The following is a 57,205-nucleotide window of genomic DNA, read 5'->3' on the forward strand; positions in this document are numbered from 1 at the left end:
CCGTGGCCGGCCGCTCGGATGTGACCTGAATTGCCCCGCGCCGAGCGGCGTCCGTATCCTTGCAGCGATGAACGCACTCACTGAAGACGACCTGATCATCGCGCTCGAGAAGGCTCTTCCCGAGATCGCGGAAGACCACCAGTCGGCCGCCACCCCGTGGAACCCGCACGACTGGGTGCCGTGGGACGAGGGACGCAACTTCGCCTTCCTCGGCGGCGCCGACTTCGATCCGTCGCAGGCGACGCTGTCCGAGGAGGCGCGCGCCGGACTGTTGGCGCTGCTCCTCACCAAAGACAACCTGCCGTCGTACCACCGTGTGCTCGCGAAGCACTTCCCGGCCTTCTCCGAGTGGCGTCAGCTCATCGGTGTGTGGACCGCGGAGGACAACCGGCACTCGATCGTCCTGCGCGACTACCTCGTCGTGCGTCGCGCCATCGATCCGGTGGACGCCGAGAACCGTCGACTCGTCCACGTCACCAAGGGCTACCGGCAGACCCCCGAGCAGGTCGACCAGCTCGGACCGCTCGACGTTCTCGCGCTGATGGCCGTCCACGAGAACCAGTGCGTCAGCTTCATCAAGCGACTCAGTGCAATCGCCGCCGACGATGTCCTGGAGCAGATCCTCACCAAGATCGCCGCCGACGACCAGCAGCAGGCCAACACCTTCGGTGCGTTCCTCAACGCCGGCATCATCGCCGACCAGGACGCCACGGTCATCGCGATCGACGCGGCCCTGGCGCTGGGTCGGGCCGAGGCCATCGGCCACGACATCGACGACTTCGATGCCGAGCGGGCTCTCCTGGAGAACTACGAGAACTCCGACACCTGGCGCGAGATCGCCGCGACCCTCGCCGACGCGGTCAAGCTCGACTCCATCGAGGGTCTGGGCGAAGAGGCCGAGGCGGCACGTCAGCGCATCCTCTCCCGCGCCCGCGGTTAGAACACCGGCACGACGCAAGACGCGCGCACGGCGCCATCAGGACGACGAATGTCCTGGTGGCGCCGTTTGCGTCCCTGGGTCAGACGATACTGCGATTAACGCGAAATTCACGCCGACACACCTGATTCCGGCGCGCCGCCCGCGGAGTCTGCGCGTACGTTGACGGTACGGATCGCGGGGAAGCGGTTCGTCCGGGAGGTTCGATTCGTGTATTGCACCAGCAGCGCGAGAGGACCGGCCCCGGTCCTCGTCCACCTCGGCTGACGCCGAGGGCAACGGACTTCGACCGGCCGGTCACCTGAGAACTGGTTTGTGCGGGCGCCGCATGAACGTAGGAGCCCGACGTGACCACACGCACCTACGTCCTCGACACTTCAGTGCTGCTGTCCGACCCCTGGGCGGTCATGCGCTTCGCGGAGCACTCAGTGGTGTTGCCACTGGTGGTGATCAGTGAACTCGAGGGCAAACGTCACCACCACGAGCTCGGCTGGTTCGCGCGTGAGGCGTTGCGCATGCTCGACGACCTGCGGCTCGCGCACGGTCGGCTCGACCTGCCGATCGAGATCGGTGAGGAGGGCGGCACCCTCCAGGTGGAGCTCAACCACACCGATCCGTCCGTCCTGCCGGCCGGTTTCCGCACCGACAGCAACGATTCCCGGATTCTGGCCTGTGCGCTGAACCTGCGTGCCGAGGGCAAGGACGTGACCCTGGTGTCCAAGGACACCCCGCTGCGTGTGAAGGCCGGCGCGGTCGGTCTGGCCGCCGACGAGTACCACGCGCAGGACGTGGTGGTGTCCGGGTGGTCGGGGATGACCGAGCTCGACGTCGAGACATCGATGATCGACGCTCTGTTCGCCGACGGGGTCATCGACCTGGACGAGGCCAGGGAGCTGCCCTGCCACACCGGCATCCGCCTGCTCAGTCCGTCGTCGAGCGCCCTCGGTCGCGTCAACGCGGAGAAGCGCGTGCAGCTGGTGCGGGGAGACCGTGAGGCCTTCGGCCTGCACGGGCGTTCCGCGGAACAGCGGGTCGCTCTCGACCTACTGCTCGACGACAGCGTCGGCATCGTCTCGTTGGGCGGCAAGGCGGGCACCGGAAAGTCGGCTCTGGCCCTGTGTGCGGGTCTCGAGGCGGTTCTCGAGCGGCGGACCCAGCGCAAGGTCGTCGTGTTCCGGCCGCTGTACGCGGTCGGCGGTCAGCAGCTCGGCTACCTCCCCGGGGGCGAGGCCGAGAAGATGGGTCCGTGGGCGCAGGCGGTGTTCGACACCCTCGAGGGGCTCGCCTCGCCGGAGGTCATCGAGGAGGTGCTGAGCCGCGGGATGCTCGAGGTGCTTCCGCTGACGCACATCCGCGGTCGTTCCCTGCACGATTCGTTCGTGATCGTCGACGAGGCGCAGTCGCTGGAACGCAACGTCCTGCTGACGGTGCTGTCGCGCCTCGGTTCGGGATCTCGTGTAGTGCTCACCCACGACGTCGCACAGCGCGACAACCTCCGCGTCGGCCGGCATGACGGTGTCGCCGCGGTCATCGAGAAGTTGAAGGGGCATCCGCTCTTCGCGCACATCACGCTCACCCGCAGTGAGCGGTCGCCGATCGCGGCGTTGGTGACGGAGATGTTGGAGGAGTTCGGGCCGGCCGCGCCGGGAGCGTAGCGAGCGGGCGGGGTGTGGCCGCGCCGGGAGCGTAGCGAGCGGGCGGGGTGTGGCCGCGCCGGGAGCGTAGCGAGCGGGGTGCTTACAGAGGAAGGCCGCGACGATCCGCTGAGGGGAGCGAACCGTCGCGGCCTTCCGTCACTGGGGCCCACTGTCGAGATCGCCTCTGTCGCAACGATTCCCGTGAGGGTGGACCCGACTCGGGGGAGGGGTCAGGCCGCGCTGCCGCCGAGGTCGCTGAGTGCGTTGAGGAGTTCGACGAATGCGGTGAGGGCTTCGATGTTCTCCAGGGAACCCATTTCTCTCCTTTGTCGGTGATTTTCCGTCCGGCGGGGTCGCTGTGCGATCAACGCCGTTGCCGACGCTAACGATTATGTCTAGTTCTCGCAAAGAAATAGTCGGTGAATTGTGCGTGGCGTCGACGCGAGGACTTCTTTCCGACGCTTTGTCCTGCGCGTCGATTAATGGATCATTTCCGATTTTCCATCGACAATCGACCGCCGACCCGACAGTCGACGGTTGCTCGGACGATCGAGGGCGGTCGGGTCCATCGGAGGGCTTGATCCGATCCTCACTGCACCGTGACCATCACGTGACTCACGGGGTCTTGCGCGCTGTCACACTGTTGTGGTGCTGAAGTTACTGATGAGGCGAATGAGACTGCTGGGACTATTGGTGATTGCGGTGTTGGCCGCATGTGCCGGTGGTGCAGGTCAGGCTCTCGCCGATCCGGAAACGACGACACCTATCACGCCGACGACGCCGACCACGCCGGGCAGTCCCTCGCTGCCGGGAATGGGGGAGGGCCTCGGCATCCCGCTGCTCGACGAGGTGCTCAACCAGCTGTCCGGCGGCAGCGGCTCCGATGAGGCCCCCGGCGGCCTCGACGGTTCCGGGGGTCCGACCAGTCAGATGATCGTTGTGACCGCACCCAAGGCATCGGACACGACCGCCACACTCACCGCCTTCGAGAAGGGAACCGACGGCAGTTGGAAGCCGGTCCCCGGTCTCGGTCCGACGAAGGCCTACCTCGGCTCCCTGGGGATGGGCGAACCGCAGGACAACGTACCGCGCACCCCGGAGGGGACGTTCCCGCTCGACCAGGCCTTCGGTCGCCAGGAGAACCCGGGCACCAAGATGCCCTACCTCAAGGTCGACACCCAGGACTGGTGGGATTCCGATCCCAAGTCGCCGACCTACAACACCCACGTACGTCAGCCCCAGAGTCCCGGTGGTGACAGCGAGAACCTGTACAACTCGGGTCCGGTCTACGACTACGCCGTCAACATCGCGCACAATCCGGAGCGCACGCCCGGCAAGGCGACGGCGATGTTCCTGCACGTGACCAACGACCAACCCACGCTGGGGTGCGTCGCCATCGAGCGTGAACTGATGAAGAAGATCCTCGTCTGGCTCGACCCGGCGAAGAGCCCGAAGATCACGATCGGCGTCAACAAGGGTGCGCCGACCGGCGAGGCGCCCGGAGCAACCCCTCAGACAACTCCGGGTGCCACGCCGTCGACTCCCGACGTGCCGGCTTCCGACATGCTGACCGGCCTGCTCTCGCAGCTGGTCGGTGCGATTCCCGCCCTGTTCGGGCAGTTCACGGGTCGCTGATCTCGGACCGTGCGTGCCGGCAGGCGGGGCAGAAGGTCTCCTCCACCCCGACGTGCCAGCCGTTGACCCTGGCCCAGCGATCCCGTTCGGGGTCGGCCAGTGGTCGTCGTGGGATGAAGCTGCGTCCGCAGCTGTCGCAGTACCGGTCGGCCGAACCCTCGGTTTCGGCGGACAACGGGGATATGACTGTCATGGGTGGACCTCTGGTGCTGGCTGTGTCGAGTCGGTCCTGTCGGTTCGTCGACGGACTCGGACGAGCGACCACCTCAGTTTCGCCGGGTGTGATGTAGGTCTCATAGGGCCGAATGGCACATGGTTCGGCAGATCGGGCGCAGGTCAGCGCTCGTGGGGTACGACCATCACCGGGCCACGGGCCGACCGCAGGACCGAAAGGCTCGTCGAGCCCAGTCGCATGTCCGCGAAACCGCCGCGACCACGCGCGCCCACGACGAGCAGCTGTGCGGCCTGGGCGTGGTCGAGCAAGGCGCGGGCGGGTCGGTCTCTGGTCACGGCGTGGCGGACCGTGACGCGCGGGTACCGGTGGCGCACCTCGGCGAGTTCGGCGTCGAGCCAGGCGTCGGCGCGGCTGCGATGGCTCGGCCACTCCGACATCGTGCACGGCACGGACATGTCGGCGACATCGGTGTCGCACCAGGCGTGGACGACCGTGACCGGGACGCCGCGTAGGTCGGCTGCGGCGAACGCGGCGTCGACGGCGGCTCGTCCGCCCAGGGAGCCGTCGGTGCCGACCACGACCCCCGCCTGGGACCAATGGGACGTGGAGTCGCGGACGACCGTCAGCGGACATCTGCAGTGCTCGGCGAGTGCGGTGGTGACCGTGCCGAGAGCGACGCGATGACCGGCCATGTGCCCCCGGTTGCCGACGACGAGGAGGCGGGCTCGACCGGATGCCTCGACCAGGGTGGTGACCGGCGGTGAGTCGACGACCTGGGTCGTGATCTTCAGCGGTTCGGGCGAGTCGCCGGAGTCCTCGGCGACGCGGCGGGCCTCGGCCAGGGCGCGTTCGCATCGGGCGCGCAGGGGTTCGAGGACGCGTGGATCGTCCGCCGCGAGATTCGCCGAGGCGATCAGCTCGAGCTCCGACCGGTGGAGAGCGGCGTCGCGCGCGGCCCAGCGGGCGGCGGCGCGGGCGGTGGCAGACCCGTCGACGCCGACGACGACGGGTCCGTCGAGGAATCCGGATACGGTCACACGGCAGTCCCCCTGGGGTCCACACACCGCGTGCCGGGGTGCCCGGCATCGGTTGGTGTACCCAGTACATGCCCCTGGTGAGGGTCGAGTCACCGGGTAAAGAGTCCCGAGGATGAGGACCTTCGACACGTTTTGTCCTCAAGACCGCAGGGTATGGTGCGCAGATCACTCGCGCGCCCCGACTCAGTGCGCGTGACCCCGTTGCGCTGCCTTCGCGGCGTAGACCGCGGCCTGCGTACGGCGTTCCATGCCGAGCTTCCCGAGCAGTCGGGACACGTAGTTCTTCACGGTCTTCTCGGCGAGGTGCATCCGGGCGGCGATCTGACGATTGGTGAGGCCCTCGCCGAGGAGCGCCAGCAGCGTGCTCTCCTGCTCGCTCAACCCGTCGCCGGGCTTCTGCTCCTTTTCACGCTGGGTGCGTAAGCGGTCCATCAGGGCCGCGGCCGCCCGGTTGTCGAGCAACGAACGTCCGGCGCCGACATCGGTGATGGCCCGGGCGAGTTCCATGCCGGTGATGTCCTTGATGACGTACCCGCTGGCGCCGGCGAGGATGGCGTCCATCATGGCCTCGTCGTCGGTCATCGAGGTCAGGATCAGGCAGCGCAGTCCGTCGACGCGGCTGAGCAGCTCGCGACACAATTCGATCCCGTTCCCGTCGGGTAGGCGGACGTCGAGCACCGCCACGTCGGGCTTCACCGTGGGGATGCGGGCGAGGGCCTGCGCACAGGTCGCGGCCTCGCCGACGATCCGGACGTCGTCGTCGTGATCCAGGAGTTCGACGAGACCTCGTCGGACGATCTCGTGGTCGTCGACGAGGAAAACCGAGAACATCGGCCAGTCCTCCCTCCCGGCACAGTAACGCTGCCACGAATTATAGGTCGGCTTTCAACCGGTCATACCCTGATTGCCCGGGACCGGCGATCTCCATGCATATCCGAAATGTCCGGTCCGGAATCCGGTCGGAAGTAGCCGTGAAACCGATTTGCTCATGCAGAACCCTCCGGTCAAGCGCCGGGGATTCATTCGTCCAGAATCGTTCAACCGAATACCCGCTGGGTCGAAGGGTCTATCATTCGGGATATGGTCCGCGAAACCCCGGAGCGCGGCGCGAGGTCTGTCGAACTGCAGAATGCGTTGTCGCAGATGCGATTACGCGAGCTCCTCGATGAGGTCCGCGACCGGATCACGCAGATCGCCGATGTCCGAGACCGCATCGACGGTCTGCTCGAGGCCATGCTCTCGGTGAGTTCCGAACTCGATCTGGAGACCACGCTGGAGTCGATCGTCGCCGCCGGGATCCGTCTGGTCGATGCCGAGTACGGCGCACTCGGCGTGCTCGGCAGCGGACACGACCTCTCGGCGTTCCTCGCCCAGGGCATCGGTGAGGACATCCGCACGGAGATCGGACACCTGCCGACGGGGCGCGGCGTGCTGGGCCAGCTCATCGACGACCCGCGGGTGCTGCGGCTCACCGACCTTTCCGAACATCCCGCGTCGGTGGGATTCCCGGCGAACCACCCGCCGATGACGAGTTTCCTGGGAGCCCCGATCCGGGTACGCGACGAGGTCTTCGGCAATCTCTATCTGACCGAGAAGAAGAACGGGGCGCTGTTCACCGAGGATGACGAGCTCGTCATCCAGGCGCTCGCGTCCGCGGCGGGTATCGCGATCGAGAACGCGCGGCTCTACGAGCAGGCGCAGACCCAGCTCGCCTGGATCGAGGCGAATCGTGACGTGATCGCGGAGCTGTTGTCCGGGGCCGATCAGCAAGACGTCCTCGAGGCGATCGCTCGCAAGGTCCTCACCCTGGCCGACGCCGACCTGGTCTGCATCGCTGAACCCCACGACCACGAGGTGCCGCCGGAATCGGTCGACGAACTCGTCGTCACGGTCGCCGAAGGGGTCGACGCCGAGTTCTTCCGCGGACGATCCGTACCCATCAAGGGGTCGACCTCGGGCGATGCCTTCGTCCGGCGTAGGCCGGTGCTCCGCGAGCAGCTCGAGTACGACATCTCCGGGGATTCGTCGACGCGCCACGGCCCGGTGATGGTGGCGCCACTGCGGACGGCGGAATCGACCCGCGGCGTGTTGATCGCCGTGCGGTCCAAGGGCCGCGACGGGTTCGCGGAGGATCTACTGAACCTGAGTTCGAACTTCGCCGACCAGGGGGCCCTGGCGCTGCAGTTGGCCGGCGCGACCATCCAGACTCACGAGTTGCGGGTCCTCGAGGATCGAGAACGGATCGCACGCGATCTGCACGACCATGTGATCCAGCGGATCTTCGCCGAGGGTCTCACCCTGCAGGCGACGCTGCAGCGCACCCAGTCGCCCGAGATCCGGGCGCGGTTGACCCGGTCCATCAACAATCTGCAGGACATCGTGCAGGACGTGCGGACGACGATCTTCGACCTGCAGGCCGACGAGACCGAGACGACACGACTCCGCCAGAGGGTGCAGGAGACGATCGACCAGCAGGTCGACGACCTGCCTCTACAGACCCATGTGCGGATGGCGGGCCCGCTGTCGATCGTCTCGCCGCGCCTCGCCGACCAGGTGGTGGCGGTGGTGCGCGAGGCCCTGAGCAACGCAGTCCGTTATGCGAACGCGACGACGGTGACCGTGGCGATCTCGGTCGGCGACGAGCTGGCGGTGGAGGTCACCGACGACGGCGTCGGACTCCCCGAGGACGTGACGCCCAGCGGGCTGAAGAATCTACGAGACCGCGCGGAACGTCTGGGCGGGACCTTCGCGCTGAGCACACCAGGCTCGGGCCGGGGACTGTCCGTGCGGTGGTCGGTGCCGCTCTAGCGCGACGTCGGGGCCAGGTGGGACGGCTTCACCGACCGGTGTCGGGTTCGGCCGGCAGTCGCCAGGCCGAGGTCTGCTCGGTCACCCATGCCACGGCCTGCACTCCCGACAGGAGGCCGAAGAGCACGATGAGCCAGATGGACAGCCCGACGAGGGCGCAGACCGCGAAGGCTGCGAGGAATACGACGAGTACACCGGTGAGCGTGATGACCGGTCACCTCCCGACTATCTCGGAGGGACTCTCCCGGGTGGTTCGAGAGACTGACCCCCACACCTTCCCGTGTCGCGAGCATGTCCGGGAGGGGCCGAAGGTCACAAATCGACGGGGCCACCGTCGGGACCTGCCGGTGTCCGGGCCGGTCAGCGGGTCCGTTTGAGCTCGAAGCCGGCGATCCGCACGCCGTCGGAGCCGTCTCCTGGCGCGGTCGCCCGGTCGATCTGGGCGCGGGCCTGATCGAGGACGGGGGTGTCCGGGTCGAGGACCGACAGGTATCGGTCGTGCGCGGCGAGGGACCGCACGGCCACCTCGAACTGCGCATCGACGTCGACCGCGTGGGTGGCCGCCGGCCCGTTCTCGAACAGCCACGCCGGTATCTCGTCGGAACCCGACTCGGACAAGGCGTCATAGGCCTCGAGTACCGCGGCGGCGAACTTCATGTGGTCCCGTTGGTTCGGTTGCCCCGGCGCCCACTCGGGGCCGCCGTAGAGCGACAAGATGACTTGTGGCGCAATGCGTTCGACGGTTTCGGCGATCTTCGCACGCAGTTCGGGGGTGTTGTGGATGTCGCTGTCGGGGAAGCCCCAGAACTCCACCTCGTCGACACCGACGATCTTCGCCGACGCACGCTGTTCGGCCTCCCGGAGAGGGCCGCACTCCGCCGGGGTCATGCCCTCGATCCCGCGTTCGCCGCTGGAGGCGAGCGCGTAGACGACACGCCTGCCCTCGCCGGTCCACCGCGCGACCGCGGCGGCCATGCCGTACTCCGGGTCGTCAGGATGGGCGACGAGGACGAGCGCTGTCTGCCAGTCCGTGGGGAAGGGCTCCAGTGAGGTCATGACCAGACGGTACTCAGCGTTCGCGGTCCAGGTTGGCCATCTTGAGCACATCGAGACGTGCATCGAGTTCTTCTTCGCTGAGCTTGTCGCCGACGAGGCCGCGGTCGATCACGGTCTGCCGGATCGTCTTGCCCTCCTTGAGGGCCTGCTTGGCGACCGCGGCGGCCTCTTCGTAACCGATCGCGCTGTTGAGCGGCGTGACGATCGACGGGGAACTCTCGGCGAGGGTCCGCAGGCGGTCGACGTTGGCCTGCAGACCGGAGATGCAGCGGTCGGCGAACAGCCGGGACACGTTGGCCAGCAACTTGAGTGACTCGAGGACGTTTCGGGCCATCATCGGGATGTAGACATTGAGCTCGAAAGCGCCGTTGCCGCCGCCCCAGGTGACCGCCGCGTCGTTGCCGACCACCTGCGCGGCGACCTGCGTGACCGCTTCGGGCAGAACGGGATTGACCTTGCCCGGCATGATCGAGCTGCCCGGCTGGAGGTCGGGGAGCAGGATCTCGCCCAGACCGGTCAGCGGTCCCGAGCCCATCCACCGGACGTCGTTGGCGATCTTGGTGAGCGACACCGCGATCGTCTTCAGCTGCCCGGACAGTTCGACGAGGCCGTCGCGTGCGGCCTGCGCCTCGAAGTTGTCCTTGGCGAGGGAGAGTTCCTCGACGCCGGTGCGGCGCACCAGTTCGGCGACCACCTTGGTGCCGAACCCGTCCGGGGCGTTGAGTCCGGTGCCCACCGCGGTGCCGCCGATGGGCAGCTCGCCGACCCGCGGGAGGGTGGCGGTGACCCGCTCGATGCCCGCCTCGACCTGCCGTGCATACCCCGCGAATTCCTGGCCGAGAGTCACCGGCACCGCGTCCATCAGGTGCGTACGGCCGCTCTTGACGACCTCACGCCACTCGGACGCCTTGTCCGCCAAAGCTTCCCGGAGGTGGTCGAGGGCCGGGACCAGATCGGTGACGACCGCCTCCGTCGCCGCGACGTGAGTGGCGGTGGGGAAGGTGTCGTTCGACGACTGCGACATGTTGACGTGATCGTTGGGATGCACGTCGACACCGTTGGCCTTCGCGATCGAGGCGATGACCTCGTTGGTGTTCATGTTCGAGCTGGTGCCCGATCCGGTCTGGAAGACGTCGATCGGGAACTGGTCGTCGTGCTTGCCGTCGGCGATCTCGGTGGCCGCCGCGATGATCGCGTCGGCCCGCTCGGCGTCGAGGAGCCCCAGATCCTTGTTGACCGTGGCACAGGCCGCCTTCAGCAGGCCCATCGCGCGGATCTGAGTCCGTTCCAGCGGGCGGTGGCTGATGGGGAAGTTCTCCACCGCTCGCTGGGTCTGGGCGCGCCACAGAGCATCGATGGGGACCTGCACCTCGCCCATCGTGTCGTGCTCGGTGCGGTATTCCTGCTTGCCCTGTGCCTGGGTCATAGGTGTTCTACTCCTTCGATCGAATCCTTATGCCGCTCAGCGGGACGTTGACGGTCCCGCTCGGGTCGGTGAAAAAGTCGTTGCCCTTGTCGTCAACAACGATGAAGGCCGGGAAATTCTCGACCTCGATCTTCCACACCGCTTCCATACCCAGTTCGGGGTACTCGATAATCTCCTGGCTCTTGATGCAGTCGAGCGCGAGGCGGGCTGCCGGGCCGCCGATCGAGCCCAGGTAGAAGCCGCCGTGCGAGTTGCACGCCTCGGTGACCTGCTTGGACCGGTTGCCCTTCGCGAGCATGACCATCGAGCCGCCCGCGGCCTGGAACTGCTCGACGTAGGAGTCCATGCGGCCGGCGGTCGTCGGACCGAACGATCCGGACGCCATGCCCTCGGGGGTCTTGGCCGGGCCGGCGTAATAGACCGGGTGATCGCGCAGGTAATCGGGCATCGGCTCACCGGCGTCGAGGCGTTCCTTGATCTTGGCGTGCGCGATGTCGCGGGCCACCACCAGCGGGCCGGTCAGCGACAGGCGCGTCTTCACCGGGTACTGCGACAGCTGGGCCAGGATCTCCGACATCGGGCGGTTGAGATCGACCTCGACCACCTCGCCGCCCGAGATGTCCTCGGCCACGCCGGCAGCCGGCATGTACTTGGCCGGGTCGGTCTCGAGCTGCTCGAGGAACACGCCGTCGGCGGTGATCTTGCCGAGGGCCTGGCGGTCGGCCGAGCACGACACCGCGATGGCCACCGGGCACGACGCGCCGTGGCGCGGCAGACGGACGACGCGGACGTCGTGGCAGAAGTACTTGCCGCCGAACTGGGCGCCGATGCCGAAGGACTGGGTCAGCTTGAAGACCTCGTCCTCGAGTTCGAGGTCGCGGAAACCGTGGGCCGACATCGAACCCTGCGTCGGCAGGTTGTCGAGGTAGTGCGCCGAGGCATACTTGGCGGTCTTCAGGGCGAATTCGGCCGAGGTGCCACCGATCACGACGGCGAGGTGGTACGGCGGGCACGCCGCGGTACCCAGCGAGCGGATCTTCTCGTCGAGGAACTTGAGGATCGACTTCGGGTTCAGGATGGCCTTGGTCTCCTGGAACAGGAAGGACTTGTTGGCCGAACCGCCGCCCTTGGCCATGAACAGGAACTTGTACTCCGGCCCCTTGGGCCCCTGCTCGGTGGCGTAGATCTCCACCTGGGCAGGCAGGTTGGAGCCGGTGTTCTTCTCCTCGTACGTCGTCAGCGGCGCCAGTTGCGAGTAGCGCAGGTTGAGCTGGGTGTAGGCGTCGTAGACACCCTTCGAGATCGCCTCGGCGTCGTCGGTGCCGGTCAGCACGCCCTCGCTCTTCTTGCCCATCACGATCGCGGTGCCGGTGTCCTGGCACATCGGCAGCACGCCGCCGGCGGAGATGTTGACGTTCTTGAGCAGGTCGAGTGCCACGAAGCGGTCGTTGCCCGACGCCTCGGGGTCGTCGATGATCTTGCGGAGCTGCGCGAGGTGGGCGGGGCGCAGGTAGTGGCTGATGTCGTGCATCGCCTCCGCGGTGAGCTTGCGGATCGCCTCCGGCTCCACCTTGAGGAAGGTCTGTCCGCCGGCTTCGAACGTCGAGACGCCCTCGGTGGTGATCAGTCGGTACGGGGTCTCGTCGGCGCCGATGGGGAGCAGATCAGAGTAGAGAAACTCGGGGGCTGAGGCAGGTTTACTCACGCACCGGATCGTATCGCCCCAGTAGAACGGCCCCACGCCAGAGGTGACCGGACTCGTGATGTGCATCACGGTCACGGTCCCGGCGTGGGGCCGCGCTGCTCGGTGGATCAGAGGTCGATGTTCGCGTACTCGCGGAGCTTGGCCGGCTTGTGGACGGCCTCGATGCGGCGGACGGTGCCGGACTTCGAGCGCATCACCAGCGAACGGGTCGTCGCGCCGTTGGGGCGGTAGGTGACGCCGCGCAGCATGTCGCCGTTGGTGACGCCGGTCGCGCAGAAGAAGGCGTTCTCGCCGCTGACCAGGATGTCGTTGGTCAGTACCCGATCGAGGTCGTGGCCGGCGTCGAGCGCCTTCTGACGCTCCTCTTCGTTGCGGGGCCACAGCTTGCCCTGGATCTCGCCGCCCATGCACTTCATCGCGACGGCGGTGATGATGCCCTCGGGGGTGCCACCGACACCCATCAGCATGTCGACGGTCGAGTAGTCGTCGGCGGCCGCCACGGCGCCGGCGACGTCGCCGTCGGAGATGAGGCGGATCTTGGCGCCGGCCTGTCGGATCTCACCGATGAGCTCGGCGTGACGGGGACGGTCGAGGACGATGACGGTCAGGTCGGCGACGTCGATGCCCTTGGCCTTGGCGACCGAGTTGATGTTCCACTCGACCGACTCGTTGATGTTGATCGCGCCCTTGGCGTCGGGGCCGACGGCGATCTTGTCCATGTAGAACACGGCCGACGGGTCGTACATGGTGCCGCGCTCGCTGACTGCGATCACCGAGATCGAGTTGGGGCGGCCCTCGGCCATCAGGGTGGTGCCGTCGATGGGATCGACCGCGACGTCGCAGTCGGGTCCCTCGCCGTTGCCGACCTCTTCGCCGTTGTACAGCATCGGGGCCTCGTCCTTCTCGCCCTCGCCGATGACGACGACGCCGCGCATCGACACCGTGGAGAGGAGCTGACGCATCGCGTCGACCGCCGCGCCGTCGCCGCCGTTCTTGTCGCCGCGACCCACCCAGCGTCCGGCAGCGAGCGCAGCCGACTCGGTCACGCGGACCAGTTCCATCGCGAGGTTGCGATCGGGTGCTTGGTGGCTGCTGGCTGTCATCGTCTTCGGCTCCTCAGGTGTGGCCCGGATCCCGGTGGGTCGCAGCCCGTGGGATCCGTGGGTGTGGCGGTGATCTCAGGGACCATCCTTGCATGTCACACCGGCCGTTCGGTGACTGACCCTGGTGGTGGGATACTCGCCCTCATGGCAGACAAACCGCGCATTCTCATCAACGGCAAGGACATGTTCTGGTCGTTGGTGCCGCTGCTCGCGCTGATCGCGTTGGTGGCGATCGCGTCGGGGAATTGCTCGGTCGGACTGAACCAGGACCCGGCGGACAACAAGGTGCCCGCGTTCGACGTGGTCACCGCATTGGACGCCGACGCCCGGCAGATGCCGTTCCCGATCCGCCGCCCGGCGACGCCGGAGGGGTGGAAGCCGAACTCCGGCTCGTCGGACGCGATCGAGGGACATCGGGTCAGCACCGTCGGCTGGCTCAGCGCGAGCGGCGCGTACGTGCAGCTGAGTCAGACCGACGCCTCGGAGGACCTACTGGTGCCGTACCTCGGCGGCGGCGACACCAAGTACGGTGACATCGGCGCGACCGGTACCCGCGAGGCGGGCGGCCGGCAGTGGGTGACCTACGAGACCTCCGAGGGCAAGAAGTTCTGGATCACCGACTTCGGCAACGTGCGCGTGGGTGTGCTGTCGCGCGGACCCGACGCCGACATCGAGACGATCGCGGCGTCGGTGGCGACGCAGCAGCCGCTCGACGCCTGAGTTCTGAAAAGCGCCCCGGGAAGCGCTAGTCGTCGTCCTCGTCAGCCGAATTCTTCTGCGCGATCACGGTCTCGATGCGTTCGCGCGCCCCGCGGAGGTGTTCCTCGCAGCGCGTCGCGAGTGCCTCGCCCCGCTCCCACAGGGCCAGCGAGGTATCGAGATCGAGGCCGCCGTGCTCGAGCGTGCTGACGATGTCGGCGAGCTCGTCGCGCGCCTCCTCGTAGCCGAGTTCGGCAACCGGCGTGTACTCCTCGCCGGTGTCGTCGCTGTCGGTGCTCACGAATCTCCTTCGTCGTCAGGGGAAGTGGTGGGTGCCTCGGCCGCGGTGACGGTGGCCCGCGCCGCGCCGTCGGCGACCCGGATACGGAGTTCGGCCCCCACGGGCAGGTCGTCGAGTGTGCTGACGACGTGGGTCACGTCGGTGTCGGTGCGCTGCACCACGGCGTAGCCACGGGCGAGGGTCTGGGCCGGGCCGAGCGTCGACAACCGCGCCGCGAGATGCTCGTGTCGGCGGTCCTCGGTGTCGACGTGGCGCCGGACGTCGCGCCGCAGCGCGCGCACCAGTTCGGCCACGTTCGCCGACTCCTGATCGACGATCACACCGGGCAGGGCGAGAACCGGGCGTCGGCGCAGCCCCTCGATGACCCCGGTCTCGCGACGCACCCAGTTGCGCAACGCCTGTGCGCTGCGCCGGCGGAGGTCGTCGATCCCGGCGAGTTCGGCCTCGACGTCGGGCACCACCCGTTTGGCGGCGTCGGTCGGGGTCGCCGCGCGCAGATCGGCGACGAGGTCGAGCAGCGGGTTGTCGGGCTCGTGACCGATGGCGCTGACCACCGGTGTGCGGCAACGGGACACCGCGCGCAGCAACGCCTCGTCGGAGAACGGCAGCAGATCCTCGACGCTGCCGCCGCCGCGGGCGATGATGATCACCTCGACGTCAGGATGCGCGTCGAGGTCGGCGAGGTGGGTGAGGATGCGTGCCACCGCCGTGGGTCCCTGGACGGGTGCCTCACGGACGTCGAAGCGGACCGCCGACCACCGATCGGTCGCGACGCTGACGACGTCGCGCTGCGCAGCGCTGGCCCGCCCGCTGATCAGACCGATCGAGCGCGGCAGGAACGGCAGCGGACGTTTGAGGCGGGGGTCGAACAGTCCCTCGGCGGCGAGCAACTGCCGGAGGCGTTCGATCCGCAGCAGCAGTTCGCCGACACCGACGGGCCGGATGTCGCTGACCCGCAGCGACACCGTGCCCCGGCCGGTGAAGTAGCTCGGCCTGCCCAGGACGACGACCTGACTGCCGTCGGTCAGCGGAACCTCGGTGCGCGCCAACAGATCCGGACTGCACGTCACCGAGATCGAGATGTCGGCGGCCGGATCCCGCAGGGTGAGGAACGCCGTGCGAGTGCCGGGGCGCCGGCTGATCTGGGTGACCTGCCCCTCCACCCAGATCTGGCCCAACCGGTGAATCCAGTCGGCGATCTTGGTGTTGACCGTACGTACCGGCCACGGATTCTCGGCCGAGTTCGGCGAGGTCCCGCTCACGCCTCGGTGGAGCGCTTGTTCTGCGAGGCGATCCGGTTCTCGAGCATCGTCACGAACGGCGCACGGCCACGGTTGGCCTTCTCGTAGTCGACGAGGGTCTCGAGGTCGTCGGTGCCGACCGTCCGCAGACGCGCGCGCAGCTGTGCCAGCGTCAGCGTGTCGTAGTCGATGAGGACGACGATCTCGGGCGTGGCCCCGTTCTTCGGCTTGGCCTTGGGTGCCGTCGGCTTCTTCTCCGCGGCGTCCACGACCTCCTCGGGTGCGGAGCTGTACAGCGCGAAGCGGCCGGCGTCGGCACGCGGCGGCGCGGCCAGGTCGGCGTCGGAGGCCTCCGCGTCGACCTCGGTGGCCCCGCTTGTCTTCGTGGCCTTGGCGGCCCCACTCGTCTTCGTGGCGTTGGTCACCTTCGACGCCGTGGTGGACTTCACGGCCTCACCGGGCTGGTCGCCCGGATCGTTGCCGTCGGCGGCGGCCTCGACCTCGTCGACGATGCTGGTGGGCTTCTCGATCGGTACGTCACCGGCGTGGGCGTCGTAGCCGGGTTCCGGGGTCTCGTCGTCCTCGTCGAAGCGGGCCCATTCGGGCTGTTCGCTGGGCTTGTCGAAGAGCATCCCCAGGGCGGCGTCGCCCTTGATGGCGAGTTCGGCGATGTTCTGCTGCGCCCGCATGCCTGCCTGCAGGGTCTGGCTGACCGCGGTCATCGGGAGGGTGACGAGCAGCGCGGGAAGCTTACGCGTCTCCTCCAGGGCGGTGACGATCAGACCTGCGGCGATACGGGCCGGGTAGGGTGCGCGATCCATGCCAACACTCTGCCATCAATGGGCACCCGTCTGTAACCCGTACCCTGGGAGACATGTCTGAGACGAAGCGTGTCCTGCTCGCCGAACCCCGCGGTTACTGCGCGGGTGTCGACCGCGCGGTGGAGACGGTCGAGCGCGCCCTCGACAAGCACGGCGCTCCCGTCTACGTCCGCAAGGAGATCGTGCACAACCGGCACGTGGTCGAGACCCTGGCCGATCGCGGGGCGATCTTCGTGGGGGAGACCGACGAGGTGCCCGAGGGCGCGATCGTCGTGTTCTCCGCCCACGGTGTGTCGCCGCAGGTCCACGCGTCCGCCGCGGAACGGAAGCTGCGGACCATCGACGCGACTTGCCCGCTGGTCACGAAGGTGCACCAGGAGGCCAAGCGGTTCGCACGGGATGACTACGACATCCTGCTGATCGGTCACGAGGGCCACGAAGAGGTCGAGGGGACGGCCGGTGAGGCGCCTCGGCACATCCAACTCGTCGACGGCCCGGACAGCGTCGACTCGGTGACCGTGCGTGACGAGTCCAAGTTGGTCTGGCTGTCGCAGACCACGCTGTCGGTCGACGAGACCATGGAGACGGTGCGTCGCCTGCGGGAGAAGTTCCCGCTGCTCAACGATCCGCCCAGCGACGACATCTGCTACGCCACCCAGAACCGTCAGGTCGCCGTGAAGGCGATGGCGCCCGAATGCGACCTGGTCATCGTGGTCGGCTCGCAGAACTCGTCGAACTCGGTCCGTCTGGTCGAGGTCGCCCTGCAGGCCGGCGCCCGGGCGGGTCACCTGGTCGACTACGCCCGTGAGATCGACGAGACCTGGCTCGAGGGTGTGAACACCGTCGGCGTCACCTCCGGTGCATCGGTGCCCGAGGTCCTCGTCCGCGGTGTGCTCGACTACCTCGCCGAGCGCGGCTACGGCACGGTGGAGACGGTCAACACCGCCAACGAGACCCTGACCTTCGCGCTGCCGCGCGAGCTGCGTCCCGCACGCTCCAGCAGCTGACCTGATCGTCGCCGGTCAGAACTCGTCGGGATCGAGTTTGCGGACCCGGCGGTGGGGAAGTGCGATGGCCAGGACCGCGGCGATGACCGCGGCACTGATCCCTGCTCCGGCGATCGCGACTTTGCGTGCGGTGTGATCCGGCGGCGTCGGCGGCGCGGGGGCGGCGATCGGGGCCGATTGCGGCCGCGCCTTCTCCGCTGCGGGTAGCTCCGCGGTGAGTGCCGCGACCGGGTCGACGACGCCGTGGCCGATCCGCTGGTCGTGACCGGTCCCCGGGGCGTGGGCGGTCGCGACGATCCGATCCATCACCTCCCGGGCGCTCAGTTCGGGGAACCGTGCCCGGACGAGCGCTGCGGTGCCGGCGACGTAGGGCGCGGCGAAACTCGTCCCGATCAGCGGCAGTGGACCTTCCTCGCTGCGCTGTGCCGACACCAGTCGGCCCGATCCCTTGGCGCTGTCGAGACTCACGATGTCGGTTCCTGGCGCGGCGACCCCGACCCACGGCCCGTGCAGGCTGAAATCGCTCGGCGCGCCGCTCGCGGCGTCGACCGAGCCGACGGTGAGGACATAGGGCGAGTACCACGCGGGACTTGCGATGGTGGTGACCGAACCCCAGTCCGCGGGATCGCCCGCTGCCGGCGCCGGGTTCTGTGATCGGCAGGCGCCGTCCCGGGTGACGTTGCCGGCCGCCGCCACCACGACGACGTCGCGCTCGTAGGCGTACCGGATCGCGGCCCCGAGAGCGCGGTCGTCGACCTTGGCGGCCGACGACGCGCACGCGACCTCGGAGATGTTGATGACCGTGGCGCGCAGGTCGACCGCGCGGACGATCGCGTGTGCCAGTGTGCGAACGGATCCGAATCCGGAGCCCACGGACGGCGCGGAATCGTCATCGCGACGGTTGTTCTTCGCCTTGAATGCACTGCTGGACTGGCGGATTCCGATGATCGACGCCGCGGGTGCGACTCCGGCGAAGGCGTCGGTGCTGCTCGGGCGTGCGGCGATGATCCCGGCGACGAGCGTGCCGTGGGCGTCGCAGTCCTCGAGCCCGGTGCCGCCGGAGACATAGTCGCCGCCCGCGGTGACGCGGCCCAGTCGTGGGTGCGGCGTGACGCCGGTGTCGATGACGGCCACCCGCTGCCCGGCGCCGCGGCTGAAGCGCCAAGCCTCTTCGAGGTTCATCATCGATTGTGCGGCAGTGGGTTTCGCGGTGGTACGGGTCAGGATTGCGGTATTGCAGAGATGGCTCTGCTCGGTCGGTTCAGGCGGTGCGACCGGCGCCGAACGGATCAGTGCCGAGGAGTCGACGCGCGGCGGGGTCACCGCGGCGGCGGGGGAGGAGGTCAGCCCGAGCAGGGTCGCGGTCAGCGTCAGCGCGACAGGCATCGCGACCCGGGGTGTGGCCCGGGACATCAGATGTCCCGGACGATCCGGTACAGATCGAGCAACCACAGCAGCAGCGGGACGATGAGCGCGACGAGGATGTACTCGCCGATCTCCGCCCAGCGGCGCATCACCGGGGAGAAGTCCTGATGTGGCGCAACGACTCCGAAGACGAGTGCGGCGACGAGGACGACGCCACCGAGCGCGAAGGAGATGATCGGCCACTGACCGTCCCCGAACGCCAGGCCCACCAGCAGCGTGAGCACCACGAGCGAACCGCCGATGATGAGGATCGCCGCCTGGAAGAGGTCGCTGTGGGAGCGGCCGCGCAGGCAGAGGACCACGCCGATGATCGCGGCGTAGGCGGCGTTCTTCCACTCGAAGCCGGCGAGGGGAGCGGCGGTGAGCACCGCCGCGATCGCCACGACGGCGGTGAGGCCGCCGACGATGCCCGTCAGGTACGCGTTGGCGATGTACGAGCGTCGTTCCAGCGCATCGGCCTTCGGCAGTGCCGTGGCCCCGATCGCGCCGATGCCCTCGATGGACGGCTGCGGCTCGATGTCCTTGACGTCGATGGCCGCTCCGGCGGTGGGCACCGGCGGCAGCGGGAGTTTGGCGAGCAGGATCGTCAGTCGCGGGGAGAGGCCGATCAGCAGCAGTCCCACCGCCGCCACCACGGCCGCGACATCGGAGATGTCGGCGTCGAGGAGCAGACGCGCACCGCAGCCGAGCGCGCCGACGAGGGCGGCGCTGGTCACCGCGCTGTGGGCGGTCGCGCCGACCGCGGTCATCCGGTAGGTGATGACGGCGGTGACCAGGGTGAGGGCGAATCCGAGTGTCAGATGCGCGGCACCGTAGGAACCGGGGGTGAGGATCATGCCGGTCACGAACGCCATCGGCGCCGCGCAGACGGACAGGATCGTCGAGGTGAGTTGGTCGCGGTAGTAGCGTGCGACGATCGTCGCCGCGGTGACGAGTCCGATCACCGCGAGCCCGGACCCTCCGGCGAGCCACAGTGCGCCGCTGTCGATCCGGCTCGCGGCCAGCCCCGCCCCGGCAGCGACCGCCGCGAGGAGGGCCAGCGCGTATCCCACGTATCGTGCCGAGGTCGCGGTCCAGCCCACGAACTGCGATTCGTTCAGCCGCGCAACGGCATCGACCACGTCGTCGAAGAGGACGGGCGACTCGCCGGTGCGGGTGGAGGTCAGCAGGAGGAGATCGCCGTCGCGGATGCCCGACTCCGACAGCGAACGGTGCAGGGGGAGCGGTTCCTGGCCGACCAGGGCCAGGGTCCAGCGGTTCTGCCGGTCGTGCGGACGGCCGCGGCCGCGGGTATCGGCGTCGGGGTCGTCCGGGTCGTGTCGGTTGGGGTTGCGCGACTCGATCTGCGCGACGAGGTCGCCGATGAGCCCGGCGATCGGGATGCCGGCGGGCAGGCCGACGTCGAGCTGGGTGTTGCCGCCCAGCACCGACACGCGTACGAGTTGCGGCTCGACCGACATGTCCGAGCGCTGCCGGTCACCGCCGGTGCCGTCCGCGGCGGTCGTCGGGTGTCCCGGTGCGAATCCGTCCACAGGTGACATACAGGTCAATCCTCGGTTCAGCAGCTAACATAGCCAACTTCAGCGGGTTCGCCCGCCAGGGGATGCACAGCTCGAGGTGTCAGGGGGGATCGAGTGGTCACGACCACTGAGGGGTTCGTGCGTCGGCCACGCATCACGCCGCCGCGCATGCCCGGGGGTGAGGTCAACATCCAGGCGCCGCCCGACGTCCCTCGCGTGGTGCCCGGCAATCTGCTCGTCAAGCTGCTGCCCGTGGTCATGATCGTCGCCGTCGTCGGCATGATCGCGCTGATGATGGTCACCGGCGGCCGCAACATCCTGACCAACCCGCTGTTCATGATGTTCCCGCTGATGATGCTCATGTCGATGTTCGGCATGTTCGCCGCCGGCGGACGCAGCGGTGGCAAGCGCGCCGCAGAACTCAACGAGGAGCGCAAGGACTACTTCCGTTACCTCGGTCAGCTGCGCGGCCAGGTCTTCGACACCGTCGAGAACCAGCGCGCCGCCCGCACCTGGAGTCATCCCGACCCGCACGCACTGCTCGACGTCGTCGGCAGCCGTCGCATGTGGGAGCGGCGCCCCGCCGACAACGATTTCGCCCACGTGCGTGTGGGCGTCGGCGTACAGCGCCTGGCCACTCGTCTGATGCCGCCGGAGACCGGACCCCTCGAGGACATCGAACCGGTGTCGATGGTCGCGCTGCGACGCTTCGTGCGCACCCATTCCGCGGTCTACAGTCTGCCTCGATCCATCTCGCTGCGTGGCTTCCCGGCGATCAACATCGAGGGCGCGCGGCAGGAGACCCGCGAACTCGTCCGTTCGATGATCCTCGAGCTGTGCGCCTTCCACGGTCCCGACCACCTCCACATCGGCATCGTCACCGGCGACCCGGCGGGTGAGGCCTGGGACTGGGCGAAATGGCTTCCGCACGTTGGACATCCGACGCTGCACGACGGGATCGGTCCGATGCGGATGATCTATCCGACGCTGGCCGATCTCGAGAACGCTTTGGCCGCAGACCTTCTCGAGCGTGGCCGGTTCAGTCGGTCCGCCCCGCCCAGCGGGAACCGTGCCCACCTGGTCGTCATCATCGACGACGGCTACGTCGCCGGCGACGAACGCGTCCTCAGTTCGGCAGGCATGGAGGGGGTCACGGTGCTCGACCTGACCGCACCGCCGGACGGCCTCGCGGCCCGGCGCGGCCTGCAACTCGTGGTGCGCGGCGGCAAGGTGTCGGCGCGGAGTGCCGCGGGCGTCGAGGAATTCGCCGACATGGACTCGCTGACCGTCGCCGAGGCCGAGGCGATCGCCCGCCGCATGGCCCGGTACCGCCTGGCGACCGCGGCAACCCTGGCGAATCTGGAGTCCGAGGCGACGTCGACCGACCCGGGTCTGCCCGCACTCCTCGGCGTCGACGACGCCGCTCGGTTCGACCCGGCCACCGCCTGGCGCGGACGCACGGGACGCGAACGGCTGCGGGTGCCGATCGGCTACACCCCGAGCGGCGCGCCCGTCGAACTCGACATCAAGGAGAGTGCGCACGGCGGCATGGGACCGCACGGTCTGTGCATCGGTGCGACCGGTTCGGGCAAGTCGGAGTTCCTGCGAACCCTCGTCCTCGCCATGCTGGCGACGCATTCGCCGACCGAGCTGAACCTGGTTCTGGTCGACTTCAAGGGTGGCGCAACGTTTCTCGGACTCGAGTCCGCGCCGCACGTCGCGGCCATCATCACCAACCTCGAGCAGGAACTGTCGATGGTCGACCGCATGAAAGATGCGTTGTCGGGTGAGATGAACCGCCGCCAGGAGGTCCTGCGGGCGGCGGGCAACTACGCCAACGTCGCCGACTACGAGCGTGCCCGCGCCTCGGGCGTGCGTCTCGAGCCGCTGCCCGCCCTGTTCATCGTGGTCGACGAGTTCTCCGAACTCCTCTCGCAGAAGCCGGATTTCGCCGAGCTGTTCGTGGCGATCGGCCGTCTGGGCCGTTCGTTGCACATCCACCTGCTGCTTGCCTCGCAGCGCCTCGAAGAGGGCAAGCTACGCGGCCTCGACTCCCACCTGTCGTATCGGATCGGTCTGAAGACCTTCTCCGCCAACGAGTCCCGGTCGGTGCTCGGTGTCCCCGACGCCTACCACCTGCCCAGCGTGCCCGGCTCGGCGTACCTGAAGTGCGACTCAGACGATCCAGTACGCTTCAACACCTCCTACGGCTCCGGTCCGTACTACTCGCCGACCGCGGCCGAGGACTCCGCGGATTCCGTCGCGCCGGGCTCCCCGCGGCTGGGGAACCTCAAGGTCTTCACCGCACTTCCGGTGCCGCTCGACGAGGGTTCGCCGCGGTCGCTGCTGGACCAGGCGGCGAGCCTGCTCGACGAGGAGCCCCCGGCACTCGACGCGGCGGCTCCCGACGACCCGGTCGACTTCGAACCGACCTCGGTGTCGGTGCCGACGCTGATGCAGACCATCGTCGGCCGCATGGAGGGTGCCGGCCCGCCGGCGCACCGGGTGTGGCTGGACCCGCTCGACGAGTCGCCGACCGTGGAACACCTGGTCGGTGCGCGTGACTGGACCAAGCCGGCGGTACCCGGGAATCTCGCGCTGCCGATCGGTCTGGTCGACCGCCCCTACGACCAGCGACGCGACCCGCTGGTCGTCGACCTCTCCGGCGCGGCCGGCAGCGTGGCGGTGGTCGGCGGACCACAGTCGGGTAAGTCGACGACGCTGCGGACGATCATCATGACCGCGGCCGCCACCCACACCCCGGAACAGGTGCAGTTCTACTGCCTGGACTTCGGCGGCGGCAGTCTCGCCGGTCTCGCCGCGCTCCCGCACGTCGGTTCGGTGGCATCCCGCGGCGACATGGACGCCGTCCGTCGCACCGTGGCCGAGGTCGGGGCGATCATCCGGGCGCGCGAGCTGTTGTTCGCCCGTCTGGGCGTCGAGTCCATGCGCGACTACCGGGCCCGCCGCGCGGCCTGGTTCGCCACCGGGACCGTCGCACCCGACGACCCGCTGGCCGGCGACCGCTTCGGCGACGTCTTCTTCGTGCTCGACGGAATCGGTGTGCTGCGTTCCGAACTGGAGTCGCTGGAGGAACAGATCACCACGATCGTCTCCCAGGGTCTGTCCTTCGGCGTCCACGTCATCGTCAGTGCGTCGCGATGGGCCGAGATCCGTCCGGCGGTGCGCGACCTGCTGGGCACACGCATCGAACTGCGCCTCGGCGATCCGACGGATTCGGAGATGGGCCGTCGCGCCGCCGCGGGTGTCCCGCAGAACCGTCCCGGCCGCGGTCTCACCGCGGAGGAACTGCACATGCTGATCGCGCTGCCGCGGCTCGACGCGGTCAGCAGCGCCGAGTCGCTGCCCGCCGGCGTCGCGGCGTCGGCGGAGAAACTGGCCGCCGCGTACCCGGGCCGGTCGGCGATGCCGGTGCGCAAGCTGAGCACCGAGATCGAGATGGCGGCGGTGCAGAACGGGCTCGCCGCGGCCGGGGTCTCGTTGTCGCTCAACCAGGTCGCAATCGGTGTCGGCGAACTCGAGCTGGCCCCGGTGGTCCTCGACTTCAACGCCCAGCCGCACTTCATGGTCTTCGCCGACGTCGAGCACGGGAAGACCAACGTGCTGCGTGCGATCGTCCGCGGACTCGTCGCCGGCGGGACCCCGGAGCAGGTGAAGATCGCCTTCATCGACTACCGCCGCACGATGCTCGGCATCGTCGACGGCGATCACCTCGCGGGCTATGCGAGTTCACATGACAACGCGATGACGCTGATGAACCAGTTGGCGGTCTACCTGAAGGGCTGCATGCCCCCTGACGACGTGACCGTCGCGCAGCTGCGGGAGCGTTCGTGGCTGGAGGGCAAGCCGGAGGTCTACCTCGTCGTCGACGACTACGACATGGTGTCCACCTCGGCGGGCAACCCGCTGCTGCCGGTCATCGAGTTCGCGTCGCACGCGCGGGACATCGGGTTCCACATCATCCTGGCCCGCCGTTCCGGTGGCCTCGGCCGGGCGATGTTCGATCCGGTGATCGCACGGCTGAAGGACCTGTCGTCGGACATGCTGCTCATGAGCGGCGACCGGGACGAGGGTTTCATCACCGGGCGCAGCCGCATGCAGCGGTTGGTCCCCGGACGCGGTGAGCTGGTCTCCCGCGTGCGTCCGCAGGAGATGATCCAGGTCGCGCTCGTGCCGGCCGAGGACTGACGACGATCTGCGATGGCTGAGGCAGGTGCGGGCGTGAGCGGGATACGGCGGCGTCCCGCAATCGTCGACCTCGCGTACGGCCGACCCAGGATCTTCGAACCCGGTAGCGGCGCAAGGGATTCCGGGCTCGACCTGCGTCCGCTCCTCGATGCCGTGGACGAGATGACGGTGGTCGCCGACGGCCGGCGGCACCACCTGCGGCAGGCGTGGCGGATGGCCTTCGCCGACCTGGGGATCGCGGCCGAGGCCGAACACCCGCTCATCGTCGGGCATCCGAGCACCTGGGGACCGCGACGCGCGTCGTCGCTGGCCGATGTGGGTGGCGGCGCCCCGCTCACGCTTCTCCCGCGCGCGGTCCTCGTCGCGCGCAGCCACGCCGACATCACGGTGCAGCGTTGCGCCGTCGTCGAGACCACGCACATCCCGACTCCGCCCGCCGATCCCGCCCGTCCGCGACCGGCGGCGTGGGACGTGCAGATCGTGCGGCGGCACCCCGAGGGCTGGGTTCTCGAACGGTCCGGGCTGATCGAGCCGGGGGAGCAGCGGGCCGAGGGCCTCACGATCATCGACGACGCGGTCGAGGCCGTCTTCGTCGACGGCGACGACCCCGCGGAGGTGGCGGCGGCGGTCGGCCTGGTCGCCGAGCACGCGATCGCGGGCCGTGTCGTTCCGGTGGACCGCGACCTCGTCGTCCGTCTCGGCCGGCGGACCGGAGGTGTCGCCGACGACGCCGTGCCGGTGGTCGCCGACCCCGCGGAGCCGGCGACGGACGTGTCGATCCGGCGCAGCCGCCGGGTGCTGGCCGGTGCGGCGGCCGCGGCGGCGATCGTCGTCGCCGGCGCGTTCGCGGTCGGCTGGTGGCAGCGGGACGACCCGGCACCGGCGACCTCCGAGGCCACCGTCGGACGTGCCACGCTGTCGGTTCCCGGGGACTGGAGGCGCAGCGGACAGGACACTCCCGGCGACACCACCGACGACCCGACCACGCAGCGCGCGGTGTTCGTCTCCGAGGCCGACGGCCGCCGGATCATCGCGGTGCTGACCGAACTGCGCGACGGCTCGACCCCGCAGTCGGTCGCCACCAGCCTCCGCAACCGGATCGAGCAACGGGGCGACGACGTCGTCACCGAGTTCTCCGCCGACACCCGATACGCCGGGCGACACGTCATCAGCTACCGGGAGGCGCCGGCCTCGGGCAGCTCCATCCGCTGGTATGTCATCGTCGACAACGGGCTGCAGGTGTCCATCGGCTGTCAGGCGGGGTCGGCGGCCGAGTCGCTCGACGACGAGTGCGCCCGCGCCGTCCGCTCGGTCCGGGTGGACTGAGCCGATGGGCGTTTTGACCCTGACCTGCGCGGTCGCGTAACCTGGATCGCTGGTGCTCGGCGCCTGTCGCACACGCGTGTGTACAGGCAGAAGAGGCCCGGGTCCCCACTGGTCGCCGGGAACAACCTCCGCCGTGCACCCGACCAGCACCCTAAAGACAAGAGTTGAGGACCAACTGTGCCTACCTACACCCCGAAGGCCGGTGACATCACGCGTACGTGGCACGTCATCGACGCCACCGACGTGGTGCTCGGCCGGCTGGCCGTGCAGACCGCGAACCTGCTCCGCGGCAAGCACAAGCCGACCTACGCCCCGCACATGGACGGTGGTGACTTCGTCATCATCATCAACGCGGAGAAGGTTGCGCTGACCAGCAACAAGGCCGAGCGCAAGCTGAACTACACCCACTCGGGGCATCCCGGTGGCCTGAAGTCCCGCACCACCGCCGAGCTGCTCGAGACCTTCCCCGAGCGCGTCATCGAGAAGGCCGTCAAGGGCATGCTGCCCTCGAACAAGCTCGGTCGCGCCATGGCCTCGAAGCTGAAGGTCTACGCAGGCCCGAATCATCCGCACGCGGCCCAGCGCCCCGTCCCCTTCGAGATCAAGCAGGTGGCCCAGTGACCAACGAGAACATCAACGAGGCCGTCGAGGCCGTCGAAGAAGCTGTCGAGGTCGTCGAGGCCGTGGAAGCCGTCGAGGCTGCTGCTGACGACTACGACGCCGCTCCGGCCGTCGAAGACGTCCGCGAGCCGATCGTGATCGACCGCCCGATCCAGACCGTCGGCCGCCGCAAGGAAGCCGTCGTCCGCGTTCGCCTGATGCCGGGCACCGGTGAGTTCAAGCTCAACGGCCGCTCCTTGGAGGAGTACTTCCCCAACAAGGTGCACCAGCAGCTGATCAAGGCTCCGCTGGTTCTCGTCGAGCGCACCGAGTCGTTCGACATCTTCGCCAAGCTCGTCGGTGGCGGCCCCTCGGGCCAGGCCGGCGCGCTGCGTCTCGCCATCGCCCGTGCCCTCATCGAGGTCACCCCGGAGGATCGTCCCGCCCTCAAGAAGGCCGGCTACCTCACCCGTGACCCGCGTGCGGTCGAGCGCAAGAAGTACGGCCTGAAGAAGGCCCGCAAGGCGTCGCAGTACTCCAAGCGCTGATCTTGGCACGCCTTTTCGGTACCGACGGCGTCCGAGGCCTGGCCAACGCCGAGCTCACTCCCGAGCTCGCGTTGCGCCTGGCCTCGGCCGCCGCGGTCGTTTTCGAAGACATATCGGACGATTCCACGCGCCGTCCGCGCGCGGTGGTCGGTCGTGATCCGCGTGCTTCCGGCGAGATGCTGGAAGCCGCCGTGTGCGCGGGACTCGCCGCGACCGGCGTCGACGCCATCCGGGTCGGCACCGTGCCCACCCCGGCGGTCGCGTTCCTGACCGCGGACTACCGCGCCGACTTCGGCGTGATGATCTCCGCGTCGCACAATCCCATGCCCGACAACGGCATCAAGTTCTTCTCCGCCGGCGGGCACAAGCTCGACGACGAGATCGAGGACCGCATCGAAGCGGCGATGGGCGAGGAGTTCATCCGGCCCATCGGTGCCGCGGTCGGTCGCGTCCTCGACGCACCGGACGCCGGGGACCGCTACCGCCGGCATCTGGCGCAGGCCATCGACGAGCGTCTCGACGGTCTGACGGTCGTCGTCGACTGCGCCCACGGCGCCGCGTCGCAGCTCGCGCCGCTGGCCTACGCCGACGCCGGTGCCAACGTCATCACGATCCACGCCGATCCCGACGGCCTGAACATCAACGCCGACTGCGGGTCGACCCACATGGACAAGCTGCAGGCGGCCGTCCTCGAGCACGGCGCCGATCTCGGACTCGCCCACGACGGCGACGCCGATCGTTGTCTGGCAGTGGATTCCACCGGTGAGATCGTCGACGGCGACGCCATCATGGCGATCCTGGCGACGTCGCTCGCCGACAAGGGCCGTCTGCACGAGAACGTCCTCGTCGCCACCGTCATGAGCAACCTCGGTCTGCACATCGCGATGCGCGAGGCGGGGATCACGGTGCGCACCACCGCCGTCGGTGACCGCTACGTGGTCGAGGAGCTGCGTCGCGGTGGGTACTCGCTCGGCGGCGAACAATCCGGTCACATCGTGGTCCCGGGTTCGGGAACCACCGGTGACGGCATCCTCACCGGCCTGATGATCATGGCCCGCATGGCGGCCACCTCGGCGCGGCTGGCCGACCTGGCCGGCATCGTGACGGTGCTGCCGCAGGAACTCATCAACGTCCGCGTCGCCGACAAGCATGCGGTCGCGGAGTCGCCGGCGGTCAAACAGGCCGTGGCCGACGCCGAGGCCGAACTGGGTGACTCCGGTCGAGTTCTGTTGCGTCCCTCCGGAACCGAGCAACTCGTCCGGGTCATGGTGGAGGCCGGCACGGCGGAACAGGCGGGCTCGGTCGCCCGCGGTCTCGCCGACGTCGTCGCGGCCGCCGGCGCATGACCGCGGGTCAGACGAACACGGCGAACGCAGTGCGGGCGGTCCTCTTCGACTTCTCCGGCACGCTGTTCCGCTTCGAGGCGCGCGATGACTGGTTCGTCGATCTCCTCGACGACGCGGGCGAGTCGTTCACCCCGGCACGTCAGGCGGACATCATCCGCCGCATGGTCGCGCCGGTCGGCCTGCCCGACGGGATCGAGGGTGACGACCGGACTGCTTGGGAGCGACGGGATCTCGACCCGGAACTGCACCGTGTCGGGTATCTCGCGCTGCTGCGTACGGTCGGCTTGAGCCATCCGGGTCACGCCAACGCTCTCTACGACCGGGTCCTCGACCCGGAGTCGTGGGTGCCGTTCGCCGATACCGTCGAGGTGCTGACGCGTCTGGCTGACGCCGGGGTGCCGGTCGGCATCGTCAGCAACATCGCCTTCGATCTGCGCAAAGTCCTTGCCCTGCACGGCATCGACCACGTCGTCGACGCGTATGCGCTCTCCTATGAGGTCGGCGCCATCAAACCCGACCCGCGCATCTTCCGCGCCGCACTCGACGCGATCGGCGTGCCGGCCGGCGATGTGCTCATGGTCGGGGACAGCGAGAAGGCCGACGGCGACGCACGAGCGCTCGGATGTTCCTTTGCGCTGGTGCACGATGTGCCGCCGGCCGATCGCCCGACCGCGCTGCTCGATGCCGTGACGGCTCACGGCATCGAACTGCGCGCCTGAGCTCCTCTCAGAAGTTGCCCTTGGCGGCCCAGCCGCCGTCGACCGGGTAGATCTCGCCGGTCAGGAAGTCACCCTCACGCATCAGGTAGGCGACCATCGAGGCGATCTCCGACGGGCGGCCCAGTCGACGCACGATGTGCGCGTTGGCGTTCGCCTGCCGCATCTCCTCGGTGATGTCGGCCAGGATCGGGGTGTCGATGGTGCCCGGTGCGATGGCATTGATGAGGATGTTCTGCGGTCCGTACTCGTAGGCCGCCTGCTTGGTCAGACCCACGACCCCGCCCTTGGCCGCCGAGTACGACGCCAGATTCGGCAGACCCCGCAGCGCCGCCATCGACGAGATGTTCACGATGCGGCCGCCGCCGTTGTCGATCATGCCCGGGATGACCGCCCGCATGCCGAGCCACACACCCTTGAGGTCGGTGCCGACGACGAGGTCCCACGCCTCCTCGGTGAGACCGACGACGGTGTCCTCGCTGATCATGTTGACCACACCGGCCACATTGGCCAGGCAGTCGACCGAGCCGCGGGAGGCGGTGATCTGCTCCACCGCCGCCGACCAGTCGTCGGCGACGCGGACGTCGAGACGGACCGCCTCCGCGGAGCCGCCCGCCTCGGCGATCTCCTTGAGAGTGACCTCGCAATCCTGGATGTCGGCGGCGACCACATGAGCGCCGTCGGCGGCGAGACGGATCGCCGTGGCCTGACCGATGCCTTGTGCCGCGCCGGTGACGATCGCTGTTTTTCCGTTGAGAGACATACGTGTTCGCTTTCTGGTCGGGTCAGTGCGGGGGTGGATCAGGGTTGTTCGGCGAGAAGCTCGGCGAAGCGGCGCCGGGCGGCCTCGCGGCGGGTGGGGATGTGCTCGGTCGGACGGTCGTTGGCCGGTCGGGTGTAACCCTTCAGGTACTGGCGGGCGACGCTGTCGCGGTGCACCTCGTCGGGGCCGTCGTAGAGGCGGGCGGCGCGCGCGGCCCGGTACATGGACTCCAGCGGCAGGTCCGCGCTGTAACCGAGCGAGCCGTGCACCTGGAGTGCGCGGTCGATGACGTCGTGCAGGATCTTCGCGCCGAAGAACTTGATGAGCGCGATGTCCTTGCGGGCGGCGGCCGTGCCCTCCTCGTCGATACGCCACGCCGCGTGCAGCGTCATGAGACGCAGGGCCTGGATCTCGGCGGCGGAGTCGGCGATGAAGTTGCGGACCGTCTGCTTGTCGGCGAGGACCGAGCCGTGGGCGTAACGGTAGGTGGCGCGTTCACACATCATGTCGAAGGCGCGGCTCGCCTGGCCGATCCAGCGCATGCAGTGATGGATTCGGCCGGGGCCCAGGCGCTTCTGGGCGATGAGGAAGCCGTCGCCGCGGTTGCCGAGCAGAGCGGAGTCGTCGACGCGGACGTCGCGCAGCACGACCTCGCAGTGCGAGCCGTAGGTGTACGGCCGCGGGCGAGGGTTCTCCACCGAGCCGATGTCGCGGACCACGTCGAGACCCGGGGCGTCGATGGGGATGATGAACTGCGAGGTGCGACGGTGGCGTTCGGCGTCGGGATCGGTAACGGCGACGACGATCATGAAGTCCGCGGTCGCGGCGTTGCTGATGAACCACTTGTGGCCGTTGAGAACCCACTGGTCCCCGTCCCGGACCGCGGTGGTCGTGAGGTTCGTCGGATCGGCGCCGGCGTTGTCGGGTTCGGTCAGCGCGAACGACGAGTAGTACTCGCCGGCGAGCAGCGGCTCGAGCCACCGCTTCTTCTGCTCCTCGGTGCCGACCGCGGCGAGGATCTCGCAGTTCCCGGAATCCGGTGCCTGGCAGCCGAACACGAGCGGACCGAACGGGGTGGAACCCAGGATCTCCTGCATCAGGCCGAGCTTGACCTGGCCGTATCCCTGTCCGCCGAGTTCGGGGTCGAGGTGCGCGGCCCACAGGTCGTTGGCCTTGACCTCTTCCTGCAGCGGGGCGATCGCTTTGCGCAACTGATCCCAGTCGAGGTCGAGGGTCTCGAGCGGGAAGACCTCGGTGCGGACGAAATCCCGCATCCAGTCGAGCTTCTTCTGGAAGTCGGGTTCCGTGGAGAAATCCCAGGCCATGGTGGTGTGCTCCGTTTCTGTGGGGTCGGACGAGGTGGGGATCGCGGTTCGATCCGGGGGAGAGGCTGTGTCAGGCGCCGGCGATGATCTCGCGGGCGCGGACGAAGAGGCCGTCGGCGTAGCGGTGCAGTCGCTCGCCGACCTTGCGGGGCGCCTTGCCGTCGCAGGAGCGGGCGTAGGTGCCCTCGAGGATGATGCCGAGCTTGAAGCTCGCGAGAACGGTGTACCAGTCCAGGGCGTCGAGGTTCCTCTCGGACCGCTCGGCGTAGCGGGCGATGATCGCGGATCGGTTCGGCAGGTCGCCGGCCTGGCCCAGCGCACTCTCGTAGAGGTCCGGTTGCCGCGGGTCGTCGGGCCAGATGGCCAGCAGCACACCGAGATCGAGCAGCGGGTCGCCGACCGTCGCCATCTCCCAGTCGACGATGGCCGCGACCTCGGGGGTGCGGTGATCGTAGAGGACGTTGGCCACGTGGTAGTCGCCGTGCAGGAGCCCGGGCCGGAACTCGGCGGGGCGATTGTCGTCGAGCCAGCCGGCGATCCGGTCGAGATCGGGGAACGTCCCGCCCGGGTATCCCGGTGTGCGCGCGTAACGTTCGTGTTCGGCGAGCCACCGCGGAACCTGTCGTTCGAGGAAGCCGTCCGGTTTGCCGAAGTCGTCGAGACCGATCGCGGAGTGGTCGACGGCCGCCAGACCCGCGAGCGCGTCGACGAGTGCGTAACCCATCGCCTCCCGTCCCTCGGGGGTCGCGGCGTACGCGGCCGGCAGGCTGTCGGCCGCGTTGAACCCCTCGACGGGCTCCATCAGGAAGAAAGTGGCCCCGAGGACGTCGGTGTCGGTGGTGCCGGCGACGAACCGGGGATGGGCGACATCGGTGGAGCTCAGGGCCGACAGCAGCGTCATCTCGCGGGCGATCGCCGCGTTCGACTGCGGGCGCAGGTGTCGGGGACCGCGGCGGAGCACGTAGTCCCGTCCGCCGCGGCTGACGATCACCATGATGTTCTGGGTTCCGCCGTGCAGCGGCCGGAGGTCGATGTCCCCGCCGGGCAGGCCCGTCTCGTCCATCCACGCCGCGAGGGCGGCGGTGTCCACCGGGATCTCGTCGGCGTCGACCCGGATCTGATCGGGGGCGGGACGGTCGGGGATCGTGCTGCGGGCCATGGAATGAACCTATGGCGTGTCCGGCCCGGGGAGAACCATCGTCGTGCGGGCCGGTTGGAGGAATCTCCAATGGGCGTCCTCGCAGGTCACTGACCTGCGAGGTCGAGGACCTGAAAGGCCATCTTCGCCGACAGCAGGCAGTCCAGCGACGTCGGATCGCGTCGTGCGATCTCCTTGATCCGGCCGAGGCGGTACCGGATGGTGTTCTCGTGGACGTCCAGTGTCGTCGCGGTGGCCTGGACCTTACCGTCGGCGGCCACGAAGGCCCGCCAGGTGGCGAGGAGCGTGCCGTCGTCGTGCTGGCGGACGGGTGCGACGAAGGAATGCGCGAAGTGCAGGGCCTCCTTGACGTGACCGCTGGACACGATCACCCGGAACAGGCCGAGTTCGTCGAGGGTCATCACCCGCTCATCCCACCCGAACGACTTTGCCACCGAACCCATCTCGCGTAGGTCGCGATGGGCGTGCGGAAAGTCGACGGGGGTGCGGCAGATGCCGGAGATGAGGGTCGCGCCGAGTGAGAGATCGCCGGAGAGTCGATCGCGGATCGTCGACACGTGGTCGCGGACCCTCCCGACCTCGTCGAGGTCGTCGGACTCCAGGCGGACCATGACGATGACCGCGCCCGGCAGTCGGACAGCCGGCGGCGGGGAGATGGCCATGACCGAGGCGAAGGTGCGGGTGACCAGCGACTGGATCGCCGACGCCGTCAGCCGGTCGGTCGCGTCGTCGACGGTGAACCGAACCAGCACATGGGGATTGGTGAGGTCGATGCCGAACTGCGGGCCGCGTCGGACCAGGTGTTCCTTGTCGCGGCTGTTGCGCAGCAGGTCCGACAGGTAGTCGTCGCGCGCCTGCCCCTCGGTCTCGATCTGTCGGCGCTCGGAGAGCATCTGCAGGGCCAGGACGGTGGCGCCGCGTTCGGCGATGTTCGCGTCGAGGGCCTCGAGGCTGCGGCCCACCTCGACGATGCCGAGGAAACCGGTCTGTCTCCCCTCGATCACCAAGCGGCACATCAGGTGTCGGCGGCCGAGGCCGACCGCCAGCTGCGCCGGGACGATGGCCGACGGCGTGCTTACAGACAGTTCGGCGAGAGCCTGCCGCACCGAGGCGGTGGCCCGCACCTTCTCGCTCATCACCGGGGGAGCGGTCAGCTTCAGCGCCTCCGGCGCGGCCCAGGCGAGTACATCGAAGGAGTTGTTGTAGAGAACCACAGGCTTGGCCGACAACTCCGACAGGAGTTCGACGACGCGGTGGATGTTGGCGCCCTCGAGCACCGCGCTGGTCAGGCGGTGGTGGACGTCGGCGAGGTAGGCCAGGGTGGCGTTGTTCCGCGCGATCTCGGCGGCCTGACCGCGCAGGCGGGTGTTGAGCATCGCCTGGCTGATGAACAGGGCGGACAGGCGCGCGAACAGTTCGGCGACCTCGATGTCCTCGGGGGTGAACTCGTGTTCGCGGCCGCGGCTGTCGACGAAGATCAGGCCGATCACCGCGTCGTCGAAGGTGAGCGGGACGCCGAGCATCGCGCGGACGTCCCAGTGGGTCATCGTCCGGCGGTGGGGGCGCGGGTCGTTGAGGGCGTCGGCGATGACGACGGGCGCGCGGGTGTTGATGACCTCCTGGCTGAACAGGTCGCCGTCGAAGCCGGAGACCTGCCGCTTCACGGCCTCGGTGATGTCGCCGGCGTCCTCGCAGAAGCCCGCGGCACCGCGATAGCTGCCGTTGGCGTGCCGCAGGTAGACCGAGCAACGGGTGACGCCGAGGAGTGCGCAGAGCTTCTGGCCGACCAGGCTGAGGAGGTCCTCGAGCTTGGTGTCGGTGATGGCCTCGGTGGTGATCTCGGCGAAGGCCGCGATGACGTCGCGTTCGCGGCCGGTGGCACGTGCCGACCCGCCCTCGGAATCGATACCGGGATCGACTCCGCGCTCCGCGATGGACGTCATCCGCACGGCCTCCTCACCGACACCTCATGATGAACCTCACAGTAGCAACGTCGTGTGAGTCGGTTCATGCACCCGTGGTCCCGGTCATGGCCTCCCCGAGACGGACCTCGGCGACGCCGGCCTCCCCGATCGCGGGGTCACCGGACAGCACATGGCCCATCCGCTCCTTCTTGGTGCGGAGGTATCGGACGTTGTGCGGGGTGGAGACGGTCGGCAGGCCGACGCGCCCGACGATGTCGAGGTCGTGGCCGCCGAGTCCGCCGTACTTCGCGGGGTTGTTGGTGATCAGGCGGACGCGGCGGATGCCCAGGTCTTTCAGGATCGCGGCGCCGGTGCCGTAGGTGCGCGAATCCACCGGCAGTCCGAGTGCGGTGTTGGCGTCGACGGTGTCGAGGCCCTGCTCCTGCAGTGCATACGCACGGATCTTGTGGCCGAGTCCGATACCGCGGCCCTCGTGTCCGCGCAGGTAGATGACCGCTCCGCAGCCCTCCGCAGCGATGGCCGACAGCGCCTGCTCGAGCTGCGCACCGCAGTCGCAACGCAGTGAGCCGACGATGTCGCCGGTCAGGCATTCGCTGTGCACGCGGACCAGCGCGCCCTCGGCGGTGGCGCCGGCGGCGGCCACGTCGCCCATGACGAGGGCGAGGTGTTCGGTGTCGTCGATGTCCGAACGATAGGCGACCGCGCGGAAGTCGCCGAACAGGGTCGGCATCGCCGCGGTGGCCATCTGGTGGACGAATGAACCGGCGGCGGTCCGGTGGGCCACCAGGTCGGCGATGCGCAGCACCGGCAGTCCGTGGTGTTCGGCGAACTCGAGGAGGTCGTCGCCGCGCCGCATCGTCCCGTCGTCGGCGATGATCTCGCCGATGACCCCGACCTCGCCGGCCCCGGCCATGGTGACCAGGTCGACGGCGGCCTCGGTGTGCCCGGCGCGGGTGAGGACCCCGCCGTCGCGGGCCTGCAGGGGGAACACGTGTCCGGGGCGGCGCAGTTCGCCGGCCGTGGTGCCGTCGGAGGCGAGCGCCCGGACGGTCAGGGCGCGGTCGTGCGCCGAGACCCCGGTGCCGGCGTCCTTGTGGTCAACGGTGACGGTGAAGGCGGTACCGTGCGCGTCCCGGTTGTCCTCGACCATCTGCGGCAGTTCGAGCCGGCGGGCACGGTCGGCGCTCATCGGGGCACAGATGATGCCGGTGGTGTGGCGGATCAGGAACGCCATCTGCTCGTCGGTGATCGACGACGCCGAGCAGATGAGGTCGCCCTCGTTCTCCCGGTCGTCGTCGTCGACCACGACGACGAAACCGCCTGCCGCCACGGCCGCGACCGCGCGGGCGACGGCCTGGGTCGACGCCTCGGTCGCGATGGGGGTCGGGGCGTCGGGGTCCTGCGGATGGGTGGTCGTGTTCATCGGGCGACCTCGAATGCTCGGTGGGTGCCGAACACCCGGTCGTGGTAGGTGAGGGGGGCGGTGGAGGTGACGCCGGTCTCGACGATATTGCCCAGTGCGACAACATGATCGCCGCCGTCGACCAGAGATTCGGTGGTGCAGCCCAGCCAGCCGGCGGCGCCGTCGAGGCGGGGGAGGTCCGCGGAATCCGACCAGTCGACCCCGTCGAACTTGTCGGCGCCCTTGCGGGCGAACCGCATCGCGATGTCGGCCTGGTCGTGGGCGAGCACGTTGACGCCGAATCGTCCGGTGCGGCGGATGATCGCGAGGAGGTCGGAGCCGCGGTCGAGGGAGACGAGGATCATCGGCGGTCCCATCGACAGCGACGTGAACGCGCTGACCGTGGTGCCGTGCGGCCGCCGGTCGTCGAAGGCCGTGATGACCGCGACGGGCGTGCAGACCTTGGCCATGACCTCGCGGAACCCGAGGGCCACCTGGTCGAGAACGGTTTCGTTCACCGATCCTCCTGCGTGATGTGGGGGTTGGAGTCGCTGCGGCGCCGGGGAAGGGGCCGGCGCCGCAGCGATGTTCGGTCGGCGGATCAGACCGCCGCGGGCGTCTTGGCCTTCATCTTGTGCACCTCGGGGACGACCTTCTCGCCGAAGAGCTTCAGGCTCTTCTCGGCCTCGTCGAAGGGCAGACCGCCGAAGGCGAAGGCCGCGTTGGGGAGGAAGTCGCCGATGAGCTCGTGACGGTAGGCGTACTTCTCGACACACTGTTCGGGCGTGCCGTAGATGTTCGCCTCGACGTAGGCGTCGGCCGCGGCCTCCATGCCGGCCTCGCGGATCATGTCCGCACCCGCCTGGTAGGTCTCGTAGCCCTTGGTCTCACGCCAGTGCTTGCCGGCGAAGTCGTAGTGCTTGATGACCGACAGGAAGTAGCGGTTGATGTGCTCGTAGGCCAGTCGGCGGGCTTCCTCTTCGTCCTCGTGACAGATGACGAAGTCCTGGATGACCGGCGGGCCGGGCTCGACGCCCTGGGCGTCGCGGAACATCTGCTTCCAGCCGTTGATCGCCTCGGCATGCTGTTCGAACGGGAACTGCATGAAGGTCATCATCTGGACGCCGAGGTCGGCGACCACCGGGACCGAGTCGGGCGACATCGCCGCGGCGAAAAGCCGTCCGTCCCACGAGGTGTTCGGGTTCGGGGCCGGTCGCAGCGCGATCTCCTTCTGCGGGTACATCGGACCGTCGCCGGAGACGACGCCCGTGCGGAGTCCGCGCAGCACCATCTCGGCGGCCTCGTTGAAGCGGGGGCGGGCCTCGTCCATCGGGATGCCGAAGGCCTCGTACTCCATCTTCGCCAGGCCGCGACCCATGCCGAGAAGCACGCGGCCACCGGACATCTGGTCCAGCATGATGGCCTTCTCCACGACGCGCAGCGGATCGTTCCACGGCAGGATGGTCGCACCGATGCCGAGCTTGACCTTCGAGGTGCGGCCGGCGAGGTAGGACAGGATCGCGAAGTTGTCCGGGCACATCGAGTAGTCGTCGAAATGGTGCTCCGCCGACCAGACCGAGTCGAAACCGGCCTTCTCGGCCAGTACGCCGAGCTCGAGGTCGCGCAGGAAGACCTCTTCGTCACTCACGTTCTCGTGGTAGTTCTGGAAGACGAGAAGTACGCCGACATCCATTGCATTGACTCCTTGGTTCAAAAGGGTTGGAGGATCGAGGGGTTGGGGTGTTGCGATTTCGCGAGGGGAGTTCTCAGCCGAGGAAGACCGCGCGGGTGTGCTCGGTGTCCAGGAACTCCTTGACCTCGTGGATCTTTCCGTCGCGGACCACGAAGACGAAGTGGTAGAGGTTGTTGTAGACCTTGCCGTTGTTCATCTCCGAGTACGACTCGGTCTCGACCGCCACGCGTTCTCCCTCGGCGGTGAAGGCGAGCGGGGTGAGGGCGATGGCGCCGGTCTTGGTGGTGGCGGAGAGGCCGGCCAGCATTGCACCGAATTCCTCTTTGTTCTTGGTTCCGGAGATCCCGTCGATCTCTCCGCCCACCCACCAGGTGGCCGTCGGCGCCAGATAGGACAGGATGGCGTCCACGTCGCCGCGGGAGAACACCTCCATGAATTCCGCGACCAGAGCCTTGTTCTGCTGCTCCGTGCTGACGCTTGCTGTACTGGTTGACACCGATTGGCCTCCTTTTGACCGCCACCCTCCGGGGAAGGCGAGAAAACGTGTGCAACAACGACGTTATGAGTCGATGTGGCCTGAGTCACCCTGTCGTTTCGCGCCTCTTGTGGGTTGTCACAACCGCGCCGAAGCGACTCGACCCCACGTCATCGGCCACCGCCGCTGAAGGTGTTCATCAATCCGCCGTCGACGGGCACGATGGCGCCGTACATGTAGGTGGACAGCGCGACATCGACGATGGCCTGGGCGATCTCCTCCGGTCGGCCGGTACGACCGGCGGGGATGGACGAGACGATGCGTGCCCGTGCCCGATCGCTGAGTCCGGAGGTCATGTCGGTATCCACAAAACCGGGGATGACCAGGTTGACGCGGATGTCGCGCGGGGCGAGTTCCGCGGCGAGGACCTGGGTCAGGCCGCTGAGGCCGGCCTTCGCCGATCCGTAGGCGACGTCGCCCGGGAATCCCCGAAATCCCACCACCGCACCGACATTCACGATCGACGATCCGGGTTCGAGGATCGGGACCGTGGCCTTGCACATCTCGAAGGCGCCGGTGAGGTTGGTGGTCAACACAAGATCCCAGTCCTCCCGACTCAGGTCGTCGACCCGTCCACCGCGGTGCACGCCGGCGACGTTGATCAGGCCGTGGGCGCCGCCGTGCTCCTCCTTGACGGTGGCCAGTGCGCGGGCCACCGACGAGGAGTCGGTGATGTCGGTCTTCAACTCCAGGACCTGCGCCGGCCTGGTGAACGGCGTGGTCGCCACACCGCGCGCCAGAGAAACAACGGAATCGCCTCGGGCCGTGAGGTTCTCGACGACTGCCCGGCCGATGCCGCGCGATCCGCCGGTGACGATCCAGACCCGGGATCCGACGCTCATGACTTCAGGAAACCGGACAGTTCGGCGAGGTAGCGGTCCCGGTCCTCGAGGAACGGGGCATGGCCGCAGGCGTCGAACGGGACGAGACGAGCACGGGAATTGAGTTCGAGGACGGCCTCGGCCCCGGCGAAGGGGACGAAGGCGTCGTCCCGGCCGTGCAGGAGCAGGATCGGGATGTCGAGCCCACCGAGCTCCTTGCGCAGGTCGGTGCGGGCGAGGTCGCGTAACGAATCGTCCCCGGCCGGGCCCATCTCCAGGAACATCCCCCAGATCCAGTCCAGGACATCCGAACTCGGGGGAGTCGCGCACACCGCGCCGGCCACGCCGCGGAAGGTGTCGGCACGGTTGGCGGCGGCACCGGCGAGGACTCCCTCGACGTCCTCGGTGGAGCCGCCGTAGGGCCAGTCGTCGGTCGAGGTGTAGCGCGGCGACGCACCGCCGGTGAGGACCAGACCGCCGGCGCGTGAGCCGAGAGCGGCCGCGGCGGCGGTCGCGACGGCTCCGCCCAGAGACCAGCCGTTGATGACGGGAGAATCCAGGCCGAGATGGTCGACCACCTTGACCACGTCGTCGGCCAGGGCCGCGATCGAGACGTCCTCGAAGTCCTTGTCGGAGCGGCCACATGCCCGCAGATCGACGAGCACGACCTCATGACCCTCGGCCTTCAGCGCGGGGGCGGTGGTGTCCCAGCAGCGGGTGTTGGCGCCCCAGCCGTGGATCAGCACGATGGGACGCGCGTCCGCACGGTGGTGCTCGAAGTAGATCCGGCGATCGTTCTCAACCGCGAGATAGCTCATGGACTTCTCCTTCATCGTCGAACTCGATTTCGAAAAACTTGTCGGACTGGGTGGGTTCCTCGTGCCGGAGGGCACGGGGGACGAGTGGTGGGGAATCGGCGAAATGCGGGATGACGTGCTCGGCGAGGAGTTCCATCGACCGCACGACGTCGTCGTGGGGCATGCCGCCGAACCGCATCCAGCAGATGAGATGGTCGAGACCTGTCTCCTCGCGCAGGATCTCGATCTCGCGGATGAGTCCGTCGGGATCGCCGACGTAGCAGATGCCGCCCTCGCGCAGGCCGGTCAACGACATCGCGCCCTCGGCCGCGGCCTCCGCCAGGGCCGCGTAGCGTTCGTAACCTGCCGGCGTCGCGGCACCCTGCGGCACCGCGGACATGACGTTGTCGAAGTACCACTCGAGACTCGGCCGGGCCCGGCGGACGGCCTCCTCGTCGTTCTCGGCAAGGTGGATCTGCCAGTTCATCGGGAAGTCGAGGGACAGCGGGTCGCGGCCGCGGTGCATCAGCGTGCGTTTGGCGTTGACGACGAACCCGTTCAACTCGGGCAGGGTCATCAGGGTCGGCGTCACGAGCATGTTGTGGCCGTGGTCGGCAACCAGGTCGAAGGTCTCGGGACTGATCGAGGCCACATAGATCGGGGGCGTCGGTTGCTGGAGGGGTGCGGGCCGGCAATCCACGGCGTCGATGTGGAAGTGCTTGCCGTGGAACGTGTACGGCTCGCCGACCGCCTTGGCCCACAGTCCGGTGACGATCTGGAACGCCTCGTCGAAGACCTCCCGGCTGACGTCCTGTTTGTCGGCGACGCCCATCGCACGGAACTCGTGGGGCTGGTAGCCGCGTCCGACGCCGAAGTCGAGTCGGCCGCCGGAGATGACGTCGACCATCGCGAAGTCCTCGGCGATGCGGACCGGCCAGGCGAGTGTCAGGTTGCTGACCGCGATGCCGATGCGCATCCGGGAGGTGCGGGCCGCGATGGCCGCCGCCGCGACCTGCGGCGACGGCATCGACCCGTAGGCGCTGCCGTGGTGCTCGGCGAGCCATACCCCGTCGAACCCGAGGCGCTCGGCGATCTCGACCTGCGAGAGCATCTCCTCGTAGGCCCGGCGAAAGTCCCGGTCCGGACTCTCCAACACGTAGAACAGGCTGAACTTCACACTGTTGACGTTAGGAATCGGCGTGCGTCACGGGAACGGGAGAATCCGCGGCGGTTGTGGGTTCCCACAAGTCGGGCGTCCCGGCCGCCTGCTCGCGGAGTCGTCGTTTGTCGAGTTTTCCGACGCTGGTCCGCGGGAGGGCGTCGACGGCGACGATCAATTCGGGCACCCACCAGCGCGGGACACGCTCGGCCAGCTCGGCCTTCACCACGTCCACGTCGAGGCGGTCGTCGCCGACCACGTAGGCGACGGGACGTTCCTGCCAGCGCGGATGCGGAACGGAGACCACCGCAGCTTCGTGGACGGCCGGGTGCTCGATCAGGGCCTCCTCCAGCGCGACGGAGCTGATCCACTCGCCGCCGCTCTTGATGAGGTCCTTGGTGCGATCGACGATCGTGAGGTAGCCGTGTTCGTCGATGACGCCGATGTCGCCCGTGCGCAACCAGCCGTCGTCGAACTTGTCCGGATGATCGGCACCGTAGTAACCGGTGGCGACCCAGGGGCCGCGGATCAGGATCTCCCCGCGGCTGATCCCGTCGTGAGGCATGATCCGGCCGTCGTCGTCGACGAGTTTCCACTGCAGCCCCGGGAGGAGCCGCCCCTGTTTCCGGATGTACGCCCAGCGGCGTTCCGGATCGTCGTCGGTGGATGCCGGGGGACGGGAGAACGTCGCCATCGGCGAGATCTCGGTCATGCCCCAGCCCTGGAACACCGGGATGCCGAGTGCCTCGAGGTCGCGGATGAGGCCCAGGGCCGGCGTCGAACCGCCCAGGACCAGCGCGCGGAGGCTGCTCAGGTCGGTCCCCGCGGCCTGCGCATGGGCGAGCAGGTCGACCGCCACCGTCGGCACCATCCCGGTGTAGGTCACCCGCTCGGCGGCGATGATGCCGGCGATCTGCGCGGGTGTGGGATGCGGCCCGGGCAGGATCTGCGACGCCCCGGACATCAGCGCCGCGAACGGGACTCCCCACGCGTTGGCGTGGAACATCGGGACCACCAGCAGGGCGCGGTCGCGTTCGGAGATCGCATGTCCGTCGGCCAGGCAGGCGGCCATCGTGTGCAGATACAGGGACTTGTGGGAATATCCAACGCCCTTCGGCGCCCCCGTCGTACCCGACGTGTAGCAGAGCACGGCCAGATCGTCATCCGCGCGGGCGACCGGTGCCGCAATCGGTTCCGCCGAGGCGACCATCGAGTCCAGAGTCGTTCCCGCCGAGACGCTCTCGTCGTCGCCGTCGATCGGGATCACCGGCATGTCCGGACGCCGTTCGCGCGCGACGGAGAGCAGGTGGTCCAGCGAGGGGTCGGCGAAGATCATCGCATCGTCGGCGTGGTCGACGATGTAGGCGATCTCGTCGGGGGAGAGCCGGAGGTTGATCGTGTGCAGCACGGCTCCGGCGAGGGGGACCGCGAGGTACAACTCCAGGTGCCGTCGGTGGTTCCAGGCCAGCGTCCCGACGCGGTCGCCCGGCCGTACACCGCTCGCGACGAGGGCCGAGGCGAGCCGCAGGACCCGGTCGGCATAGTCCCGATACGTGTACCGGAAAGCCTCGGCACCGTCGACGTGATCGACGATCTCCTTCTCGCCGAACATGTCCCGTGCCCGGTACAGGAAGTCGGTGATCAGCAGCGTGTGCGCCGACGGAGGGTGGTTCATGCAGGGACCTCCACCGACGATCGCGCGGCCAGCCGCGCACGGACCTCGGGAACGACCTTGCCGGCGAGCAGTTCGATGCGAGTGCTGCCGCTGTCGATCGACTCACCGGGCAGCTGCGCCCAGAAGTGCACGTCCTCGATCTGCGGGGTGGCGGTCAGCAGCGCGGTGAGCTCGTCGACCGCGGTGGCCGGATCCCACAGGGTGAACGAGCCGGCGTCGACGAGCTGGCCGGGATCGGTGAACTGCGGGATGGGGCCGAACGCACCCATCTCGATGTACTTGTTGATCTGGTAGAGCGCATGGGTGCCGATGCGCGACCACTCGCGGTCGGGATCGTCGGCGATGATCGTCCACTGCCCGGCGAAGATCCGGCCCTCGTCACGGGACCGGCCGAGTCGTTCGAGCGCATCCAGGTACGCCGCGTGGTGGGCGTTCTGGGTGCTGAGGAAGCCGTCGCCGATGCGGGCGGCCCGCTCGATCGCCGGGTCGGCCATCGCACCGACCAGGAGATCGGGAGTCGTCTCGGGGGTGGGCGTGACGGGCAGGGCGGGCTTGCGCAGTCGTTTGCCGTCGAACGGTTCGGCCGACCCGGACCAGCAGCGGCGCACGATCTCCACACCTTCCTCGAGCAGGCTCGGGCGGTTGATCAGACGCCGGTCGAAGGCCTCGAATTCCGGTTCCCAATATCCCTGTCCGACGCCGAGTGAGAAGCGCCCGCCGGTCAGCAGGGACAGCGTGGCCGAGTCCTCGGCGAGTCGGATCGGGTTGTGCAGCGGCGAGACGACGAGGTTGGTGCCGATCTTCATCGTCGTCGTCCGGTCGCCGATCGCGGAGGCGAGCAGGAACGGCGAGGGGGTGTAGCCGTCCTCCATGAAGTGGTGCTCGGTCAGCCAGACCGAGTCGATCCCGATCGACTCCGCCCAGGTGATCTGGTCGAGCGTCGCGCGGTAGAAGTCGCCGAAACCGCGCGACTTCCCGGGCGGATTGCGGAAGTCGTACCAGAGTCCGAAGTTGACGTCCGACGTGCTCATTGCATGGTCCTTTCACCGACGGTGTGGTCGGTGTCACTCTCGATCAAGAATGTGACGACGGGAAGGTACCGAGAAGCCGGTCGTTGTCGGAAATCCCAAGGACCCTCGTTGCACGTCTGAGACGGATGGAACCGGGGGCGGCCCGTGCGCGTCCAAGTAGGCAGGTCGCCGGGCCGGACGGCGGCACCCGGGATGGGTACGATCACCGCATCGTCCGCGACCGGGAGGATCGGGGGCAGGGGATGGACGGGGGTGAGCATTGGGCGGCATCGAGCCGAACCGCATCGCGATGGATGTCGAACAGGTGTCCGCGGTCGCGGCCTACTACCGGCGTTCGTCGCTGGTCCTCGACGCCGTCGCCGACGACCTCGCCGCGCACGACTTCGGCCGGTGGGCGCGCGCCGGTGCCGGCCCCGACGCGGCGGCGTCGCTTGGACCATCCGCCGCAACCTACGCCGAGCTGAGTGCCTCACTGTCCGCTCGTCTCCGGTCGCAGTCCCGGGCCGCGGCCGTGCTCGCACGCAACCTGCGCGACTCCGCGATCGGCATGGCCGACGGCGATGCGCACGCTGCTGGCGAGATCTCGCATGCGACACCGGCAGCCGAGGCGGCTCCGAGATGAGGCGGGACGAGAGCTCCCTGACTGCGCTGCGGGCAGGTGCGCAGGACGGCGCCGCCGCACTCACCGGGCTGCTGGCGGCCGGGCGGCTGATGGGCGTACCCGTCCCCGACGACGCCTCGGTCCGGGCCGGCCTCCGGGCGGTGGACGACTTCGACATCACCGCGCTGTCGGCGGACAGCCGCGTTCTGGTCTCGGCTCACCGGGCCGTCGCCGAACAGCTGCACCACCTGCCCGAACAGCGGGTGCGGCTCGACGGCTGGCACGGCAGGTCCGCGTCACTCGCGATCGACGCGGCCGTCGACCATCAGCGGCGTGCGGAATCCGACCTCTACCTGTTGCACACGATCACCGACGCCACCTCGGCGGCCGCATCGGGGATCGACCGGTTGCTCCGTACCTTCTACCTGGCGGTCGCCCGGCTGTCGGCACCGAGCGCTGCGGGAACACCACCCGCCGAGCTACCTCAGGCGGTGGTGACCGGACGTGTCCCGCTCGACGTCGCGGTCGAGGACATCCGGTCACGGGTCGAGCTGTTCACCACCTCGGTCGACGCCACGTTGCGCGGGATCACCGCAATCCTCGACATCCTCAACCGGTCCCTCGACGGGATCGACGACGACCCCTACCCCGTCGAGATCGAGACCGGGGAGCCCGGGGCCGGCGTCGTCACCCCGCCTGGGGCGCAGCCGGTCGAATCGGTCCGTCCCCAACCGGTTCCGGCCGAGCCGCCGATCGCGCCGACCGAGACGGTGCGCGCGGCGCGGGAGTCCGGGGAGCAGCATGAGGAGCAGGACATCCCGTTCCGGCTGAGTGGTGCACCGGCCGTGGAACCCGAAGTCGCACAGAGTGTTCCGGGGATGGAAGCGGCCGGTGCCGTCGAGGGGAGGCCGGCGGCCGGTCCCGGCGGGGGAGCCCCGACGCCGACCCACGTCGTCGCCGACACCCGCGAGGGCAGCACACCATCGACCGATCCCGACACCGATACGACGCCCGAGCGGTCCGCGGGTGACCTGGCCCTGGCCGGTGACCAGTGAGCCTCGCCGACCAGATCGAGGCCCTCGCGCGTTCGGCCACCGCCGAGGTCGCCGACGCCTCGCACCGTTTCTCCGCTGCTCAGCGCGATCTCGACCGGTCGATGGCCGAACACCGGCGCACCGCCGAGCAATCGGAGACCGAACGGTTGCGCGCCGAGCTCGAGCACGAGGCCGACGCCGCCGACGCACTGCCCGGGATCATGCTGCCCGCCGACAAGGCCGACGCCAGTCCGCATCTGCCGCCACCGAACGCATAGGCTGTCTGTTGTGCCAGGCAAGAAGCGTTCGAAACCATCGCAGCCGCCCGCGAAGCTGATGGCCGCGCTCGGCCGTCGTGGACCGCACCGAGTCCTGCGCGGCGACCTCGGGATCGTCGGTACACGCGGTGAGGTGTTCACCCCCGCCGACGGGGAAAGGCTGCCCGCCATCGCCTTCGGGCACGGCTGGCTGTCGTCGCCGAGTCGCTACCGCGACCTGTGCAAGCATCTGGCCTCCTGGGGCATCGTGGTCGCGGTGCCGGCCGACCAGCGGGGCGTACTCGTCTCCGACGACGCGATGGCCGCGCAGCTGCGCTCGGCGCTGTCGATCGTGACCCGGGTCCGGCTGGGATTCGGCGAGATCACCGTCGACCCGGCCAAGGTGGGTTTCGCCGGCCACGGGTTCGGGGCGTCCGCCGCTGTCATCGCCGCGTCGGAGGGCGTCCTGCACGGTCAGCCGCAGCCGGAGGTCCGGGGAGTGGCCGCGCTGTTCCCGGCGCCGACCACCGTCGGACTCCTGCCCGCTGCGCGCAGTGTCCGTGCGCCCGGTCTCATCGTCTCCTCGATCGGCGAACTCGACACGATCGACGGCAACGCACTCCCGCTCGCGCAGGCGTATGGCGCCGACCACGCCCCCGACGACGAGCACCGCGCAGTTCTGCGCACCCCGCCCGGCGCGACGTCGCGCGGCCTCCTCGAACACCGGACGATCGGTGCGCTGTGGGGGAGCAACGGCGCGGACAAGAAGACGCACACCGCCGTGCGCGCCCTGACCACCGGTTTCCTGCTGTACACGCTCACGCAGGACACCGAGTACCAGGCGTTCTCCGACGCCGACACCGTCCTCGGCAAGGTCCCGGCCGTCGACCTCGACGACCCGCCGGAAGTCCAGGACCGCATCGCCAAACTGCTCGGCGCCAAGGAGCGCAAGCGTCGTCGAGCGGCGTCTCCGGTACCCGCCGCAGCACCGAACGTCGTGGTCCCCAAGACCCTGGAGTGACGCCCCGCACGGTGGCGCGTCGTTCCCACCGCGCGGGCGCGTCGTTCTCACCGCACGCAGGTACGCTGACTAGCTATGTGTGGAATCGTCGGATACGTGGGGCGGCGCGATGCCCTGGACATCGTCGTCGAGGCTTTGCGACGGATGGAGTACCGCGGGTACGACTCGGCGGGCGTCGCCATCCTCGACGGCGCCGGTAACACCGCGATCCAGAAGAAGGCTCTCCGGATGGAGAACCTGGAGAAGCAGATCGCGACCGTCGGCCGCGAGTCGTTGTCGGGGACCACGGGCATCGGCCACACGCGGTGGGCCACGCACGGCAAGCCGACCGACCGCAACGCGCATCCGCATGCCAGCGACGACGGCAAGATCGCGGTCGTCCACAACGGCATCATCGAGAACTACGCGGAGCTGCGGGCCGAGCTGGAAGAGGACGGCGTCGAGTTCGGGTCGGAGACCGACACCGAGACCGCCGTCCACCTGGTCTCCAAGTACTACGCCTTCGGTCCCACCGCCGGTGACTTCGTCTCCAGTGCGTATGCGGCACTGCAGCGACTCGAGGGTGCGTTCACCCTCGTGTTCACCCACGCCGACCACCCCGACACCATCGTCGCCGCCCGCCGGTCCACGCCGCTCGTGGTGGGTGTCGGCCAGGGCGAGATGTTCGTCGGTTCCGACGTGACCGCGTTCATCGAGCACACCCGCGAAGCCGTCGAGCTGGGTCAGGACGAGGTCGTCGTCATCACCGCCGACACCTACACGATCACCGACTTCGACCGGAACGAGCGCGCGGGCAAGCCCTTCCACATCGACTGGGACCTCGCCGCGGCCGAGAAGGGCGGCTACGACTTCTTCATGCTGAAGGAGATCGCCGAGCAGCCGCGCGCGATCGCCGACACCCTGCTCGGTCATCTGCAGAACGGGCGCATCGTGCTCGACGAGCAGCGGTTGACCGACGACGATCTGCGCGACGTCGACAAGGTCTTCGTCGTCGCCTGTGGCACGGCCTACCACGCCGGCCTGCTGGCGAAGTACGCGATCGAGCACTGGACGCGCCTTCCCGTCGAGATCGAGCTGGCCAGCGAGTTCCGCTACCGCGACCCCGTCCTCGACCGGTCGACACTGGTCGTGGCGATCTCCCAGTCGGGCGAGACCGCCGACACGCTCGAAGCCGTCCGGCACGCCAAGGACCAGAAGGCCCGCGTGCTGGCGATCTGCAACACCAACGGTGCGCAGATCCCGCGCGAATCCGACGCCGTGCTCTACACCCACGCCGGTCCGGAGATCGGCGTCGCGTCGACCAAGTGCTTCCTCGCGCAGATCGTCGCGGCCTACCTGGTCGGGCTGGCGCTCGCGCAGGCCCGCGGCACGAAGTACGCCGACGAGGTGGCCCGCGAGTTCGCCGCCATCGAGGCCATGGCCGATTCGGTCGCCGAGGTCCTCGGGACCATGGAGCCGGTCCGCGACCTCGCCCGGTCGCTGTCCCACCACAACACCGTGCTGTTCATCGGCCGCCATGTCGGCTATCCGGTGGCGCTCGAAGGTGCGCTGAAGCTCAAGGAGCTCGCGTACATGCACGCCGAGGGCTTCGCGGCCGGTGAGCTCAAGCACGGCCCCATCGCCCTCATCGAGGACGGCCTGCCGGTCATCACCGTGATGCCGTCCCCGGACGGTCGCGCGGTGCTGCATTCGAAGATGGTCAGCAACATCCGCGAGATCCAGGCCCGCGGTGCGCGCACCATCGTCATCGCCGAAGCCGACGACGCCGCCGCGCGCGCGGTCGCCGACGAGTTCATCCCGATCCCGAAGACGCCGACGCTCCTGCAGCCGCTGGTCTCCACGGTGCCGCTGCAGGTGTTCGCCGCCAGCGTCGCCCAGGCCCGCGGCTACGACGTCGACAAGCCGCGCAACCTGGCCAAGTCAGTGACCGTCGAGTAGATCCGGCCACACATGCCGACCCGGTACCTGACCGCCGACGAGGTCCGCGACGCCGAGCGGGCGTCGGGAGATCTGCTCGCCAGCGGGACGCTGATGCGCCGCGCCGCGCACGGCGTCGCGCAGGCCGTCGCAGCGGAACTGAACCGGGCCGGCGGCTGCTACGGCCGGTCGGTGGGTGTCGTCGTCGGCGCCGGCGACAACGGTGGCGACGCGCTCTTCGCCGCCGCCGAACTGGCCCGTCGCGGAGTCGCCGCGCATGCAGTGCTGCTCGCCCCCGAGAAGGCACACCCCGCCGGACTGCGGGCGTTCCGGGCGGCCGGCGGTCGGGTCGACGACGCTTTGCCCGGCGGGCTCGACGCGGTCATCGACGGGGTCGTGGGCATCGGCGGCAGGGGGCCGCTGCGCCCCGCGGCCGCGACGGTCTTCGCCGGCCTCGATCCCGAGACCACCATCGTCGCAGTCGATCTGCCGTCCGGGGTGGACGCCGACACGGGCGAGGTCCACACCCCGGCGGTCCGCGCCGACGTCACCGTCACCTTCGGCTTCCCCCGGCGTGCGCATCTTCTCGCGGCGCCGCAGTGCGGCCGCGTGACCGTCGTCGACATCGGCATCGGTGATCCCACCGAACCGGATGCGCGACAACTCATCTCGTATTCCGACGACGAGATCGACTGGCCCGCACCGGGTCCCTACGACGACAAGTACACCCAGGGCGTGGTCGGGGTCATCGCCGGCTCGCACCGTTACCCGGGGGCCGCGATCCTGTCCGCCGGTGCCGCGGCGACCGCGACCTCCGGCATGACGCGATACGTCGGGTCGGCCCACGCCGAGGTGGTGTCCCACTTCCCCGAGGTGGTCGCCGCTCCCGACCTCGCCGATGCCGGCCGCGTCCAGGCCTGGGCGGTCGGCCCGGGCATGGGGACCGACGCCGCAGCGACGGCGACTCTGCGGACCGTCCTCGACTCCGACCTCCCGGTCCTCGTCGACGCGGATGCGCTGACCATCGTGTCGAACGATCCCGACCTCGTCGCCGGTCGGACGGCGCCGACGCTCCTGACCCCGCACGCGGGCGAGTTCGCGCGGCTGACCGGGCGTGAGGTCGGGGCGGATCGGCTGACCGCGGTCGCCGACCTCGCTTCCCGATGGGGTGTCACGGTTCTCCTGAAGGGCCGGATCACGCTGGTCGCAGACCCGGTGGGACGAGTCGTCGGCAATGATGCCGGGTCGTCGTGGGCCGCGACCGCCGGCGCCGGTGACGTGCTGGCCGGCATCGCCGGTTCGCTGCTCGCGGCCGGCAGATCCCCTCAGGAGGCGGGCGCCTGGGCAGCTCGCGTCCACGCGCACGCCGCGCTGCTCGCGAGCCGGGGGGCTCCGATCGGAGCTTCCGCGCTGCTCGCTGCGCTGCGCCCGGCGATCCGGGTGCTCCGGAACCGCTGACGGTTCGCCGTCCGGGTGTGCCCGCTCACCGGTTGAGCACGTGCACCAGCGGCTTCCCGGTGGCTACGGCAACGATGTTGTCCCGGACTGTTCCGACCTGCGCCGCAACCGAATTGCCGGTGACCCCCGCGACATGCGGACTGAACAGGACGTTCTGCTCGGCGATCACCTGCGGATCGAGCTGCGGAGGTTCCGTGCCGAAGACGTCGAGGGCCGCACCGGCCATCGTGCGGTCGCGGACCCGTCCCAGAACGGCCTCCTGGTCGACGATGCCGCCTCGGCTGACATCGATCAGGATGGCATCGACCGGGAGCGCGGCCACCGCGGCGCGGTCGACGAGTCCCAGGGTGTCCGGTGTCCGGGCGATCGCGATGATCACCAGGTCACTCGTGGAGAGCAACTCCGGCAGAGACCTCCACGCAGCTTCGGCGATCCGCGAGCGTGGAGACCAGTACGACACATCGCATCCGAGGGCCGAGTACATCCCGCAGAGTCGCGAACCGACCTGGCCGGCGCCGACAACGCCCACCCGACTGCCGCGGAGCTCGCGCGGGCGCGCGTGTTCGAGGATGTCCAACTGCGGCCACCTGCCGTTGCGGACCTCGGCGTCGGCCCACCGGTAGGACCGCAGCAGATTCATCGTGGCACCCAGGCACCACTCGGTGACCGACCACGAATTGGCCGGGCCGATGTTGGCGACCGGGACACCACGTCGTGCCCATGCGTCGAGGTCGATGGTCTCCACACCGGCAGTCGGTTGCTGAACGAGAGCGGCGTCCCGGGCGAGCGCCGCCTCGGTGTCGCCGAGCCGCAACTGCCCTGACCAGTCGCCGACGATGATGTCGCAGTTCGGCAGTGCGGCTCGCAGGGCGTCGGGGGTGTGCTCGAACAGACGAGTCACCTCGACGTCGATTCCCTTCGGTGCGACCGCCTCGAGGAGCGCCGCGGACGGGTTGGGTGGCAACAGCAGAACCCGGAGACTCATCAGACCCCCGTTCCCCACATCTCGGCGAAGTCGGACTGTTCCCGGCAGATTCGCGGAATGATCGACTGATACTGGAACCATCCGACCGCCTCACCACCGACAGTGGCGCCGGTGGCGACTGCGGTGTCGTGGTCGAGCATGGTCGGCGTTCCCGCGGCCAGCGCGATCAACTCGGCTTGCATAGACCGTTCCATCGTGATGAACCACCACACCGCCGACTCGACGGTTGTGCCGACCGTGAGGTGCCCGTGGTTGGCGAGGATCGCCGCCTTGCGCCGGCCGAGCGCTGCCGCGATGCGGCGACCCTCCTCGGCCGCGAACACCACGCCGTCATAGTTCGGATAGAGGATGTGGTCCCGGTAGAACGCGCACGAGTCCTGGGTCATCGGGCCCAGCTCGCGGCCCGTCGCGGAGAACGCCTTGCCGTACAGGCCGTGTGCGTGCACCGCGCCGACCACCTCGGGGCGACTATCGTGGATCGCGGCGTGGATCGCGAAGGCGGCCCCGTTGAGTGGACCGGAACCCTCGACGATGTTTCCGTCGCTGTCGACCAGGACGAGGTCGTCCGGGCGGACCGAACCGAAGTAGGCGCCCCAGCGCGCGGTCCAGAAGTGGTCCGTCAGTTCGGGATCCCGGGCCGTGATGTGGCCGGCGACTCCTTCGTCCATCCCGAATCGCGACAGCAGCCGGTAACCGCCGACCAACGCGATCTTGCGACGACGGCGTTCCTCGATTAACGACGTGGAGGGCTGCCGCAGCGGGATTCCGCTGGGCTGAGCGTCGGGGACGGTGCCGGTGCCGGTGGCGGTGGTGTCTGTGTCGAGGGACATGATCACTCCTTGGGTGTGGTCAGGGTGGGTGGTGTGGCCAGCATGGTCTGGGTGGCGGCCGGTGTGGTCTTGGGGGGTGCGGTCTCGAAGTGTCTTGTGCGCGCGGCGAGTTCGAGCAGGCGCGTGTTGGCCTCGGTCTCGCCGATCGAGACCCGCACCCCGGTGCCTGCCAGGGGACGGACGGACAGGCCGATCTCGCCGGCCTCTGCGACAAAGCTCGCGGCGTCCTCGGCATCGGGGAAGGTGAGCCAGACGAAGTTGCCCTGTGGATCACCCACGTCCCACCCGATTTCGGTGAGACCGCGCACGACCCGACGCCTCTCGACGACGAGATCCTCCACGCGCGCGAGCAGTTCGGTGCGCAGCTGCAGCGAGGCCACGGCTGCCGCCTGGGCCGGCAGACTGACCCCGAACGGGATGGCGACCGCACGCAGGGCCGCAGCGATCTCGGCCGGTGCACAGGCGTAACCCACCCGCAGACCGGCGAGACCGTAGGCCTTCGAGAAAGTCCTCGCCACAGCGACATTGGTGCGGCACTTGGCGATTGCCATCCCGTCGAGCGGGTCGTCCATCCGCACGAACTCGGCGTAGGCCTCGTCCAGGATCACCAGGACGTGCTCGGGAACCGAGTCGAGGAAATCGAGCACCTCGGTGTGGGTCAACGACGCCCCGGTCGGATTGTTCGGCGTGCAGAGGATCACGGCGCGGGTGCGGTCGTCGATGCGGGACGCCATGGCCGCGAGGTCGTGGTGTCCGCCGGAAGTCAGTGGTACCTGTTCGGACCGTGCGTTGCCGGCGAGCACGGCGATGGGATATGCCTCGAAACTCGGCCACGGGTAGACGACGTTGTCTCCGGGTTCGCAGACACTCGAGATCAGGTCGTAGATGATTGCGGTGGAACCGGTTGCCACGGCGAGATTCGCGGCTGCGACTCCCAGGCTGTCGGCCAAGGCCGCGTACAGCTCCGCGTTGCCCATGTCCGGGTATCGGTTGGAGTCGCGGGTCGCGCGGTCGACGGCCTCGACCACGCCGGGTAGGGGAGGGTACGGGTTCTCGTTGGACGACAGCTTGTATCGTGCGACACCGGGTATGGCAGCCGGTGCCTTGCCGGCCACGTAGGGCGGCATGGCGCTGATGCTCGACCGGACGTGAAGGGTGGTCATGGTTTCACCGTATTTCGTTGCGTACTAGGTATTTCGGACAGTGGGTCGGGTTCAGGCGTCGGCGAGGCGGCGCAGGGCGGGAAGCACCTGGGTACCGATGAGCTTCAGGGCCTGATAAGGGTCGGCTCCGATCGGTGGGCCGAAGGAGATGTGCCGCGCGCCGGCGTCGATCAGCTGCGCGCACTGGTCGACCACGTCGTGCACGCCTCCGACGATGCCGAGTCCGAGCATCGCGTCGGTCACCGATGCGGTTGCCGCGCCGATGCCGTCGGTGTCGAGCAATCGCTGGGTGGTGGCGAACTCGTCGGGATCGAAACCGTGCCGGGCGAGGACCGATGCCGGTAGGGAACCGGAATAGAGCGCGATCTGGTGGGCCATCGCGTGTCGGGCCTCGGCAGGATCATCAGCGATCGCCGCCCACACGCAGGCGGCGATGTCGAGGTGGGCGAGGTCACGGCCGTTGTCGGCGGCCCCGGTTGCGATCTCGGCCATCGCCGAGAACACGTGGCGCGGCGGCAGGCAGAGCGGGAGCGCGCCGTCGGCATGGCGACCGGCGACGCGCAGCATCTGCGGGCCCATCGCGCCGACATAGACCTCGACCTCCCTGGCGTACCGCGGAACCGCGAGACCGGTCCAACCGGATGCGGCGCCGGTGACCCCGGCCGGGCTGCGTCCGGCTGAGAGCTCCTTGATGGCGACGACCGCATCGCGGGTCCGGGCCACCGGCCCGGTCGGCGGGGTGATGCCCGCCTTGGCGTAGAACACGTCCGAACCGGCTCCCACTCCCACGATGAACCGGCCACCCGACAGTTCCTGGAGTCCGGAGGCGTACAACGCGATCTGTCCGGGATGGACGGTGACAGGGTCGACCACCGCGCATCCGAAACGAATCCGACTGGTGCGGAGTGCGATAGCCGCCAGACTCACCAGGCCCGGTTCGCCGAGGAAGTCGTTGCCGGTCCACACCTGGTCGAACCCGGCCTCCTCGGCGAGCTCGGCCTTGGTCACCACATCGGCCACGCCGGTGTGGGATCCGATGCGGGCGCTGAAAACGAGACCGGTCATCCGGCAGTCCTTTCGATTGTCGGGGTGGCGGATTCGTCGAGAACACGCACGCGCATCCGTACGGCTTCGGGTGCATCCGGGCAGGCGAGCAACGGAGACGAGCTCAGGTAGTCGTCGGCTCCGGCCCCATCGAGGCGCCCGAGCACCACGGGCAGGACATTGGCGATCGCGAAGTAACAGAACTTCTTCCCCTCGGGAACGACCACGCCGGTGGCGGACAGGTCGAAGTGATCACCCACCTCCAGTCCGCAGGCCGAGTAGTTCATCGACTCGACGGTGCAGCGCACGGTGACACTCATGACGCGGCGCCGGTCGTGCCGGACCCCTCCATCTCGGGCATCAGGGTGATCACCACGTTCTCCTCGACGTGCGGGCACAAGAAGTAGGGCTTGCGCAAGAGCCAGTCGTCGGCGGGAAGCGGCATCTGACGGGTACCGAGACATGGCAGGACTGCCGCCAGAGCGTTGGGGCAGAACGGCTTCCCGTTCGTGGACATCCCGGTCTCGTCGATGACGACGTAGTCGCCGACCCGGGCGCCGCACCGCGGCGCATCGGCCCGGTCGATCTGCACGCGCACCCGAGGTGTCGGGCCGACCATGGCCGGCGAGCCGGAGTCGGTGCTCATGCGCGTTCGGCGAAGAGCTCGCGGGCCCGTTCGACCGGCGCCGCCCCGGAGGTGTCCACACCTCCGCTGGACAATCCGGCGCGGGCCAGCGCACCCAGGTGGTCGCGGCGGGTACCCGCGTGTGACAGAGCGCCGTAGGCGTCCCGGAGCACGCGTTGCATCGGATCGACGTCGCGGATGAAGCCTGCTCGCGCCAGATCCGTGGTGATGTCGACGACACGGCGCAGGGCCAGCCCGGCGAACGCGTTGACGGCGGTCATCCTGGCCTGCGCAGCGGGTGTGAGGACGTTGTCGGAGAAGATGATGTCGTCGGTGATGTCGGCGACGGTGCGGCTGCCGGCGTAGGCGAAGTCGACCTCGGTGACGGCCTCCCCGAAACGCTGGAGCATGGCGGCGTCGAGATGCGCGACACCGCGTGCCGAGATGATGTCGGCGGTGATCTCGACCAGGTGGCGCGCCACGCCGAGGGCCACGCCGGTGAGGGCGAAGTGGCTCAGGTGAACGCTGCGGTTGAGCGGGTCCTTGGTCTGGTCGTACCGGGCGTCGCGGTCGAAGGAGTGCGAAGCGGGGACGAAGGCCGGTTCGGTGATCACATATGAGGTGCTCCCCGAGCCGCGGACCCCGAGTACCTGCCAGTTGTCCGACGCCGTGACCGCCTCGCGCGGGAGCCAGATTCCGAGGTGGAGTTGGGTGCCGCTGGGGCCGATCACAGGTTGGTCGCCGTCGAAGACGTTCGCGCTGCCGATCACGTGTTCGGCGGTGTAGCTGCCGCTACCCCAGTCCCAGCGGCCGCTCACCAGGTATCCACCGGGCACCAGTTGTGCCCGACCACGCGGATGGAAGGAACCGCTGGTCGGCATGTCGCGGGTGGGATACAGCTCGGCATAAGCCTCGTCGTCGAGGCGGGCGGCGTAGAAGCCGGTCGCGTTGAGGACGGCGACGTTCCAGGCAGCCGACGCGTCCACGGTGGCCACGTCGGCGACCACATCGAGTTGGCGGCGCAGACTCATCTCGAGGCCACCGCGAAAGGCAGGGAAGGCCATCTGGAACAGCCCGGCGCGGCGGAACGCGGTGGCGAGGCGGGGGGTCAGGCGAGCGATCTGCTCCATCTCGTCGGCTTCGTCGGCAACCAGGCCGAGCAGCCGCCGGGCGTTGGTGGCCACGGCGTCGGCCGAATCGAGGGGAAGCAACTCCGGGATGAGGGTGTCCGTTCCCGCCAGGGTGGAGTCCTGACCGGCGGCGGTGTCGGTGATTGTCATGGTCTACCTCGAATCATGTTGGGGTGGTGGATCAGTCAGGCGATCGGCTCGCCGCCGGTGACCCATATCGTCTGAGCGGTGACGGCGGCATTGGTCACCAGGGACAGGACCGTGGTCGCGACGTCGTGGGGTGTGGGAAAGTCGGACAACGACATTCGAGTGACCAGGTCGTCGGCCGCGGCAACCCATCCAGGGTCGGTGTCGATCGGGTCGGCGGGGTCGACGACCCGCCCCGGGGCGACGATGTTCGCGGTGATACCCGCTCGCCCCTCCTCGGCCGCGAGGAAGCGGGTGAGGGTTGCCGCGGCCGCCTTCGCCGCTCCGTAGGCGCCGTGCCCGGGTATCGGCCGGGCCATCAGTGCCCCGGCCAGATAGACGATTCGTCCCCGGCCGGCGGATCGCATCCCAGGTATGACCCGCGCACACAGCGCGATGTGTCCGGTCACCGCACCGAACTGGGTGGCGAGTTCGTCGGCAGCGAGCTCGGCGATCCGGGTCTCCCCATGCGCGGGCGGGTGGGCCGCGTTGATGAGCACCTCCACCGGCCCGAGACCGGCCTCGAGGTCGGTGATCGCGACGTCGACGGCTGCTGCGTCGGTGATGTCGCAGGCCGCCGCCCACTCGGCACCACTCGGGAGGTCGCCAGAGCGACTGAGAGCACCCACATGCATGCCGTTGTCGGACAGGACCTTGACGACCGCCCGACCGAGTGGTCCGGTTGCCCCGGCGACGAGCGCGACAGGTGTGGTCATCGGAGCACCGCGGACAGGAAGGTGCGGGTGCGGTCATGGGTGGGGGAGTCGAAAACCTGTGCCGGCGGGCCGACCTCCACGATGTTGCCGGCGTCCATGAAGACCACTCGGTCGCTGACCTCGCGGGCGAAGCCCATCTCGTGGGTCACCACCACCATGGTGATCCCACCGCCACGGGCCAGGTGCTTGATCACCGACAGCACCTCGCCGACGAGCTCGGGGTCGAGTGCGCTGGTGGGCTCGTCGAACAGCATCACCTTGGGCCGCATGGCGAGTGCGCGGGCGATCGCGACGCGCTGCTGCTGGCCACCGGACAGTTGCGACGGGTAGGAGTCCTCCTTGTCGGCCAGTCCGACTCGGGCCAGCAGTCGGGTTGCGTATTCCCGCGCGGCGTCCGGCGATTCACGTTTCACCCTGATCGGTGCGAAGGCGACGTTCTCCAGGGCGGTCATGTGCGGGAAGAGGTTGAAGTGCTGGAACACCATCCCGATCTCCAGGCGACGACGGCAGGCCTCGGATTCGCGGAGCTCGTAGAGCTTTCCCCGCTTGAGTCGGTAACCCACCAGGTCGCCGCCGACGGTGATCGAGCCGGCTGAGATGTCCTCGAGGTGGTTCATCGTCCGTAGTAGCGTGCTCTTCCCGGAGCCCGACGGTCCGATGATGCAGACCGTCTCA

The 57,205-nt window shown here is 68.8% G+C and carries 52 protein-coding genes (1 of these 52 cut by a window edge); 18 read left to right on the forward strand and 34 right to left on the reverse strand.

The genetic code is table 11. From position 1 onward, the window contains the following. Positions 1-67 precede the first annotated feature (67 nt). The 3 genes from M1L58_RS18885 to M1L58_RS18895 all read left to right on the forward strand — a co-directional run bounded on the left by M1L58_RS18885 (position 68) and on the right by M1L58_RS18895 (position 4,209). The gene (locus tag M1L58_RS18885) at positions 68-940 is read left to right on the forward strand and encodes an acyl-ACP desaturase (RefSeq protein WP_005195761.1); all 873 of its coding nucleotides are present in this window, start codon (positions 68-70) and stop codon (positions 938-940) included. Between the two features lie 344 nt (positions 941-1,284). Continuing rightward, on the forward strand, positions 1,285-2,592 hold the full coding sequence (locus M1L58_RS18890) for a PhoH family protein (RefSeq protein WP_248660064.1): 1,308 nt from the start codon (positions 1,285-1,287) through the stop codon (positions 2,590-2,592). A gap of 654 nt (positions 2,593-3,246) precedes the next feature. Beyond that, the gene (locus M1L58_RS18895; protein ID WP_248660065.1) at positions 3,247-4,209 is read left to right on the forward strand and encodes a L,D-transpeptidase family protein; all 963 of its coding nucleotides are present in this window, start codon (positions 3,247-3,249) and stop codon (positions 4,207-4,209) included. Here the strand turns inward: M1L58_RS18895 and M1L58_RS18900 are convergent. The 3 genes from M1L58_RS18900 to M1L58_RS18910 all read right to left on the reverse strand — a co-directional run bounded on the left by M1L58_RS18900 (position 4,196) and on the right by M1L58_RS18910 (position 6,252). Continuing rightward, positions 4,196-4,402 (reverse strand): hypothetical protein, encoded by a 207-nt coding sequence (locus tag M1L58_RS18900; protein WP_248660066.1) that lies wholly within the window; start codon positions 4,400-4,402, stop codon positions 4,196-4,198. The genes M1L58_RS18895 and M1L58_RS18900 overlap by 14 nt on opposite strands. Positions 4,403-4,545: 143 nt before the next feature. After that, positions 4,546-5,421, reverse strand: a complete 876-nt coding sequence (locus M1L58_RS18905) for a universal stress protein (RefSeq protein ID WP_248660067.1) — start codon at positions 5,419-5,421, stop codon at positions 4,546-4,548. 183 nt (positions 5,422-5,604) lie between these two features. Further along, the gene (locus tag M1L58_RS18910) at positions 5,605-6,252 is read right to left on the reverse strand and encodes a response regulator transcription factor (RefSeq protein ID WP_006866038.1); all 648 of its coding nucleotides are present in this window, start codon (positions 6,250-6,252) and stop codon (positions 5,605-5,607) included. Positions 6,253-6,501: 249 nt separating this feature from the next. Between M1L58_RS18910 and M1L58_RS18915 the strand changes: the two genes are divergently transcribed. Next, entirely contained in the window at positions 6,502-8,229 is a 1,728-nt protein-coding gene (locus M1L58_RS18915) for a sensor histidine kinase (protein ID WP_248660068.1), read from the forward strand. A gap of 360 nt (positions 8,230-8,589) precedes the next feature. Here the strand turns inward: M1L58_RS18915 and M1L58_RS18920 are convergent, their stop codons facing one another. The 4 genes from M1L58_RS18920 to glpX form a co-directional block, all read right to left on the reverse strand. Continuing rightward, positions 8,590-9,285 carry a PIG-L deacetylase family protein gene (locus M1L58_RS18920; RefSeq protein ID WP_248660069.1) on the reverse strand — a complete coding sequence of 232 codons (696 nt, stop codon included), beginning with the start codon at positions 9,283-9,285 and terminating at the stop codon, positions 8,590-8,592. 13 nt (positions 9,286-9,298) lie between these two features. Beyond that, positions 9,299-10,711 carry a class II fumarate hydratase gene (locus M1L58_RS18925; protein ID WP_006866034.1) on the reverse strand — a complete coding sequence of 471 codons (1,413 nt, stop codon included), beginning with the start codon at positions 10,709-10,711 and terminating at the stop codon, positions 9,299-9,301. Positions 10,712-10,718: 7 nt separating this feature from the next. Continuing rightward, positions 10,719-12,416 (reverse strand): fumarate hydratase, encoded by a 1,698-nt coding sequence (locus M1L58_RS18930; RefSeq protein ID WP_248660070.1) that lies wholly within the window; start codon positions 12,414-12,416, stop codon positions 10,719-10,721. Between the two features lie 107 nt (positions 12,417-12,523). Then, positions 12,524-13,519 carry a class II fructose-bisphosphatase gene (glpX, locus tag M1L58_RS18935; RefSeq protein WP_006866032.1) on the reverse strand — a complete coding sequence of 332 codons (996 nt, stop codon included), beginning with the start codon at positions 13,517-13,519 and terminating at the stop codon, positions 12,524-12,526. 144 nt (positions 13,520-13,663) lie between these two features. On the opposite strand from glpX, the gene M1L58_RS18940 reads away from it, so the two are divergent. Beyond that, on the forward strand, positions 13,664-14,239 hold the full coding sequence (locus M1L58_RS18940) for a DUF4245 domain-containing protein (protein ID WP_143932751.1): 576 nt from the start codon (positions 13,664-13,666) through the stop codon (positions 14,237-14,239). A 25-nt stretch (positions 14,240-14,264) separates the two neighbouring features. Here M1L58_RS18940 and M1L58_RS18945 read toward each other — a convergent pair whose 3' ends face one another. The 3 genes from M1L58_RS18945 to M1L58_RS18955 are packed head-to-tail and all read right to left on the reverse strand — an operon-like array spanning position 14,265 to position 16,581. After that, a complete protein-coding gene (locus M1L58_RS18945; RefSeq protein WP_006866030.1) occupies positions 14,265-14,519 on the reverse strand; it encodes an exodeoxyribonuclease VII small subunit in 255 nt (84 codons plus the stop codon). Further along, positions 14,516-15,781 carry an exodeoxyribonuclease VII large subunit gene (gene xseA / locus M1L58_RS18950; RefSeq protein ID WP_248660071.1) on the reverse strand — a complete coding sequence of 422 codons (1,266 nt, stop codon included), beginning with the start codon at positions 15,779-15,781 and terminating at the stop codon, positions 14,516-14,518. The genes M1L58_RS18945 and xseA overlap by 4 nt, the downstream gene beginning before the upstream one ends. Further along, positions 15,778-16,581, reverse strand: coding sequence for a lipid droplet-associated protein (locus M1L58_RS18955; RefSeq protein ID WP_154882756.1), 804 nt, complete (start codon positions 16,579-16,581; stop codon positions 15,778-15,780). Before M1L58_RS18955 ends, xseA begins: the two co-directional genes overlap by 4 nt. A gap of 53 nt (positions 16,582-16,634) precedes the next feature. On the opposite strand from M1L58_RS18955, the gene M1L58_RS18960 reads away from it, so the two are divergent. Next, on the forward strand, positions 16,635-17,588 hold the full coding sequence (locus tag M1L58_RS18960) for a 4-hydroxy-3-methylbut-2-enyl diphosphate reductase (RefSeq protein ID WP_143932748.1): 954 nt from the start codon (positions 16,635-16,637) through the stop codon (positions 17,586-17,588). Positions 17,589-17,603: 15 nt separating this feature from the next. Here M1L58_RS18960 and mycP read toward each other — a convergent pair whose 3' ends face one another. Together mycP and eccD are read right to left on the reverse strand one after the other, a co-directional pair. Continuing rightward, positions 17,604-19,001, reverse strand: a complete 1,398-nt coding sequence (gene mycP, locus M1L58_RS18965; protein ID WP_248660072.1) for a type VII secretion-associated serine protease mycosin — start codon at positions 18,999-19,001, stop codon at positions 17,604-17,606. Further along, entirely contained in the window at positions 19,001-20,554 is a 1,554-nt protein-coding gene (gene eccD, locus M1L58_RS18970; protein ID WP_143932746.1) for a type VII secretion integral membrane protein EccD, read from the reverse strand. The genes mycP and eccD overlap by 1 nt, the downstream gene beginning before the upstream one ends. Positions 20,555-20,647: 93 nt before the next feature. On the opposite strand from eccD, the gene eccCa reads away from it, so the two are divergent. From eccCa to M1L58_RS19000, 6 genes are all read left to right on the forward strand, one after another. Then, the gene (gene eccCa / locus M1L58_RS18975) at positions 20,648-24,742 is read left to right on the forward strand and encodes a type VII secretion protein EccCa (RefSeq protein ID WP_248660073.1); all 4,095 of its coding nucleotides are present in this window, start codon (positions 20,648-20,650) and stop codon (positions 24,740-24,742) included. 12 nt (positions 24,743-24,754) lie between these two features. After that, on the forward strand, positions 24,755-26,068 hold the full coding sequence (locus M1L58_RS18980; protein ID WP_248660074.1) for a type VII secretion-associated protein: 1,314 nt from the start codon (positions 24,755-24,757) through the stop codon (positions 26,066-26,068). Between the two features lie 177 nt (positions 26,069-26,245). Further along, the gene (gene rplM, locus M1L58_RS18985) at positions 26,246-26,689 is read left to right on the forward strand and encodes a 50S ribosomal protein L13 (protein ID WP_005195808.1); all 444 of its coding nucleotides are present in this window, start codon (positions 26,246-26,248) and stop codon (positions 26,687-26,689) included. Beyond that, positions 26,686-27,216 (forward strand): 30S ribosomal protein S9, encoded by a 531-nt coding sequence (gene rpsI, locus M1L58_RS18990; protein WP_006866022.1) that lies wholly within the window; start codon positions 26,686-26,688, stop codon positions 27,214-27,216. The genes rplM and rpsI overlap by 4 nt, the downstream gene beginning before the upstream one ends. Positions 27,217-27,218: 2 nt before the next feature. Continuing rightward, positions 27,219-28,562, forward strand: coding sequence for a phosphoglucosamine mutase (gene glmM, locus M1L58_RS18995; RefSeq protein WP_005195812.1), 1,344 nt, complete (start codon positions 27,219-27,221; stop codon positions 28,560-28,562). Continuing rightward, positions 28,559-29,281: an HAD family hydrolase gene (locus tag M1L58_RS19000; protein ID WP_248660075.1), complete on the forward strand. Its 723-nt coding sequence runs from the start codon at positions 28,559-28,561 to the stop codon at positions 29,279-29,281. The genes glmM and M1L58_RS19000 overlap by 4 nt, the downstream gene beginning before the upstream one ends. Positions 29,282-29,288: 7 nt before the next feature. On the opposite strand, the gene M1L58_RS19005 is transcribed toward M1L58_RS19000, so the two are convergent. The 13 genes from M1L58_RS19005 to M1L58_RS19065 all read right to left on the reverse strand — a co-directional run bounded on the left by M1L58_RS19005 (position 29,289) and on the right by M1L58_RS19065 (position 43,563). Beyond that, positions 29,289-30,041: an SDR family NAD(P)-dependent oxidoreductase gene (locus M1L58_RS19005; RefSeq protein WP_143932740.1), complete on the reverse strand. Its 753-nt coding sequence runs from the start codon at positions 30,039-30,041 to the stop codon at positions 29,289-29,291. A 38-nt stretch (positions 30,042-30,079) separates the two neighbouring features. Next, the gene (locus M1L58_RS19010; RefSeq protein ID WP_248660076.1) at positions 30,080-31,366 is read right to left on the reverse strand and encodes an acyl-CoA dehydrogenase family protein; all 1,287 of its coding nucleotides are present in this window, start codon (positions 31,364-31,366) and stop codon (positions 30,080-30,082) included. Positions 31,367-31,436: 70 nt separating this feature from the next. Then, a complete protein-coding gene (locus M1L58_RS19015; protein ID WP_248660077.1) occupies positions 31,437-32,525 on the reverse strand; it encodes a phosphotransferase family protein in 1,089 nt (362 codons plus the stop codon). A gap of 86 nt (positions 32,526-32,611) precedes the next feature. After that, positions 32,612-34,468 carry a GAF domain-containing protein gene (locus M1L58_RS19020; protein ID WP_248660078.1) on the reverse strand — a complete coding sequence of 619 codons (1,857 nt, stop codon included), beginning with the start codon at positions 34,466-34,468 and terminating at the stop codon, positions 32,612-32,614. 64 nt (positions 34,469-34,532) lie between these two features. Continuing rightward, positions 34,533-35,873: a bifunctional 3,4-dihydroxy-2-butanone-4-phosphate synthase/GTP cyclohydrolase II gene (locus M1L58_RS19025; RefSeq protein WP_248660079.1), complete on the reverse strand. Its 1,341-nt coding sequence runs from the start codon at positions 35,871-35,873 to the stop codon at positions 34,533-34,535. Beyond that, entirely contained in the window at positions 35,870-36,370 is a 501-nt protein-coding gene (locus tag M1L58_RS19030; protein WP_006866014.1) for a flavin reductase family protein, read from the reverse strand. The genes M1L58_RS19025 and M1L58_RS19030 overlap by 4 nt, the downstream gene beginning before the upstream one ends. An 83-nt stretch (positions 36,371-36,453) precedes the next feature. Next, complete coding sequence (locus M1L58_RS19035; protein ID WP_005195821.1) at positions 36,454-37,545, reverse strand: LLM class flavin-dependent oxidoreductase; 1,092 nt, start codon at positions 37,543-37,545, stop codon at positions 36,454-36,456. Positions 37,546-37,618: 73 nt separating this feature from the next. Next, positions 37,619-38,041 (reverse strand): nuclear transport factor 2 family protein, encoded by a 423-nt coding sequence (locus M1L58_RS19040; protein ID WP_006866013.1) that lies wholly within the window; start codon positions 38,039-38,041, stop codon positions 37,619-37,621. 149 nt (positions 38,042-38,190) lie between these two features. Next, complete coding sequence (locus M1L58_RS19045; RefSeq protein WP_006866012.1) at positions 38,191-38,922, reverse strand: SDR family NAD(P)-dependent oxidoreductase; 732 nt, start codon at positions 38,920-38,922, stop codon at positions 38,191-38,193. After that, the gene (locus M1L58_RS19050; protein WP_248660080.1) at positions 38,919-39,719 is read right to left on the reverse strand and encodes an alpha/beta fold hydrolase; all 801 of its coding nucleotides are present in this window, start codon (positions 39,717-39,719) and stop codon (positions 38,919-38,921) included. Before M1L58_RS19050 ends, M1L58_RS19045 begins: the two co-directional genes overlap by 4 nt. Next, the gene (locus M1L58_RS19055) at positions 39,700-40,875 is read right to left on the reverse strand and encodes an LLM class flavin-dependent oxidoreductase (RefSeq protein WP_248660081.1); all 1,176 of its coding nucleotides are present in this window, start codon (positions 40,873-40,875) and stop codon (positions 39,700-39,702) included. Before M1L58_RS19055 ends, M1L58_RS19050 begins: the two co-directional genes overlap by 20 nt. A gap of 10 nt (positions 40,876-40,885) precedes the next feature. Beyond that, positions 40,886-42,532 (reverse strand): long-chain-fatty-acid--CoA ligase, encoded by a 1,647-nt coding sequence (locus M1L58_RS19060; RefSeq protein ID WP_248660082.1) that lies wholly within the window; start codon positions 42,530-42,532, stop codon positions 40,886-40,888. Continuing rightward, positions 42,529-43,563 (reverse strand): LLM class flavin-dependent oxidoreductase, encoded by a 1,035-nt coding sequence (locus tag M1L58_RS19065; RefSeq protein ID WP_248660083.1) that lies wholly within the window; start codon positions 43,561-43,563, stop codon positions 42,529-42,531. The genes M1L58_RS19060 and M1L58_RS19065 overlap by 4 nt, the downstream gene beginning before the upstream one ends. A gap of 259 nt (positions 43,564-43,822) precedes the next feature. Here M1L58_RS19065 and M1L58_RS19070 point away from each other — a divergent pair, with 259 nt between their 5' ends. From M1L58_RS19070 to M1L58_RS19095, 6 genes are all read left to right on the forward strand, one after another. Next, the gene (locus tag M1L58_RS19070; RefSeq protein ID WP_248660084.1) at positions 43,823-44,185 is read left to right on the forward strand and encodes a hypothetical protein; all 363 of its coding nucleotides are present in this window, start codon (positions 43,823-43,825) and stop codon (positions 44,183-44,185) included. Beyond that, positions 44,182-45,219: a hypothetical protein gene (locus tag M1L58_RS19075; RefSeq protein WP_248660085.1), complete on the forward strand. Its 1,038-nt coding sequence runs from the start codon at positions 44,182-44,184 to the stop codon at positions 45,217-45,219. The genes M1L58_RS19070 and M1L58_RS19075 overlap by 4 nt, the downstream gene beginning before the upstream one ends. After that, a complete protein-coding gene (locus tag M1L58_RS19080; protein WP_154882771.1) occupies positions 45,216-45,476 on the forward strand; it encodes a hypothetical protein in 261 nt (86 codons plus the stop codon). Before M1L58_RS19075 ends, M1L58_RS19080 begins: the two co-directional genes overlap by 4 nt. A gap of 10 nt (positions 45,477-45,486) precedes the next feature. Further along, positions 45,487-46,476: a dienelactone hydrolase family protein gene (locus M1L58_RS19085; RefSeq protein WP_248660086.1), complete on the forward strand. Its 990-nt coding sequence runs from the start codon at positions 45,487-45,489 to the stop codon at positions 46,474-46,476. A gap of 75 nt (positions 46,477-46,551) precedes the next feature. Next, the gene (gene glmS / locus M1L58_RS19090) at positions 46,552-48,414 is read left to right on the forward strand and encodes a glutamine--fructose-6-phosphate transaminase (isomerizing) (RefSeq protein WP_154882773.1); all 1,863 of its coding nucleotides are present in this window, start codon (positions 46,552-46,554) and stop codon (positions 48,412-48,414) included. Positions 48,415-48,426: 12 nt separating this feature from the next. Further along, on the forward strand, positions 48,427-49,851 hold the full coding sequence (locus M1L58_RS19095; RefSeq protein ID WP_248660087.1) for an NAD(P)H-hydrate dehydratase: 1,425 nt from the start codon (positions 48,427-48,429) through the stop codon (positions 49,849-49,851). Between the two features lie 25 nt (positions 49,852-49,876). On the opposite strand, the gene M1L58_RS19100 is transcribed toward M1L58_RS19095, so the two are convergent. The 9 genes in view from M1L58_RS19100 to M1L58_RS19140 are tightly spaced (at most 51 nt apart) and all read right to left on the reverse strand, a layout consistent with a single transcriptional unit that may run on beyond the window. Next, the gene (locus M1L58_RS19100) at positions 49,877-50,836 is read right to left on the reverse strand and encodes an NAD(P)-dependent oxidoreductase (RefSeq protein WP_248660088.1); all 960 of its coding nucleotides are present in this window, start codon (positions 50,834-50,836) and stop codon (positions 49,877-49,879) included. Further along, positions 50,836-51,666 (reverse strand): class II aldolase/adducin family protein, encoded by an 831-nt coding sequence (locus M1L58_RS19105; protein ID WP_248660089.1) that lies wholly within the window; start codon positions 51,664-51,666, stop codon positions 50,836-50,838. Before M1L58_RS19105 ends, M1L58_RS19100 begins: the two co-directional genes overlap by 1 nt. Positions 51,667-51,668: 2 nt before the next feature. After that, positions 51,669-52,829, reverse strand: a complete 1,161-nt coding sequence (gene hisC, locus M1L58_RS19110) for a histidinol-phosphate transaminase (protein WP_248660090.1) — start codon at positions 52,827-52,829, stop codon at positions 51,669-51,671. Positions 52,830-52,880: 51 nt separating this feature from the next. Next, positions 52,881-53,894, reverse strand: a complete 1,014-nt coding sequence (locus M1L58_RS19115; RefSeq protein ID WP_248660091.1) for an LLM class flavin-dependent oxidoreductase — start codon at positions 53,892-53,894, stop codon at positions 52,881-52,883. Then, positions 53,891-54,193 carry a TIGR04076 family protein gene (locus M1L58_RS19120; RefSeq protein WP_204717693.1) on the reverse strand — a complete coding sequence of 101 codons (303 nt, stop codon included), beginning with the start codon at positions 54,191-54,193 and terminating at the stop codon, positions 53,891-53,893. Before M1L58_RS19120 ends, M1L58_RS19115 begins: the two co-directional genes overlap by 4 nt. Beyond that, positions 54,190-54,519 carry a hypothetical protein gene (locus M1L58_RS19125; protein WP_204717694.1) on the reverse strand — a complete coding sequence of 110 codons (330 nt, stop codon included), beginning with the start codon at positions 54,517-54,519 and terminating at the stop codon, positions 54,190-54,192. Before M1L58_RS19125 ends, M1L58_RS19120 begins: the two co-directional genes overlap by 4 nt. Continuing rightward, on the reverse strand, positions 54,516-55,778 hold the full coding sequence (locus tag M1L58_RS19130) for a hypothetical protein (protein ID WP_248660092.1): 1,263 nt from the start codon (positions 55,776-55,778) through the stop codon (positions 54,516-54,518). The genes M1L58_RS19125 and M1L58_RS19130 overlap by 4 nt, the downstream gene beginning before the upstream one ends. A gap of 35 nt (positions 55,779-55,813) precedes the next feature. Next, on the reverse strand, positions 55,814-56,530 hold the full coding sequence (locus M1L58_RS19135; RefSeq protein ID WP_248660093.1) for an SDR family NAD(P)-dependent oxidoreductase: 717 nt from the start codon (positions 56,528-56,530) through the stop codon (positions 55,814-55,816). Next, positions 56,527-57,205: the 3' portion of an amino acid ABC transporter ATP-binding protein gene (locus M1L58_RS19140; RefSeq protein ID WP_248660104.1), read on the reverse strand. 80 nt of this gene lie beyond the right edge of the window; 679 of the gene's 759 nt are visible here — the last part of the coding sequence; the start codon falls outside the window, past its right edge — the gene reads right to left on this strand; it ends in the stop codon at positions 56,527-56,529. The genes M1L58_RS19135 and M1L58_RS19140 overlap by 4 nt, the downstream gene beginning before the upstream one ends.

The sequence above is a fragment of the Gordonia sp. C13 genome, assembly GCF_023218005.1.
Taxonomy (GTDB): domain Bacteria; phylum Actinomycetota; class Actinomycetes; order Mycobacteriales; family Mycobacteriaceae; genus Gordonia; species Gordonia namibiensis.

Excerpts from the sequence above, each read along its gene's own strand:
- M1L58_RS18895 (WP_248660065.1), top strand. The coding sequence starts at position 3,247 with ATGAGACTGCTGGGACTATTGGTGATTGCGGTGTTGGCCGCATGTGCC.
- glpX (WP_006866032.1), bottom strand. The coding sequence starts at position 13,519 with ATGACAGCCAGCAGCCACCAAGCACCCGATCGCAACCTCGCGATGGAA.
- M1L58_RS18955 (WP_154882756.1), bottom strand. The coding sequence starts at position 16,581 with ATGGATCGCGCACCCTACCCGGCCCGTATCGCCGCAGGTCTGATCGTC.
- M1L58_RS19105 (WP_248660089.1), bottom strand. The coding sequence starts at position 51,666 with ATGTCCCTCGACACAGACACCACCGCCACCGGCACCGGCACCGTCCCC.
- M1L58_RS19025 (WP_248660079.1), bottom strand. The coding sequence starts at position 35,873 with ATGAACACGACCACCCATCCGCAGGACCCCGACGCCCCGACCCCCATC.
- M1L58_RS18980 (WP_248660074.1), top strand. The coding sequence starts at position 24,755 with ATGGCTGAGGCAGGTGCGGGCGTGAGCGGGATACGGCGGCGTCCCGCA.
- M1L58_RS19120 (WP_204717693.1), bottom strand. The coding sequence starts at position 54,193 with ATGAGTGTCACCGTGCGCTGCACCGTCGAGTCGATGAACTACTCGGCC.
- hisC (WP_248660090.1), bottom strand. The coding sequence starts at position 52,829 with ATGACCACCCTTCACGTCCGGTCGAGCATCAGCGCCATGCCGCCCTAC.
- M1L58_RS19015 (WP_248660077.1), bottom strand. The coding sequence starts at position 32,525 with ATGGCCCGCAGCACGATCCCCGACCGTCCCGCCCCCGATCAGATCCGG.
- M1L58_RS19130 (WP_248660092.1), bottom strand. The coding sequence starts at position 55,778 with ATGACAATCACCGACACCGCCGCCGGTCAGGACTCCACCCTGGCGGGA.
- eccD (WP_143932746.1), bottom strand. The coding sequence starts at position 20,554 with ATGTCACCTGTGGACGGATTCGCACCGGGACACCCGACGACCGCCGCG.
- glmS (WP_154882773.1), top strand. The coding sequence starts at position 46,552 with ATGTGTGGAATCGTCGGATACGTGGGGCGGCGCGATGCCCTGGACATC.
- M1L58_RS19035 (WP_005195821.1), bottom strand. The coding sequence starts at position 37,545 with ATGGATGTCGGCGTACTTCTCGTCTTCCAGAACTACCACGAGAACGTG.
- M1L58_RS19060 (WP_248660082.1), bottom strand. The coding sequence starts at position 42,532 with ATGAACCACCCTCCGTCGGCGCACACGCTGCTGATCACCGACTTCCTG.
- M1L58_RS18910 (WP_006866038.1), bottom strand. The coding sequence starts at position 6,252 with ATGTTCTCGGTTTTCCTCGTCGACGACCACGAGATCGTCCGACGAGGT.
- M1L58_RS19020 (WP_248660078.1), bottom strand. The coding sequence starts at position 34,468 with ATGACGTCCATCGCGGAGCGCGGAGTCGATCCCGGTATCGATTCCGAG.
- M1L58_RS18920 (WP_248660069.1), bottom strand. The coding sequence starts at position 9,285 with ATGACCTCACTGGAGCCCTTCCCCACGGACTGGCAGACAGCGCTCGTC.
- M1L58_RS19000 (WP_248660075.1), top strand. The coding sequence starts at position 28,559 with ATGACCGCGGGTCAGACGAACACGGCGAACGCAGTGCGGGCGGTCCTC.
- M1L58_RS19005 (WP_143932740.1), bottom strand. The coding sequence starts at position 30,041 with ATGTCTCTCAACGGAAAAACAGCGATCGTCACCGGCGCGGCACAAGGC.
- M1L58_RS19010 (WP_248660076.1), bottom strand. The coding sequence starts at position 31,366 with ATGGCCTGGGATTTCTCCACGGAACCCGACTTCCAGAAGAAGCTCGAC.
- M1L58_RS18915 (WP_248660068.1), top strand. The coding sequence starts at position 6,502 with ATGGTCCGCGAAACCCCGGAGCGCGGCGCGAGGTCTGTCGAACTGCAG.
- M1L58_RS19065 (WP_248660083.1), bottom strand. The coding sequence starts at position 43,563 with ATGAGCACGTCGGACGTCAACTTCGGACTCTGGTACGACTTCCGCAAT.
- mycP (WP_248660072.1), bottom strand. The coding sequence starts at position 19,001 with ATGTCCCGGGCCACACCCCGGGTCGCGATGCCTGTCGCGCTGACGCTG.
- M1L58_RS19125 (WP_204717694.1), bottom strand. The coding sequence starts at position 54,519 with ATGAGCACCGACTCCGGCTCGCCGGCCATGGTCGGCCCGACACCTCGG.
- M1L58_RS18925 (WP_006866034.1), bottom strand. The coding sequence starts at position 10,711 with ATGACCCAGGCACAGGGCAAGCAGGAATACCGCACCGAGCACGACACG.
- M1L58_RS18885 (WP_005195761.1), top strand. The coding sequence starts at position 68 with ATGAACGCACTCACTGAAGACGACCTGATCATCGCGCTCGAGAAGGCT.
- M1L58_RS19050 (WP_248660080.1), bottom strand. The coding sequence starts at position 39,719 with ATGAGCTATCTCGCGGTTGAGAACGATCGCCGGATCTACTTCGAGCAC.
- M1L58_RS19115 (WP_248660091.1), bottom strand. The coding sequence starts at position 53,894 with ATGACCGGTCTCGTTTTCAGCGCCCGCATCGGATCCCACACCGGCGTG.
- M1L58_RS19100 (WP_248660088.1), bottom strand. The coding sequence starts at position 50,836 with ATGAGTCTCCGGGTTCTGCTGTTGCCACCCAACCCGTCCGCGGCGCTC.
- M1L58_RS19075 (WP_248660085.1), top strand. The coding sequence starts at position 44,182 with ATGAGGCGGGACGAGAGCTCCCTGACTGCGCTGCGGGCAGGTGCGCAG.
- M1L58_RS19045 (WP_006866012.1), bottom strand. The coding sequence starts at position 38,922 with ATGAGCGTCGGATCCCGGGTCTGGATCGTCACCGGCGGATCGCGCGGC.
- M1L58_RS19095 (WP_248660087.1), top strand. The coding sequence starts at position 48,427 with ATGCCGACCCGGTACCTGACCGCCGACGAGGTCCGCGACGCCGAGCGG.
- M1L58_RS18900 (WP_248660066.1), bottom strand. The coding sequence starts at position 4,402 with ATGACAGTCATATCCCCGTTGTCCGCCGAAACCGAGGGTTCGGCCGAC.
- M1L58_RS18960 (WP_143932748.1), top strand. The coding sequence starts at position 16,635 with ATGTCTGAGACGAAGCGTGTCCTGCTCGCCGAACCCCGCGGTTACTGC.
- M1L58_RS18940 (WP_143932751.1), top strand. The coding sequence starts at position 13,664 with ATGGCAGACAAACCGCGCATTCTCATCAACGGCAAGGACATGTTCTGG.
- M1L58_RS19135 (WP_248660093.1), bottom strand. The coding sequence starts at position 56,530 with ATGACCACACCTGTCGCGCTCGTCGCCGGGGCAACCGGACCACTCGGT.